This is a genomic window from Streptomyces sp. NPDC051976 (assembly GCF_040680795.1).
Classification (GTDB): domain Bacteria; phylum Actinomycetota; class Actinomycetes; order Streptomycetales; family Streptomycetaceae; genus Actinacidiphila.
The window spans coordinates 166,915-224,585 of the sequence record NZ_JBFAXL010000002.1 but is presented as its reverse complement, the minus strand read 5'-3'; the positions used below and the strand labels follow the sequence as shown (position 1 = coordinate 224,585).

45 protein-coding genes, 2 tRNA genes and 2 pseudogenes (1 of these 49 running past the window's edge) are annotated in these 57,671 nt (G+C 69.5%); 18 read left to right on the top strand and 31 right to left on the bottom strand.

The features are described from left to right. The 3 genes in view from AB0M29_RS03325 to AB0M29_RS03315 are tightly spaced (at most 32 nt apart) and all read left to right on the top strand, a layout consistent with a single transcriptional unit that may run on beyond the window. Window positions 1-387, top strand: partial view of a hypothetical protein gene (locus AB0M29_RS03325; RefSeq protein WP_365378144.1) — the 3' portion only. Its footprint begins 90 nt before the window's first position; only the last 387 of its 477 coding nucleotides appear in the window; the start codon falls outside the window, past its left edge; the stop codon is at window positions 385-387. Continuing rightward, complete coding sequence (locus AB0M29_RS03320) at window positions 384-1,175, top strand: STM4013/SEN3800 family hydrolase (RefSeq protein WP_365378142.1); 792 nt, start codon at window positions 384-386, stop codon at window positions 1,173-1,175. The genes AB0M29_RS03325 and AB0M29_RS03320 overlap by 4 nt, the downstream gene beginning before the upstream one ends. A 32-nt stretch (window positions 1,176-1,207) precedes the next feature. Beyond that, entirely contained in the window at window positions 1,208-1,654 is a 447-nt protein-coding gene (locus AB0M29_RS03315; protein ID WP_365378140.1) for an NUDIX hydrolase, read from the top strand. Window positions 1,655-1,841: 187 nt separating this feature from the next. On the opposite strand, the gene AB0M29_RS03310 is transcribed toward AB0M29_RS03315, so the two are convergent. The 6 genes from AB0M29_RS03310 to AB0M29_RS03285 all read right to left on the bottom strand — a co-directional run bounded on the left by AB0M29_RS03310 (window position 1,842) and on the right by AB0M29_RS03285 (window position 10,970). Continuing rightward, window positions 1,842-4,934: an NACHT domain-containing protein gene (locus tag AB0M29_RS03310; protein WP_365378138.1), complete on the bottom strand. Its 3,093-nt coding sequence runs from the start codon at window positions 4,932-4,934 to the stop codon at window positions 1,842-1,844. A gap of 340 nt (window positions 4,935-5,274) precedes the next feature. Beyond that, window positions 5,275-6,966 carry a mobilization protein gene (locus AB0M29_RS03305; protein ID WP_365378135.1) on the bottom strand — a complete coding sequence of 564 codons (1,692 nt, stop codon included), beginning with the start codon at window positions 6,964-6,966 and terminating at the stop codon, window positions 5,275-5,277. After that, on the bottom strand, window positions 6,966-7,349 hold the full coding sequence (gene mobC, locus AB0M29_RS03300) for a plasmid mobilization relaxosome protein MobC (protein ID WP_365378132.1): 384 nt from the start codon (window positions 7,347-7,349) through the stop codon (window positions 6,966-6,968). The genes AB0M29_RS03305 and mobC overlap by 1 nt, the downstream gene beginning before the upstream one ends. 746 nt (window positions 7,350-8,095) lie before the next feature. Beyond that, the gene (locus AB0M29_RS03295) at window positions 8,096-8,917 is read right to left on the bottom strand and encodes a DUF2637 domain-containing protein (RefSeq protein ID WP_365378129.1); all 822 of its coding nucleotides are present in this window, start codon (window positions 8,915-8,917) and stop codon (window positions 8,096-8,098) included. A gap of 410 nt (window positions 8,918-9,327) precedes the next feature. Continuing rightward, a complete protein-coding gene (locus AB0M29_RS03290; protein WP_365378126.1) occupies window positions 9,328-10,605 on the bottom strand; it encodes a DUF3631 domain-containing protein in 1,278 nt (425 codons plus the stop codon). Window positions 10,606-10,751: 146 nt separating this feature from the next. Continuing rightward, window positions 10,752-10,970, bottom strand: a complete 219-nt coding sequence (locus AB0M29_RS03285) for a helix-turn-helix domain-containing protein (protein WP_365378123.1) — start codon at window positions 10,968-10,970, stop codon at window positions 10,752-10,754. Window positions 10,971-11,512: 542 nt separating this feature from the next. On the opposite strand from AB0M29_RS03285, the gene AB0M29_RS03280 reads away from it, so the two are divergent. Together AB0M29_RS03280 and AB0M29_RS03275 are read left to right on the top strand one after the other, a co-directional pair. After that, window positions 11,513-12,751, top strand: a complete 1,239-nt coding sequence (locus tag AB0M29_RS03280) for a tyrosine-type recombinase/integrase (RefSeq protein WP_365378121.1) — start codon at window positions 11,513-11,515, stop codon at window positions 12,749-12,751. Between the two features lie 757 nt (window positions 12,752-13,508). Next, window positions 13,509-14,795, top strand: a complete 1,287-nt coding sequence (locus tag AB0M29_RS03275; RefSeq protein ID WP_365378118.1) for a PASTA domain-containing protein — start codon at window positions 13,509-13,511, stop codon at window positions 14,793-14,795. Here the strand turns inward: AB0M29_RS03275 and AB0M29_RS03270 are convergent. Beyond that, window positions 14,792-15,040, bottom strand: coding sequence for a hypothetical protein (locus AB0M29_RS03270; RefSeq protein WP_365378115.1), 249 nt, complete (start codon window positions 15,038-15,040; stop codon window positions 14,792-14,794). The two genes, AB0M29_RS03275 and AB0M29_RS03270, sit on opposite strands and share 4 nt — an antisense overlap. Here AB0M29_RS03270 and AB0M29_RS03265 point away from each other — a divergent pair. Continuing rightward, window positions 14,982-15,287 (top strand): annotated as a pseudogene (locus AB0M29_RS03265) (ATP-binding protein); the annotation flags it as partial. The gene AB0M29_RS03270 and the pseudogene AB0M29_RS03265 sit on opposite strands and share 59 nt — an antisense overlap. A gap of 190 nt (window positions 15,288-15,477) precedes the next feature. Here AB0M29_RS03265 and AB0M29_RS03260 read toward each other — a convergent pair. After that, window positions 15,478-15,550 (bottom strand) — tRNA-Ala (locus AB0M29_RS03260). A 100-nt stretch (window positions 15,551-15,650) separates the two neighbouring features. Between AB0M29_RS03260 and AB0M29_RS03255 the strand changes: the two genes are divergently transcribed. Both AB0M29_RS03255 and AB0M29_RS03250 read left to right on the top strand, forming a co-directional pair. After that, window positions 15,651-16,211, top strand: a complete 561-nt coding sequence (locus AB0M29_RS03255; RefSeq protein WP_365378113.1) for a DNA-binding protein — start codon at window positions 15,651-15,653, stop codon at window positions 16,209-16,211. A 50-nt stretch (window positions 16,212-16,261) separates the two neighbouring features. Then, window positions 16,262-17,734, top strand: coding sequence for a serine/threonine-protein kinase (locus tag AB0M29_RS03250; RefSeq protein ID WP_365378110.1), 1,473 nt, complete (start codon window positions 16,262-16,264; stop codon window positions 17,732-17,734). 33 nt (window positions 17,735-17,767) lie between these two features. On the opposite strand, the gene AB0M29_RS03245 is transcribed toward AB0M29_RS03250, so the two are convergent. From AB0M29_RS03245 to dnaA, 12 genes and pseudogenes are all read right to left on the bottom strand, one after another. Then, window positions 17,768-19,120 carry a hypothetical protein gene (locus AB0M29_RS03245; protein ID WP_365378107.1) on the bottom strand — a complete coding sequence of 451 codons (1,353 nt, stop codon included), beginning with the start codon at window positions 19,118-19,120 and terminating at the stop codon, window positions 17,768-17,770. After that, a complete protein-coding gene (locus AB0M29_RS03240) occupies window positions 19,117-21,237 on the bottom strand; it encodes a VWA domain-containing protein (protein WP_365378105.1) in 2,121 nt (706 codons plus the stop codon). The genes AB0M29_RS03245 and AB0M29_RS03240 overlap by 4 nt, the downstream gene beginning before the upstream one ends. A 266-nt stretch (window positions 21,238-21,503) precedes the next feature. Further along, a complete protein-coding gene (locus tag AB0M29_RS03235; protein ID WP_365378102.1) occupies window positions 21,504-21,644 on the bottom strand; it encodes a DLW-39 family protein in 141 nt (46 codons plus the stop codon). Between the two features lie 182 nt (window positions 21,645-21,826). After that, window positions 21,827-21,900, bottom strand: a tRNA-Ile gene (locus AB0M29_RS03230). A gap of 60 nt (window positions 21,901-21,960) precedes the next feature. Continuing rightward, window positions 21,961-22,644 (bottom strand): DUF3566 domain-containing protein, encoded by a 684-nt coding sequence (locus tag AB0M29_RS03225; RefSeq protein WP_365378100.1) that lies wholly within the window; start codon window positions 22,642-22,644, stop codon window positions 21,961-21,963. Window positions 22,645-22,647: 3 nt separating this feature from the next. After that, window positions 22,648-25,308 (bottom strand): DNA gyrase subunit A, encoded by a 2,661-nt coding sequence (gene gyrA / locus AB0M29_RS03220; protein ID WP_365378097.1) that lies wholly within the window; start codon window positions 25,306-25,308, stop codon window positions 22,648-22,650. A gap of 56 nt (window positions 25,309-25,364) precedes the next feature. Beyond that, window positions 25,365-27,365: a DNA topoisomerase (ATP-hydrolyzing) subunit B gene (gene gyrB, locus AB0M29_RS03215; RefSeq protein ID WP_365378593.1), complete on the bottom strand. Its 2,001-nt coding sequence runs from the start codon at window positions 27,363-27,365 to the stop codon at window positions 25,365-25,367. A gap of 279 nt (window positions 27,366-27,644) precedes the next feature. Beyond that, window positions 27,645-28,253, bottom strand: a complete 609-nt coding sequence (locus AB0M29_RS03210) for a DciA family protein (RefSeq protein ID WP_365378095.1) — start codon at window positions 28,251-28,253, stop codon at window positions 27,645-27,647. Then, entirely contained in the window at window positions 28,250-29,404 is a 1,155-nt protein-coding gene (recF, locus tag AB0M29_RS03205) for a DNA replication/repair protein RecF (RefSeq protein WP_365378092.1), read from the bottom strand. Before recF ends, AB0M29_RS03210 begins: the two co-directional genes overlap by 4 nt. 79 nt (window positions 29,405-29,483) lie before the next feature. Further along, window positions 29,484-30,389 (bottom strand): annotated as a pseudogene (gene gnd / locus AB0M29_RS03200) (phosphogluconate dehydrogenase (NAD(+)-dependent, decarboxylating)); the annotation flags it as partial. 39 nt (window positions 30,390-30,428) lie between these two features. Further along, the gene (gene dnaN, locus AB0M29_RS03195; protein ID WP_365378090.1) at window positions 30,429-31,559 is read right to left on the bottom strand and encodes a DNA polymerase III subunit beta; all 1,131 of its coding nucleotides are present in this window, start codon (window positions 31,557-31,559) and stop codon (window positions 30,429-30,431) included. Window positions 31,560-32,382: 823 nt separating this feature from the next. Then, the gene (gene dnaA / locus AB0M29_RS03190) at window positions 32,383-34,368 is read right to left on the bottom strand and encodes a chromosomal replication initiator protein DnaA (RefSeq protein WP_365378087.1); all 1,986 of its coding nucleotides are present in this window, start codon (window positions 34,366-34,368) and stop codon (window positions 32,383-32,385) included. Between the two features lie 372 nt (window positions 34,369-34,740). Between dnaA and rpmH the strand changes: the two genes are divergently transcribed. The 9 genes from rpmH to AB0M29_RS03145 all read left to right on the top strand — a co-directional run bounded on the left by rpmH (window position 34,741) and on the right by AB0M29_RS03145 (window position 41,313). After that, window positions 34,741-34,878, top strand: a complete 138-nt coding sequence (gene rpmH, locus AB0M29_RS03185) for a 50S ribosomal protein L34 (RefSeq protein ID WP_003975051.1) — start codon at window positions 34,741-34,743, stop codon at window positions 34,876-34,878. 22 nt (window positions 34,879-34,900) lie between these two features. Next, the gene (gene rnpA, locus AB0M29_RS03180; RefSeq protein ID WP_365378083.1) at window positions 34,901-35,311 is read left to right on the top strand and encodes a ribonuclease P protein component; all 411 of its coding nucleotides are present in this window, start codon (window positions 34,901-34,903) and stop codon (window positions 35,309-35,311) included. Beyond that, on the top strand, window positions 35,308-35,625 hold the full coding sequence (gene yidD, locus AB0M29_RS03175) for a membrane protein insertion efficiency factor YidD (protein WP_365378080.1): 318 nt from the start codon (window positions 35,308-35,310) through the stop codon (window positions 35,623-35,625). Before rnpA ends, yidD begins: the two co-directional genes overlap by 4 nt. Next, on the top strand, window positions 35,625-36,779 hold the full coding sequence (gene yidC / locus AB0M29_RS03170) for a membrane protein insertase YidC (protein ID WP_365378590.1): 1,155 nt from the start codon (window positions 35,625-35,627) through the stop codon (window positions 36,777-36,779). Before yidD ends, yidC begins: the two co-directional genes overlap by 1 nt. 13 nt (window positions 36,780-36,792) lie before the next feature. Continuing rightward, entirely contained in the window at window positions 36,793-37,311 is a 519-nt protein-coding gene (locus tag AB0M29_RS03165; RefSeq protein WP_365378078.1) for a R3H domain-containing nucleic acid-binding protein, read from the top strand. A gap of 96 nt (window positions 37,312-37,407) precedes the next feature. Continuing rightward, window positions 37,408-38,151, top strand: a complete 744-nt coding sequence (gene rsmG / locus AB0M29_RS03160; protein ID WP_365378076.1) for a 16S rRNA (guanine(527)-N(7))-methyltransferase RsmG — start codon at window positions 37,408-37,410, stop codon at window positions 38,149-38,151. A gap of 243 nt (window positions 38,152-38,394) precedes the next feature. After that, window positions 38,395-39,519: a ParA family protein gene (locus AB0M29_RS03155; protein ID WP_365378074.1), complete on the top strand. Its 1,125-nt coding sequence runs from the start codon at window positions 38,395-38,397 to the stop codon at window positions 39,517-39,519. After that, window positions 39,516-40,619 (top strand): ParB/RepB/Spo0J family partition protein, encoded by a 1,104-nt coding sequence (locus AB0M29_RS03150; protein ID WP_365378071.1) that lies wholly within the window; start codon window positions 39,516-39,518, stop codon window positions 40,617-40,619. Before AB0M29_RS03155 ends, AB0M29_RS03150 begins: the two co-directional genes overlap by 4 nt. 76 nt (window positions 40,620-40,695) lie before the next feature. Further along, window positions 40,696-41,313 carry a GNAT family N-acetyltransferase gene (locus tag AB0M29_RS03145; protein WP_365378069.1) on the top strand — a complete coding sequence of 206 codons (618 nt, stop codon included), beginning with the start codon at window positions 40,696-40,698 and terminating at the stop codon, window positions 41,311-41,313. 100 nt (window positions 41,314-41,413) lie between these two features. Here AB0M29_RS03145 and trxA read toward each other — a convergent pair whose 3' ends face one another. The 7 genes from trxA to AB0M29_RS03110 all read right to left on the bottom strand — a co-directional run bounded on the left by trxA (window position 41,414) and on the right by AB0M29_RS03110 (window position 51,530). Continuing rightward, window positions 41,414-41,743 (bottom strand): thioredoxin, encoded by a 330-nt coding sequence (gene trxA, locus AB0M29_RS03140; protein WP_365378067.1) that lies wholly within the window; start codon window positions 41,741-41,743, stop codon window positions 41,414-41,416. 49 nt (window positions 41,744-41,792) lie between these two features. Continuing rightward, complete coding sequence (gene trxB, locus AB0M29_RS03135; RefSeq protein ID WP_365378064.1) at window positions 41,793-42,743, bottom strand: thioredoxin-disulfide reductase; 951 nt, start codon at window positions 42,741-42,743, stop codon at window positions 41,793-41,795. A 170-nt stretch (window positions 42,744-42,913) separates the two neighbouring features. Next, window positions 42,914-43,783: a hypothetical protein gene (locus tag AB0M29_RS03130; RefSeq protein WP_365378062.1), complete on the bottom strand. Its 870-nt coding sequence runs from the start codon at window positions 43,781-43,783 to the stop codon at window positions 42,914-42,916. Then, window positions 43,780-44,451: an RNA polymerase sigma factor SigM gene (sigM, locus tag AB0M29_RS03125; protein ID WP_365378060.1), complete on the bottom strand. Its 672-nt coding sequence runs from the start codon at window positions 44,449-44,451 to the stop codon at window positions 43,780-43,782. The genes AB0M29_RS03130 and sigM overlap by 4 nt, the downstream gene beginning before the upstream one ends. 49 nt (window positions 44,452-44,500) lie before the next feature. Continuing rightward, window positions 44,501-46,570 (bottom strand): serine/threonine protein kinase, encoded by a 2,070-nt coding sequence (locus AB0M29_RS03120; protein ID WP_365378058.1) that lies wholly within the window; start codon window positions 46,568-46,570, stop codon window positions 44,501-44,503. Between the two features lie 130 nt (window positions 46,571-46,700). Further along, on the bottom strand, window positions 46,701-49,133 hold the full coding sequence (gene murJ / locus AB0M29_RS03115) for a murein biosynthesis integral membrane protein MurJ (RefSeq protein ID WP_365378055.1): 2,433 nt from the start codon (window positions 49,131-49,133) through the stop codon (window positions 46,701-46,703). Between the two features lie 72 nt (window positions 49,134-49,205). Further along, the gene (locus tag AB0M29_RS03110) at window positions 49,206-51,530 is read right to left on the bottom strand and encodes a DUF6049 family protein (RefSeq protein ID WP_365378053.1); all 2,325 of its coding nucleotides are present in this window, start codon (window positions 51,528-51,530) and stop codon (window positions 49,206-49,208) included. Between the two features lie 186 nt (window positions 51,531-51,716). On the opposite strand from AB0M29_RS03110, the gene AB0M29_RS03105 reads away from it, so the two are divergent. Then, the gene (locus AB0M29_RS03105; protein WP_365378051.1) at window positions 51,717-53,132 is read left to right on the top strand and encodes a CCA tRNA nucleotidyltransferase; all 1,416 of its coding nucleotides are present in this window, start codon (window positions 51,717-51,719) and stop codon (window positions 53,130-53,132) included. A gap of 134 nt (window positions 53,133-53,266) precedes the next feature. Here the strand turns inward: AB0M29_RS03105 and AB0M29_RS03100 are convergent, their stop codons facing one another. From AB0M29_RS03100 to AB0M29_RS03085, 4 genes are all read right to left on the bottom strand, one after another. Beyond that, a complete protein-coding gene (locus tag AB0M29_RS03100; RefSeq protein ID WP_365378048.1) occupies window positions 53,267-54,124 on the bottom strand; it encodes a hypothetical protein in 858 nt (285 codons plus the stop codon). Window positions 54,125-54,169: 45 nt separating this feature from the next. Beyond that, window positions 54,170-55,486: an MFS transporter gene (locus tag AB0M29_RS03095; protein ID WP_365378046.1), complete on the bottom strand. Its 1,317-nt coding sequence runs from the start codon at window positions 55,484-55,486 to the stop codon at window positions 54,170-54,172. Between the two features lie 96 nt (window positions 55,487-55,582). Then, complete coding sequence (locus tag AB0M29_RS03090) at window positions 55,583-56,665, bottom strand: inositol-3-phosphate synthase (RefSeq protein ID WP_365378043.1); 1,083 nt, start codon at window positions 56,663-56,665, stop codon at window positions 55,583-55,585. 23 nt (window positions 56,666-56,688) lie between these two features. Next, a complete protein-coding gene (locus AB0M29_RS03085; RefSeq protein ID WP_365378040.1) occupies window positions 56,689-57,330 on the bottom strand; it encodes a PadR family transcriptional regulator in 642 nt (213 codons plus the stop codon). Window positions 57,331-57,671: the final 341 nt, after the last annotated feature.

The following is a 57,671-nucleotide window of genomic DNA, read 5'->3' as shown; positions in this document are numbered from 1 at the left end:
ACCTCAGCACAGCGGCTGGCAGTCGGCAGCGACGGCCAACCGGTAACCGCGGAGTTCTTCCGCCGCCTGTGCAACGGCGCCATCAACGCTGGCCACCACGCTTGCCAGGTCACAGCCATCAGCGAGATCGCTCAGGACTCGTTTCTCGCCTTCACCCGACAGCAGTCGATCGCCGGCGCCTACGTGACCGCGTCGCCCGGCCCGAACGGCACCACGATCGTCCACATCCGCCTGTACGACGCCAACGGCCTGATGCTCCAGGAAGACACCGGACTCGATCAGATCCGCCGCATGATCGCCGAGGGCCGCGTACCGATCCCCGTCAGCGACACCGCAAAGGGCACCGTCGAGCACCTTCCCGCCGCAGCCCTGGAGGCCGCCCGGTGATCAACGCAGCCGAGATCATCCGCAGCCAGACCAGCATCCTGTTCGTCACGCTGGACTCACTGCGCTACGACACCGCCCGCACCGCCTACGACAGCGGCCTGACCCCACAGCTCGCCTCGCTACTTCCCCAAGGAGGCTGGGAACGCCGCCAGACCCCCGGCACTTTCACCCTCCCCGCCCACATCGCCTTCTTCTCCGGCTTCCTGCCCAAACTGCCCCAGCCCGAGCAACCGCCCCGCTTGTGGGAGTGCCGACCACCGTCGTTCAAGACCGTGCCCCCGGAAACCTTCGTCTTCGACGCCCCCAACCTCCTCGCCGGTCTCGCCCAGCACGGCTACCGCAGCATCTGCATCGGCGGCGTCACCTACTTCTCCCGCGAGACGCCACTCGGCTCCGTCCTGCCCGACCTGTTCGACGAGGACCACTGGCGACCCGAGTTCTGCTCACCCGAACCCGACTCCACCCGCCACCCGGTCGACCACGCCCTGGAGATCGCCGAGCGCTACGACGGCCGTCCCGTCTACCTCTTCGTCAACGTCTCAGCCACCCACGTCCCCCACGGCCACTACCTCGGCCACAGCCACGACACTCTCGCCTCCCAGCAGGCCGCCCTCGCCTACGTCGACACCCACCTCAGCCGACTGATCACCACCCTCACCGCTCATCGCCGCTGGCTGATCATCCTGTGCGCCGACCACGGCGACGCCTTCGGCGAAGACGGCTACCACGGCCGCGGCATCGCCCACCCCGTCGTCATGAACGTGCCCTACGCCGCAATGCTGTGCTGAACTGTCCGTCGCCGCCGCTAGCCTCACTCGGTATGAGCGCCACCCCACCGGACCGAGGTCCCACCCGCGACGCCTCCGTCGTCGTCGCCCGCGACGACGACGGCCTTGTAGCCCTCCTCAGCGCCCACTTCCCCGACCACGGAGGCGACTACCTCTTCCTCCCCGGCGGCCGCAAAGAACCCGGCGAAACCGACGAGGAATGCGCACACCGCGAACTGCGCGAAGAAGCCGGCATCACCGCCACCACCTGGCGCCCCCTCGGCTCCTACGCCCTCACCCTCACCTCACCCGCCCGCATCCACCTCTACGAAGCCCGCAACCTCACCCTCGGCCCCCAACAACTCACCCCCACTGAACAGGACTTCAAACTCCAGTGGTGGCCGATGGACCAAGCCTTGAACGCCGTCGCGGACAACCGCTTCCTGCTCCCCGCGGGCCCGCTCGCACTCCTCCTCGTCCAGCGAACCGCACACGTGTGAAGATCACCCGTTGCGCTTCCTCAAGGCCGCACGACCTCCCCGAGCGGCGCTCCGGACACTCGGCAGCCCCTGCCGCAGCCGGTGATTCTGAAACGACCAGTTAGTGCTGAAGCGGCCATCGGACACACGAGAACGTGCTCGCTCGCCGCCCCGGTGCAATACGCAGCTATAAGCTGCAGCTCTGATCCTAGGCAGGGTGACGGGGGGTAACGAGGGCGCGCCCCTCAGGGAAAGTACCAGCGCCTGTCACCTCGCCCCCGTTGGTGACCTGCACAATGAGATCTTTCATTATATGGAGCGGCTCCAGATCCAGAGTGGGTGCGCTGCCCGGGCTCCACAACAGGGACAGGCGGCGCATGTTAGGAAAACACTCCCGGAGTGGCGTAAGGTCCTCCGCTTCCACTGCATCGGTGATCGCTAAATGCGCGACACCGGGCAAGGGTCCGAGTCCGCGCATAGCCGCGATGCTCTCCCCCGCTAGATTCAGTGACTCCAGCAGGGGGAGTCGGGCCAATTCGACGTAGTCCTCAGTGCGCAGGCCGACCGAAGACAACGAGACGTGTTTTAGGGTGACCCAGCGCGAAATCCCCCTGACGGCCGAAACCGTGTATGCAGCGGGACCGATATACAGGGAGGTCAACGGAGCCTCCACTGGCAGGCCGGCAAGAGAGTCCCAGGGCAGAGAGAAGTCGAGGGCAAGAGCCTCCAGCTTCGGCATCGACCCCAGGCTCGCCGTGGACTCCAGGCGCAACTGGTCGAGGAGCGTGAGGGACCGCAAACCGAGGCCACGGAGTCCTCCGATATCGCGGATGCGTGGGCAGTTCCCCACCGTAAGATCGCTGAGGCACCTGAAGCCCTGCACGAAATCAAGATCGTTGATGGTCTCGTTGTTAATCAGGTAGAGGGTCTTGAGGGTTTCGGGCAGCAGCGACAGGTTTTCTTCGGAAATAGAGCCGGAGCAGTGGACATTTGTACGGCCGCCCATCCTGAGCAGTGCCCGTATATGCGCGGCAGTGTGTACCTGGAAGAGGGAATCAGCTGGTAGATGCGAGATAACCCCGTCCGCGTACGTATCGCAGTCAAACGCGTGCCAGGCGCGGTTCAACTGAGCTTGGACTCGAGGGGACGTGTGATGGCGGAACTTTCGGAGCAGCGCCAACGCGGGATCGCCACCGATCTGCCTGGCCGTGGCCACGACCGCAGCCGCCTCCTCGTCCCCCAGGCCATCAGGGTCCTGTGGGAGCAGTGGAAGTACCACGGAGCCAGCAGCCGCTAGCTCGTAAGCCTCGTCGATGGTCTGAGGCGGAACAAGCACCGCCAAGCGGTCCTCGACGGACTGGCGCACGGCGGGATCCAATTCGGTTGCATCCTCGAGACAGGCGGCAGCCAGTAAGTGGAGACGATGCCGGTGCTTCTTCACGTCGTCGCCGCGTTTGACTAGCTTGCTGAGCAACTGGCTGGACTGCTTCCGCTGGGCATGGCCAACGGCCATGCGGATGACATCCTCCCACTGGTTGTCGTGAGCGTTGCGGACCATGATGCTGAAGTAGCGACTTTCCTGTAGGGCCTTAGCGCCGAGGTAGTCCTGGAACGTGCGATGGATGAAGGCAACGGAGTCCTCGGTCGGCGCATGTAGAAGTCCGCTGCGCAGGAGCAGGTAGCGAAATATCTCATGCGGGCCGCCCTGCTTGTGGGCCTCCCGGATGGCTGGCAATACTTCAGCCAAAATGCCCTCTACCACGTCCTCTTGATCGGCCTCGGATTGTCTTTGCATGATGAGCCAAGCCGCGATGCGCGACAGCAGCCGGATCTGCGCCTCTTTGGACAGCTCGATGCCTTCCGGGGCTTCGATGCTGCGGTAGGTGTCACGCCGCACCAACAGAAGTTCGAGAGCCGACTCATACAGGCCCTTGCGATCCTGTGGAAGCCTTGCCTGCTGGTCCCGGTGGAGGGCACAGATGAGCGAACACATCAGCGGGTTCTCGGCGAGGCGGGAGATACTGGGGTTCGCGGCCACGGTTTCCATGAGTGCCTGCTGGAGTTGGTTGAGGTGTTCGGTCTCCTGCTTTGACTCAGAGCGGGCAGCGTCATGCCACTGGGCGATGAATGTGACGATGTCGTCGCGGCCCATGGGTAGCAGCGACAGTTGAGCGAAACCCTCGCGGCGCAGGTAGTCGTCCTGTACTGCGGATGGCCGGACGGTTACCAGGCAACGCGCTTTCGGGTAGGCGCTGAGTAGTTCACGCAGCCATTCCCGCGTCCGCTCCCGTTCGGCTTGCGGGACCTCATCGACGCCGTCAATCAGGAGAAAAGCACGTCCCGACTCCAGAACCCGGTTGACCCAGCCCTCCGGCTGGGCGTCCGCGAGCATGTTGCCGGTCGACGCGAGAAACTCCGATGGGTTGGGCAGGTTTCCCCGCCTGGTCAGCGTGCGCAGCTGAAGAAAGAAGGGAATACAGTCGTTGTACTCCGCGAGTTCCTGGGGAAACGTACGTCTCACCATGCTGACAGCCATCCACTGCAACAGCGTCGTCTTCCCGGAGCCCGCATGGCCCTGCAGGAGGATGCGCTTGCCGCCAGGCAGCAATTGCTCGATCCTGCGTGGCGCCATGGGAAACGGACTTCGACGGGGGATGGGACCCATCTGGCGCGGGCTCTTGTCGACCGGTGCGGCTTCGAGACTGAGATACGCCGCTTCTAGAGGCCAGGCCGCACCCTCCTCCTGCCGCAGACGCAAGCCAAAGATTCGCAGCATCCCGTACTTGCTGATGACGTACTCGCCGTACCTGTGCTCGAAGGCGGAGTCCTTCACCGGTTGCGGAATGCGGCCGATCAGGATCCCCAACTGATGGGACTGTTCCTCTAATTGGTTGGTGGCCTCAACCAAGGTGCGTGCGATGAAGGTCGATCGCTGGGTGAAGAAGTTGAGAATGTGCAGGCAGCACACCTCAAGAAGAGTGTTGAACGTGTACGTAGCATTGGCGCTGAGGTACTTGGTGGCCGCAGGTGCACGCTTCTTGAGCGTGTGCGCGAGCGTTCGGTGGCCCAGGCGGACTGCCTGGACGTCGTTCATGCCGATCTCGCCTAGAGCCAGGAGCGTTAGGGCCAGGGCTTCAGCGACTTCCGCCCGTTCTCCATCAGTCAGGGTGGCTTCGGAAGGATTGATCCCGACGGCGCGCGCCACCAACTCCTCAACCAGTGTGTGCACTTCTTTGGCGGTCAGAGTTCGCTTCTCGCCCCGCCATGCGACCAGGCCCGAGATGCGAACCGGTTCGTGCACCAGGTCTGCCCCCGGGCCTGGCTGGGCGAAGAGCCTACGCACCAGAGGTCCCACCACTGCGGATGCAGCCCGCAACGCAATGCTGACGCTTCCCGGTTCCATACAGCCCCCCGGACACTCTCCCGCACCTGGGCGCGCGGCAAGCACAACGTAGCAGTCCGTCATATCGCCACTACGTAAATCGATCGTTCTCGCCTCCTCATGACGCCGCCCGGAGCCAGGGTCTGGCCACGCCTCACAGGAGCCCGAAGGATCCAAATATGCCAGCGGTGTTCCAGCGCCAACGGGGCACCCGCTGGCAGGGATTCGATTGAGCGCGACAACGTGCAGTGGGGCACCTTCATCGATGGCGACGTCGCTTTTCGGGGATCCCGGCCGGTTGCGTCGCCCGTGTGGTGCGTGACATGGCAGAAGTAGATCGGCTAGTAGCACTACGGGCTTGGGCGGCGGCTACTCGGCGGTCGGGGGTGGTCGTGAGGCGCCAGTTGAGGACTTCGGCGGGTGAGTGGGCGGTGTCGAGTTCGCGTGCGGCGGCTGCCTGCCGCAGGAGGCTCGGGATGTCGTGGCCTGCGGTTTCGGCTTGGGCGAGGGTGGTGGTCAGGGCGGGCCAGGCGCGGTCGGCAAGGACCCGGCCGGCGTGGTCGGGGATGGCCTGGCGGACGATGGTTTCGAACCGCTGGGCGGCCTGGGGACGTGGGGTGCGGCGGGTGAGGTCGGCCAGGACGGGGGCTGCGGCCTGCTGGTATCCGGTGCTCAGGTGGATGATCGTCTGCTGGGCGGCGGCTGCCTGCTGTTCGTAGCCTCGCTGTTCGTACCAGCGGGCCGCGGCAGCCGCCGTGTGGACCAGGGCGAACAGGACAGCTACGGCCAGTCCGCCGGCGTCGGACGAGGCGTAGATGAGGTCCTTGGCCGCGTCGCGCAGGGCTGAGGCTTTCTGATGGTCGGCGCGGATCGCTGAGCGGCGGGCCCGGTTGAAATCCGCTGCTGCGGCCTTCAGTTCAGCCCGGCTGCCCCGTGGGGCGGCCAAGGCAGTGTTGTGCAGGAAGGCACTGAAGGCGGACAGGTGCGCCTGGGCTGCCGCGTCGTCGTCTCCGTCCAGGACCGTGGCTGCCTGGCGCAGGGCCTGGTCCGCCTGCCGCCAGATGTCCTCCGGTCGCGGGCGGTGCTTCTTTGCCGGGCGCGGGACGGGGTGGGCGAGGGTCTCGCGGATGCGGTTGAGGGACAGGTCGGGGGCGAGTTTGGAGCCGCCGAAGTAAACCGGCTCGCCAGCGGTGTTGGTGTCGCCAGGCGCGGCGAGACTGTAGCCGGTGACCTGGCCCGTCTGTGGCCCGAGGCGCTTGTTGACCTTGATGCCGAGGCTGCCCAGGACGTCGAAGTACTCCTCCTCGGTGCGCACCGCAGCCAGCACGCCGTACGCCTGATCACGCAGCCACTGACGGCTGGTGACGCTGTTGCCCATGCGCTCGGCCTTCGCCTGCTCCGCACTGGTGGGGGTCTTGGGTGCGGTCATATCGCCGGATTTGAGCTGCCGCAGCCCGTACTCCTTCTCGATCAGGCGGCATTCGGCCTGGGCACGCATCCCGTCACGGTTAGTGCGGGCACGGCGGCCGTCGGCGCGGACGGAGACCGCGGCGATGTGGATGTGGTCATCCGCGTGCCGCACCGCGATCCACCGGCAGGCCAGGTCGTCCCCGTCGGGGGCGATACCCGTGGCCGCGACGATCCTGCGGGCCACGTCTGCCCATTCGGCGTCGGTGAGGTAGCGGTCGCCCGGCGCGGTGCGCACCGGACAGTGCCACACGTGCTTGGTGGGCATCTTCCCGGTCTCTTTTGCCCGGAGGCGGACGTGGAGGTCGAGGCGGTCGGCGAGCTGGGTGATGGTGGCGTCCGCGTCGCGGCCGGGGTCGGGTGCACCTGCGGGGTCCCAGGCGGCGACGATGTGCGCGTCGGTGTGTTCGTCGCGGCGGCCGGGGCCGAACAGGTAGTACAGCAGCCCGGCGGTACGGGAACCGGTGGAGACGTCAGGGACCATCAGGCCGCGTCCTTGCCGACGAAGCCGTCCAGGACGGTGAAGGCGTCCTCGACCGCCTGCTCGACGCGTGCCAGGACGTGTTCGGCGTGTTCGGGGATGACGCCGGAGTTGATCGCGTGGGTGACCTGGTTGAGGTTGTTGCCGGTCCGGCGGAGCTGGGCGATGAGCTTCTCCACCGTCTCGACGAGCGGGCGGACCGGGTCGTCCTCGGGGGTGCCCGCAGCGGTCCTGCCCAGGGCATGGGCGTAGGCGATGTCGCCGACGTAGCCCGCGAAGTACTGGCCGCGTGCTTGGGCGGCGGCCTCGATCACCACCTCTGCGGTGGGGGTGAAGCGGATGCTGCGGGCCTGGCTGCGGGTCTCCCTGGTGCGTTTGCGGTACATCGGCGCAACGAGAGGCGGGTCGTCCGGGTCTCGCCAAGACGGTTGCTCATCCTGCGCGGTGGCGGACGTCGGGTGGCCGCAGGACGGGCAAGCGGTGCCGGCCGGAGGCGGGGTGTCCTGGGGGAGGCCGCGCTCGGCCTCCCCCTCAAGGTCCGGCGCCACCTGGCGCCGGACCTCCCCCGCCCCCGACGGGGTGGGGGCAAGCGCGGACGAAACCCGAAAGGAGTTTCGACCGCTCCAGCTTGCTCCCACTCGGGCTGGGCTTTCCGTGGGCTTCGTGCCATTGGGGAGGTGGGCGAGGACGGCGCCGGTCTCGCTGCAGCCAGACGACGTGGGCGGCATCGGATGGCCGGGGGGTTCGTGGTGGTGGGACATCGAGGTGCTCGTTTCCGGTAGGTAGCGCGGGAAGGGGGCCCAAGCAGCCGCCGCGCCACGGTCAGAGCTGCGTCGATCACGTGCCGGCACGGTGATCTGTGGCGGAACATTTCCGTGTTCCGCCACGGAACGGAGCGCTCGTTCCGCGACGGAACGGGGAGTGCGGCGCGTGTTCACGGGGTGAACGGGACTTGCGTTCAGTCGTGGAACGGCCTGCTGTTCAGCGGAAGAACAGGGCCGCGTGGTGGCTGTATCGGGGGGCGGCGGTCGGTCGGCTGTTCTCTGGGATTTCGTGCGGTGGTGCGAGAGCGTTGACCGGATGGGCGGCCCGGCCCGGGGCGGTCGGCCGCTTGGCCTGCGGGGACTTCCGGTCAGACCCGGTGCCGGTCGGCGTCCAGCGCGGTCATGACTTGGGTGAGCCGGTCCTCGCTGATGCTGTGGCCCTCACCGCGGATGTGGTCGCGGACCAGTGCCCTGGTGGGCTTTTCGTGCAGCGTGAACAGCGGGCGGGCCAGAGTGATGAGGTCGTCCAGCTCAGCGCTCGGGGGACGCCCCATCCGCCGTGCCGGACCAGGCCGGTCGCCGCCCCGGTCCGGGCCGGTTTCCGCCTGGGTCTGGTCCGGCTCCCGCGGGGGCAGGTCCGTCTTGCTGAGGATGGCGTCCCGTTCGGTCGGGGTGGGTTCGGGCGGGGTCGGGCTGCTGATGTCGGTGCTGGCTTCTGGAAGATCGGCCTTGGGCTGGAGTGGGGCGGCGGTCTCGCGGGTGATGAGGATGTAGAGGTGGACGACTCCGGCCAGGGCGAGTGGGGCGATGACCGCGAGGGCTCCGACGACGTGGTCGCTCAGGCGGAGGTGTTCCACGGTGGGGCTTTGCTGGTTGAGGCGGATGCCGTGCAGGACGTTGGCCCAAGTGCTGGCGGCGGTGGCGGCGGTGAACAGCAGCCACGCGTAGGCGCGGGCCAGGATGTGGGCCCGGCGCAGGATCAGCAGGGCGCGTACCCCGTAGGCGATGAAGCCGTCGATGATCAGCGGGAAGGCGTACGTCAGCGGGCCCTGGACGCGGGCTGCGGCGGCGGTCTGGCGCAGGGCGTTGTAGGACAGGGCGAAGGCCAGTGCGGCGAGCGCGATGAGCGCTGCCCGGTCCCATGCGCCTGCTCGGCCGGCAGGCTGCTCGGTCGGGGCGGGGTTGGGCATGGCGGTACTGCTCCTTCGGTGTGGTGGCAGGGGGTGGGGTCGGGACATCCGTCTTGTCCGTCTTGGCCGTTGCAACCGCAGGTCAGGGCGGTCACGGGAGGGCCGCAGTGTGGCGTCCCGGCGCGGCGCTGTCGCGTCCTGGCGCCGGGCATCGCTCGACGGCTGCGGGGTGGCGTGGACGGATGGGTGTGGTGGTGCCGTCCCGGCCGTATCGCCGGTGAGCTGGGGCGATACGGCGGGGACGGACAAGACGGCACGAGACAGAGAAGGGCGCCGTCCCAGGCGGACGGCACGGCAGGTGCGGATCGCGTTGCCGTCTTGACCCCGGTTGCCGTCCCGCACATACCGCTCCTGGCCTGGGGTGTTACGGCAGGGACGGCAAGGACGGCAACCGGGGGTGGGGCTGTGCCTCAGCCGGTACGCGCTGCTGGGCTTGCCTCCGTGGGGTGGATGGTCGGGCAGTACCGCCGCCACGGGTCCAGGAACTTGGTGCGGGAGTAGCCCTTGCGCTGGGTGTTGTCCGCGATCCGCACGTTGCCCGAGACGATCCCGAACTCCCGCAGCAGTGAACCGAGGTCGCGGGCGGAGAGCCCTGCCCTGCCCCACTCCCCCCATGGCGCCTCGGGATCCGAGCGCAGTTCGGCGAGCAGGTCGGTGGTGGTCAGGCTGTCCGGCTCGTGGCGGGCGAAGAAGATCCGCCGGATGTCCGCCAGCACCCTGGCGCCGCCGGGGTTGTCCTCCTCGGCCTGGGCTTCGGCGGCGACCATCCGCGCACATGCCTGGCGGGCCAGGTCCGGCCACGGTCCACCCGCCAAGTCGGCGACGATGACCAGCGGCTCCCAGGTATCGGCGGCGCGGTCTTCCACCGGCATCTCCGGCTCCAGGTCCGCCGCAGCGTCGACCAACGGCCCAGCCCAGGACACGATCCGCCCCCGAAGTGCGTGCAGGGCAGGGGTGTCCCGCTTGGAGCGGAAGGGGTGGACGCGTTCGCCCTCAGCACGGCGGCGCATCCGGATGACCACCGACCGGTCCATAATCGTGTCGGGCAGGTCACCGATCCCCGCCAGCGCGGCCATGGCGAAGGTCGCGAACCGGTGCGGGGTGTGGTCGTTGCCGACGACGCGGGTGACGTAGCGGTTGCGCTGGTGACCGGCGTTGAGCAGCCCGCGCAGCTCCTCGTTCTTCTCCGCGACCTTCACGCTGCCGAAGATCGTGTCGGCCTCGTCCACCAGCAGCGTCGGCGGCTGGTCGCCGATTGACCGGAAGACCGCCGCCGGACTGGTGTTGACCGTCAGCATCGGCTCGTGAACCGTCTCAGTCAGCACATCCAGCAGCCGCGACTTCCCGCACCGCTTCGCGGGCCCGACGACCGCCAGACGCGGGGCGTGCTGCCACGCAGGCTGCAGATGCGTGGCCGCCACCCACAACGTGGCCGCGTCCAGCGCGTACTGCGAGGGCAGGATCACGAACCGGGCGATCTGCGACCGCAGTTCCCCCAAGAGCCGCGAGCCCTCACCCGGCCCCCAGTCCAACGCTGTGGGGGGCTCAGCGAGCGGACGGGCGTCGGTCGGAACCGCTGCAGGATCAGGGCCGTGGCCGGCAGTGCTGCCGGGCTGGCCTGGTACGGCGACCGCTGGCCATAGCGGTATCGGGGGTGCGTCCTCGGGCGTTGGGGGCGTAGCATTCATGCTGAACTCCTCCCGGTGGGGCAATGGGCTGCCAGGCCCGCCTCCACCGTCGTGATCGATACAAGTCGCTTGGGGTGTTCACGAGGCCCTCGGTGTTCCCGCACCGGGGGTCGTTTCGTTTCTCCAGCCAGTCGCGGCTGCGGTGGTCAGGCCGCCAGGTCGATCGCCTGCCGGTCTACCCATGCCTCCACCTCCGACCAGCGGTAGCGCAGGTGGCGCCCAAGCTTGTGGACTTTCGGCCCGATGCCCCGGTGCCGCCACTGGTACAGCGTGGCCACCGGCACACCGAGGTACTCCGACACCTGCGCCGGAGTCGCCATCGGTCGGCGCACCCCCTCGGCGGTGCCGTTCTTCGTCTTCGGCATCCTTCTTTTTTCCTCTCTCCTGGCCAGGGGCGCGGACAACACAACCACATGACGTCCGCACCATCCAGCCACATTATGGTGACGATTCACGGGCGGCCCAAATGAGCCGCCACCGGGAATTCGATAACGGTAGGCGCCGATCGGCGGCCGACCAAATAATCGCGGCGTTGACTCTGAAGATTGGTGAGACACAACGGGCACGAGGGGTGAAATGGCACAAGGCGGCGAGCTTGCGAACGGGGCTGGACAGCCGTTATTGCGTCACTACTGATGGGCTCCCACCAGCAGTGATGACCTCTTCCGGGTTCCGGGCGCGGGAACCTACCACACACCTCGCGTTCGCATCGCATCCTTCTTAAGAAAACAGAGCGTCAGCTTTTCGGTGACCGGCCGAGCACCGACTATCACAGGAATACAGTGAGACCAAACCACTGTTCAAACGGAAGAATGCTGGGTACATTCACCCGGCCGATGAAACGAATACCGAGGGAGCAGCCCAGCTTGTTCATAGCAAACACCGCACACCACTGGACCGGTGTCTGATGGCGCGGGTCTGGATCGAGGACCGCGCCACCCACGCCGCCTACGCCCAGGCCGTGGCCAAGGCCAAGCTGGCCGGACGCACACCGCCGGGCCGCTGGCGCGTGCGCTGGTACGGCCCCGACGGCATGCCCAAGATGAAGACGTTCCCCCTGAAGGTGAAGGCCGAGGACTACCGCGGCCAGGTCGAGGCCCGGCTCGGCGACGGCACCTACCGGGACCCCGCCGCAGGACGCGTGAGGTTCGCCGAAGTCGCCGAGTCGTGGTTCGAGAGCCAGCTCCACCTCAAGCGGTCCAGCCTCGCCCGCTACCGGATCGCGCTCGACACGCACGTTATCCCCAAGTGGGGGTCCACCCCTGTGGACAGAATCCAGTACGACGACATCGCCGAGTGGCTGACCGAGCTGGCTGCCGGAAAGACCGCCAACGGTCGGAAGCAGGGAGCGAGGTCCATCCGCAAGACATACGTCGTCCTCAGTCGCGTCCTGGGATTCGCTGTGAAGTCCCGCCGCCTCGCCTTCAACCCAGCCAATGGCGTGCCGCTGCCCACCATCCACACCGCCGAGCACGTGTACCTGGACGAACTCCAAGTCGAAGCCCTCGCGGACGCCGCAGGCGAGTACCGAGCCTTCATCCTGCTGCTTGCCTACACCGGCCTCCGCTGGGGCGAAGCCTCGGCCTTGAAGGTCGGTCGGATTGACCTCACCACCCGCCGTGCCCACATCGTTGAGGCGTTCGCCTTGGACCGCGGCAAGTTGTACCTGGACACCCCGAAGAACCACGAGCGGCGGTTCGTACCGCTCAGCGCGTTCCTCGTCGACGAACTATGGCCGCATATTGAAGGACGCGACACGGACGAGCTGCTCTTCAACGGCCCCCAGGGCGGCGCACTGCGCGCCAGCAACTTCGTGCGTCGGGTCTTCGATCCGGCGGTCACGAGCGCTGGTCTAGGCGACCTCCGCGTCACCCCCCACAAGCTGCGCCACACCGCTGCCTCCCTCGCCATCGCCAGCGGCGCCGACGTCAACGTCGTCCAGACCATGCTCGGCCACAAGTCCGCCACCATGACCCTCGACGTCTACGGCCACCTCTTCCCCGACCGCCTGGACGAGGTCTCCAAGAAGATGCACAAGCGGCGAGCCCGCGTCCTCGCCAAGGCCAAGGCGAAGGCAGAGAAGGCAGCCCGGAAGGCCCAGCACGCGGCCGACGAACTGGTGGCTCTAGACCGAACGGCGGCGTGACATGTGCCACCCCGCTGCTACAACATCGGCGGCCTGCCTTGCCGGAGCCGGGCAAGGCAGGCCACCGACCGCCGTTTTGCCGGCCTGACCTCCGACCACCCCCAGGCGGTCGGCAGGCCAGCCTTCCATGAGACGCCGTACGCCAGGCCCCACCACCGGGCGCACCATCCGCCGGGCCAAGGCCAGGGCCACATCTTCCGCATCACCGCCCCGCTCGCCGTACTTGAGTACTCAGCCACGCTGGCCGGTGCCAACCCCACCACTGCCTCGGCGAGGGCTGCTGACCGTGGCGTTCAGACCAGACCCTGCGAGTGACCGGACCGGGTACGGGGGAAGTCGTCGTCAGGAGCAAGGGGGATTTGCTGCGGTACACGTCACTTGGTGGCCATGCTTGAACTCCGCTGGCAAGCGCCGGCGGTTGTGGTGGGGACCTTCACCGTCGGGCCGGGGGACTGCAGAGAGATCACCTCGGAAACAGCACGTGCCCGGCGGGGAATCAACGTGACAAAGGGGTGGGGGAAGCATGGGTGGGGGTTCGGAACAGCCGGGGGGCCGCCAGGGCCGAGGACGGGCGACCAACCCCATAGCGGCGGATCTGCCGGAGCAGGTCCGGTTATGGGTCCAGGTATTGCGGAACCTGGTCATCTTTCCGTTACACGATCACGGGTGGCCGCTGGAGCGCCTGGCCGACGAGGTCTCCGCACGAATGGGCGATGCTGACGACCTGGAACGGTTACCCGGAGAGCGGCACGGCAGGGTGAGTAAGAGAACGCTGCAGCGTTTCGTCTCCGGGGAGCGCCTTCCTTCACGTGACGCCGTGCAGCACCTGCTGGACCTGGCGTCCGAACACCTCGTCGACCCGCCAGGAACACAAGACCGCGAACACCTGTGGGACACCTACACCGCAGCGCTGGAGAAGAAGAACCCGGTCCTGCACCGCTTCTACGAGCTGATGACTGCCCGGGACGAGGCCCTTCTACGTACAGCTGCCGCGGAGGACCGCAGCAGGCGGGCTGCCGCCGCGCTGGAAGCGGCCGAACAGCGCATGCGCAGCCTGGAGTCGCACCTGGCGGCCAACCGTACCGAGCTGGAGTCGTACCGGGAGGCCGCCACCGGTGGAGCCCAGGACGAGTACCACGGCGCCGTACGCGCCGTGGTGGAACTCCGGGCCCAGGCCGAGACCGCCTCACATGAACGCTCCGAAGCCCGCCGCAGCCTCATGGAACGCGAAAGCAGGCTGACCCAACTCGTCCAACGGCAGGAGCACACCCTCACCCGCCAGGGACAGGAACCGAACGCGCCCGCGCAGGCAGACGAGATCCTCAACGGCGCACTGGAGGCCATGCGCTACGAATACGGTCGCCGTGCCCCGCTGCCCCCTGCGCTTGCCCCTGCCCCGGGGACAACACACTCCGCCAATACTCCAGTTTGGGAGGACGCAGACGCCCCCGGCGGTACCGGCAGCCCCGGCTCTCCTGCAACGCCGTCCGGGTCGGCCAACGGACCGCGCCGCAGGAGAACCCTCGTAACAACGGCTGGTCTGCTCACCGCGGCACTGGCCATCGCGATCCTGCTCGTGACCCAGGCCCTGGGACACAACGGTCCCGCCGGCCCGGACACCCGCACCACAACCGGCACCTCCACCAGCTCCACTGCCAGCGCCACCACCAGCTCGGCATCTGGCAACCCGGCCACGGAGAAGCCCACCTCCGGCACCGCACCCACCACGGACCCCACACCCGCCCGCACCAGGACACGGACCGCCAAACCCCCGCCGCCCCCTGTTCTAAAAGTTGTCCCCGACGTGATCGGCATGACCCTCACGTACGCCGAGGGTGCGTTTCACGACAGCGGGTTCACCGGCAGCATCCAACTCGACGGCCCAGCCGACGCAGACATCGCAGACGGCCACGTGGTCAGCCAAAGCCCAGAAGCCGGCACCCGCGCCGACCCCGGAGTGACCGTCACCCTGACCTTCCCCTCCAGCTCGTCCAATTGCTGTACCACCACCGCCACCACCACCCCGCCCAGCTCAGGGAACTAGCCAGCCTGCACCACGGCAGACGCGGCACCCGACCGCGTGGCTCCGAGCCCGACCCCATCGAGTGCGGCAGCGCTGAGGAGTTCATCGGCAAGCTCAACGACGTGCACATATGGACTGGCGAGCCCTCGCTGAGGCAGCTCGCCACCGCCAGCGGTGCTCTCCACCCTGTTCCAGCTCGACCACCGCGCGAAGCTGATCGAGAACGCCACCTGGTTCTCCTCGCCGCAGACCAAGGTGCGGGTCACCGGTCACTCCCTGCCCGACGGCCCGGTGCTGATCGAGATCCACGACACCGGCATCGGCCTGTCCCCCGAGGACCTGGCCGACATCAACGACCGGCTGGCGAACCCGCCGACGGTGGACGTCTCCGTCTCCCGCCGCATGGGCCTGTTCGTGGTCGGCCGGCTGTCCCTGCGGCACGGCATCCGCATCCAGCTCCGCCCGTCCGACTCCGGCGGCACCACCGCGCTGGTCAAGCTGCCGATGGACGTCCTTCGCACCGACACCCCGTCGCAGGATCCCCAGGCCGCACAGGCCCGAGTCTGCGGCGGCCCCGCTGAGGAGGGGACAGCAGGCACGCGTGAGAGCAGGCCCCACCTCGACGTGTGCCATATGCGTGCCGGACGCCAGCCACCCTCCCGTCCACATCGGACGGGAGGGTGGCTGACCTGCACAAACACTGTGGAGCCTAGGAGATTCGAACTCCTGACATCTGCCTTGCAAAGGCAGCGCTCTACCAACTGAGCTAAGGCCCCTCGTCGCTGGACAGCGTACCTGTTCCGGCGGGCCGAGCCGACCGGGTATCGGGCTCCGTAGGATGGTTTGCAGGATTCGCAGGCGCAAATGGGAGTGGTCATGGAGACGTCGGCGCAGGACCCCGGGGCTCGGGCGCTGGAGGCGCGGGAGCTGCAGCGGAGTTGGTACGGGGAGCCGCTGGGGGACCTGTTCCGGCGGTTGCTGGCGGATCTGGGGCTGAACCAGGCGCGGCTGGCGGCGGTGCTGGGGTTGTCGGCGCCGATGTTGTCGCAGCTCATGAGCGGGCAGCGGGCGAAGATCGGCAATCCGGCGGTGGTGCAGCGGCTGCAGTCGCTGCAGGAACTGGCCGGGCAGGTGGCGGCGGGCAGGACCGGGGCGATGGAGGCGGCGGCCCGGATGGACGAGATCCGGGAGTCGGCGGGGTCGTCGGTGCTCGGCGGCACCACCACGCACTCCTCCGGTGAGACGGGCGCCGCACCCGCCCGTCAGGTGGTCCGCGGCATCCAGACCGTGCTGCGGTCGGTGGCCGCGGCGGACGAGATCGAACAGGCCGCACGGTCCCTCGCGCCCGCGCACCCGCAACTGGCAGAGTTCCTCCGTGTGTACGGCGCCGGGCGGACCAGCGAGGCGGTCAGCCACTACGAGGCGCACCAGGACTGAGGAAGCGACCGGACACGACGAGCAGAGCGGCGAAGGGGGCGCGGCACACCATGGGTGAGGTCTTCGCGGGCCGGTACGAGCTGGTGGACCCGATCGGGCGCGGCGGCGTCGGGGCGGTCTGGCGCTCCTGGGACCACCGCCGCCGCCGTTACGTGGCCGCCAAGGTGCTCCAGCAGAGCGACGCGCACGCGCTGCTGCGCTTCGTACGGGAGCAGGCGATGCGGATCGACCATCCGCATGTGCTGGCGCCCGCGAGCTGGGCGGCCGACGACGACAAGGTGCTGTTCACCATGGACCTGGTGCGCGGCGGTTCGCTGTCGCACCTGATCGGCGACTACGGGCCGCTGCCGCCGCACTACGTGTGCGTCCTGCTCGACCAGCTGCTGTCCGGGCTGACCGCCGTGCACGCGGAGGGCGTGGTGCACCGCGACATCAAGCCCGCGAACATCCTGCTGGAGGCGACCGGCACCGGCACCCCGCACCTGCGGCTGTCGGACTTCGGCATCGCCATGCGCAAGGGCGAGCCGCGGCTGACCGAGACCAACTACGTGGTCGGCACGCCCGGTTACTTCGCGCCCGAGCAGCTCGTCGGAGCCGAGCCCGACTTCCCCGCCGACCTGTACGCGGTCGGCCTGGTCGCGCTGTACCTGCTGGGCGGTCAGAAGCCGGACGCGCAGGCGATATCCGAGCGCTTCCTCGCCGTGGGCATGCCGCCCGCGCCGCTGGGGGTGCCGGAGCCGCTGTGGCAGGTGATCGGCGCGCTGCTGCAGCCCGATCCGCGCTCCCGGTTCCGTACGGCCACGGGGGCGCGGAAGGCGCTGGCCGCGGCGGCCGAGGTGATGGGGGAACCCGCGGCGGCGGCCGACGAACCGGTCGAGGTCTTCGACCAGATGGGCCCGCTGCCGGACGGTTTCGGCCCCGAAGGACCGCTTCCCGCGACGCCCCTGCCCACCCCGGTGAACGGACTCTCCGCCGGGCCCGCTCCCGTACCCGCCCCGGCGCCTGCCCCTGTCTCCGAGCCGCCGCACGCCGCCTGGCCGCAGGCGGCCCCCGCGCCCGCGCCGGAAGTCCCGGCCCCCGTCCAGGCCCATGCCCAGGCCCATGCCCAGGCCCATGCCCAGGCCGCCTCAGCCCCCCACGCCGCCGTGCCGCCCGGTCCGCCCGCGCCCGGCGCACCGCTGCGCCCGGAGGCGCAGACACCGGCCCAGCCCCAGCTCCAAGCTCAGGCCCAAGCCCAAGCCCAAGCCCAAGCCCAGGTCCACGCGCCCGCCGAAGTGCCCGCGCCCGCGCAGCCGCTGACCCACACCAGGACCCGCGCCGATCTGCCGGCGCCCGCCCAGCCGCTGCCCCCGGCCGCCGCCGTGGTCCCGGCTTCGGCCGACGCGCCCGGCACGGGTACCGTCTCCGCGCGACTCCCGGTCCACCGGCCGAAGCCGGGACCACCGGCGAAGATCGTGGTCCCGGTCCTCGTCATCGCCGCGCTCTGCTTCGCGTTCGGCATCCTCGCGCTCGCGATGTCCTGAGCGCCCCGCGAGGATCCGGGGAAACCGGCGGCGTTACCAGCCGGAAGGCCCCGGACCTTGCTGGTAGGGCCCCGGCACCGCGTCAACCGGCTGGCCCGCCCGCCCGGCCCTGCGTCGGGCGGTGGCGTACCAGACGGCCAGGCTGAGCAGCAGGACCGTGCCCGCGCCCAGCGACGCGAAGGCCAGGAAGCGCAGCGCCGAGGTGCCCGAGGAGCCGCTGGAGGAGGCCGCCGTGCCGTTCGCGGAGGACACGTCGTGGGCGTCGACGCCGATGCCCGCCGGACGGGCGTCCGCGGCGTAGGCGGGCGCGGCCTGCGCGCTGCCGGTCACATCGACCCGCAGGGTGACCGGCACCGGGCCGCCCACCGCCTTGGCGACGTCGGGGTGCACGGTGACCGCGAAGTAGTACCAGCCCGCGTACCGGACCCGCGAGACCTGGTCGTCGTCCGAGGCGCGGTTGGCGTACGAGACGGGTGCGAGCTGTTCGTGCAGGGAGGTGGGCGTGCCCTGGTAACCGTGGTCGCTGTCGTCGACGAACTCGCGTACGGGGCTGTAGGCGGTCAGGCGGACGCCGCCGCTGATGTACTGCGAGGTGTCCTTGACCTGGGCGCTGGAGAAGTCGGCGAAGACGGTGGCCTGCTGGCCCCAGTCGACGGGGACCTTGTAGAAGCGGGTCTCGCCCGGCAGCACCCGGTCCTTCCAGATGCCGGTCTTCAGCGCGGCCGCGGTGTCGAAGCCCGTGCCGCCCTGGGCCGGGCGCGGGGTGCCGGTGGTGAGCGGGGTCGGTGACGGGGTGTCGGTGCCGGTCACGGGTGCGTGCGGCGCCGCGGAGCCCGCCTTGAGGCCGGGCTCGCTGACGAAGCGCAGCTCCAGCGGCCAGCGGCCCGGGTCGGAGGTGCCCGCGCTGGTCCTGTGGACCTCCAGGGTGTACTGGTTGGCCGTCTGGCAGGACGTGCCGACGCCGATGAGGCGGGTCACCGCGCTGCCGATCGGCCGGGGGTCGTTCTCGTCGCCGAAGTGGATGTCGCGGCTGTCGCAGTCCGAGCCGTCGGCGCTCTGCAGCTTCATCTCGATGCCGTCGCCGTAGGTGACCCGCGTCCCGGCCGGCGGCAGCGCGAAGGCCGACACGTACGCCGACGACGTGGCGTCGAGCGTCACCCCGTAGAAGCGGGTCTGGCCGACCGCGATGGTGTCCGTGTACGTGGTCGCGGGCCGCATCGCGGGGGCGTCCGCCGTGGTGGCGGCGCCGGATATCGCGGTGCCCCGCGACTGCCAGGTCGCGGGTGCGGTGGGCGCCGCGGGCGTACCGTCGGCCACGGCCCGGCCCTGGAGGGCGGCGAGCGCGAGTACGGCCGCCGCCGCGGTGAACGTCAGTCGGCGTGTCATGCCCCACCCCTGTAGTCGGTGCCCGCGTCGTCGACGGTGCGGGACGTGCTGGATGCGCTGGAGTCGCTGGTCGTGCCGGTGGTGCCGGAACGGCTGAAGCCGCCGGGACCGCCCGGACCGCCAGGGCCACCCGGGCCACCCGGGCTTCCGAAGCCGCCGGACGTCCGCTGGCCCGTGTCGCCGCGACGGACCAGCGCCACCACCCCGACCCCGGCCAGCGCGACCGCGCCGCCCGTACCCGCCGCGACCAGATCCGTACCGGTCACATGGGTCGGACCGGAACCGGACCCGCTCGTGCCCGCCTGCCCGGCCGTGACGCGCCCGGGGCCGTCAGGGCCCCCGGAGCCTCCGGATGCGCCGGACGTCCCGGAGCCGTCGCCGGAGGCGTTCTTGCCGCCGTTCCCCGCCGCGAGCGCGGGCGCCCGGTACTGCGGTCCGGCCAGCTCCGTGCCGGTGACGTCGACCCGCAGGATGACGCCGACGGCGGTGTTCCTGGCCAGTCGTGCGGCGTCCGGGCCGAGGCCGACCGCGATCCAGTAGTCGCCAGCGCGGTGCACGGTGGTCGCCGGGCCGCTGGCCACCCAGCGGTTGGTCCAGGTCACCGGTACCGTACCGACGCCCACCGACAGCGGTTTGCCGAAGTAGGCGCGTTCGTCGCGGGCGTCGGAGGCGCTGCGGACGGGCAGCCTGCCGGGAGCGTAGGCGGCGGCCGTCACAAAGGTGGAGGCGGCCGCGGAGGCGTCGTCGAGCACCGGCTCGTTGGCGAACTCGGCGGTGTACGTGAGCTGTTGGCCCCAGCCGACGTGGACCTTGTAGTAGCGGGTCTGGGCGGGCAGCAACCGGTCCCGCCAGACGCCCGTGGCGACCCGGGTGGCGTCGTTGAAGCCGGTGCCGCCCGTGAGGTCCTTCGGGGTGCCCGTGACGGGCGCGGGGGCCGCCCCGTAGTCGCTGCGCGCCGCGGCCGCGGTGGTGCCCGCGGGCAGCGGCGCCTCGCTGCCGAAGGCCAGCTCCACCGGCCAGCGCCCGCGGTCGGACGCGGCCGCGCTCGTACGGTGCACGGACAGCAGATAGCGGCCCGCCTTGTCGCAGCTCCCGTCGTGGCCCGAGGACGGGGTGCGGCTGACCGCGCCGGTGAGCGTCATCGCGCCCTCGTCCTGGCCGAAGTGGGCGTAGTTCGTGTCGCAGGTGGAGCCGTACGCGCCGGTCGCCGCGAGCCGCAGCTCCAGGCCGTCGCCGTAGCCGACGGGAACGCCCGGCTGCGGGACCGCCGTGAGGGACAGGTCCGCGGTGGACACCGCGTCGAGGGAGGCGGCGTACCACCGGGTCTCGCCCGGGCCGAGGGTGTCCAGGTACTGGCCCGGGGTGATCGGCGCCGCCTTCGCCTGTGTCAGGCCGCCGGTGATCCGGGTGCCCTCGAAACGGTAGGCGTCGGCGCTCAGTTGCGAGGCGCGTACGAGCTGGCGGCCGAGCGCGGCGGCGTCCGGGGCGTCGTAGTAGGCGCCGTGCCCGGCGCGCGCGACGCACTCCAGCTCGTCCCTGGCCGCGCCCTTGACCTGGAAGCCGACGGTGTCGATCCGCAGCCCGATCCCGTCCCCGGCGAGCTGGGCGGCGACCTGGCAGGGCTTGGGCGTACCGCAGTTGGACTCCCCGTCGGAGACCAGCAGGATCGTCCGGCGGCCGTCGGGGGGCAGGTCGGCGGCGGCCTTGGTGAGCGCCAGCGCGGTCGGTGTGTCGCCCTTGGGCCGCACCGCGGCCACCGCTCGCTTCATCGCGGCCCGGTCGAGAGCGGTGACGGGCTGGACCAGGCTGGTGTCGTCGCAGCCGTGCGTCTTCCCGGCGCCGTAGACCCGAAGTCCGGTCGGATAGCCGTCGGGCAGCGAGTCGACGACCGCGCCGACCGCGGTGCGCGCGGCCGCGATCCGGGTGCTTCCCGAGCCGTCGGGGCCCGCCATGGAGCCCGAGGAGTCCAGCACCATCACGATGCTGCCGTCCTGGCCGCCGGCGGCCGGTGCGGCGGACGCGGGCGGCGCGCCGAAGCGCGCCACGCCGAGGCACAGCCCCGAACCGAGCAGCAGGACCACCGCGGCCCTGCGTACCGCCGTGGCTCCCCGTGTCACCGCCGCCCGTCGTACGACGGCGGCCCCCCGCCCCGGTGGCGGTCGTCGTTCCATAGCGTCGCTTCCCCCCTGTGCGCGCGGCACACGGCGTCGTTTGCACAAGCAAAGATAAGGATTTGCTCACGCAAACTCAAGCGGTTCCCGCCAGGTTCCGGTCACGGTCCCGCAACAGGCCCCGGGAACGCCGAAGGCCCCGGCCGCTTGGTGCGGCCGGGGCCCGGAGACGAGCCGGTGCCTGCACGGCGTCCGGGCGTCTCACTGACGTCTCACACGTTGGCGTTCGAACCCGCCGGGACCGCGTCAGTGGCTTCCGTCCACAGGTCCTGCTCGGCGCGGTCCGCCTGAATCTGTCGGTACACGAACAGGCCGGCGACGGCGGCCAGTGCGATCAGGAGAAACTTCTTCATCGCGTGACCTCCTCCTTCATGCGTGGGAAGAGCTTCTGACGCGCCCGACTATACACAGCAGCCGATACCGAACGGTGACCTACCGACCATGTCCTCTACCCCGGACATCCGCCTGCCACACCCACCGTCACCCGAAGACGCAGAGAGCCCCCCGGCCGATCGGCCGGGGGGCTCTCGCGCGGTGGGGCTACCAGGACTTGAACCTGGGGCCTCTTCCTTATCAGGGAAGCGCTCTAACCGTCTGAGCTATAGCCCCGCGCTGCATCGAAAGATTAGCGCACCCTGGGCCATGTCCCAAAATCGGTATCCGCGTCCGCTACTCGTCCTCGGCGAGCGTGAGCTCGATGCCGCCCACGAAACCGGCGGAGAGGTTGTAGACGAAGGCCGCGAGCGTGGCCAGGGCGGTGGCCAGGACCACGTCGATGACGGCGATGACGGTGGTGATCGTCAGCACCCGGGACAGCGAGAGGAACGACACGAGGTCGAAGCCGCCCTTGCCGCCCTGCTCCGACGTGGTGGCCTCGCTGATCGTGGAACCGACGGTGCTGAAGACGCCGATGGTGTCGAGCACCATCCACAGCACGGCGACGGCCACGATCGTGCAGATGCCCAGTGCGATGGAGAGCAGGAAGCTCACCTTCATCACCGACCAAGGGTCGGCCTTGGCGATCCGCAGCCGGGCCTTGCGGGTCCGCGGCACGGGACGCGCCGCGGGGCGCGGTCTGCGTACGCCCGCGCCCGCCGGACCGGCGAGACCGCCGGCCGTGCCGGGTCCGCCCGGGCCTGCGGGGGCGCCCCCGTGCCCCTGAGGCGCCGTGGCCGGCTGCGGCGGTGTGTACGCCTGCGCGGGCTGGTGCGCGGGCGGTTGGTGCGGCGGTGGCGGCTGACGGGTGTCAGTCACGGTGTAACCCCCCTCTGGAGTGCCGCTGAGATGACTTGCCGAGCCACGGGCACCCCCGGACTTCCCTGTCCCACCCTCGGCGCCCGTGGCTCCACTCACGGCTTACTCCTCCGGCTCACCGGCCGCGGGCTCCACGCCCTCGGCCGCTCCGTCGTCGTCACCGGTGCCGGCCGCCAGGGCCACCTCCGGATCGTCCTCTGCCTCGGCGTTGCGTGCGATGCCGACGACGGCGTCACGCTTCCCGAGATTGATCAGTTGGACGCCCATGGTGTCACGGCCCGTCTCCCTGACCTCGTTGACCCGCGTACGGATCACGCCGCCGCTCAGGCTGATGGCCAGGATCTCATCGGTCTCCTCGACCACCAGAGCACCGACCAGCGAACCGCGGTCCTCCACGATCTTCGCCGCCTTGATGCCGAGTCCGCCGCGCCCCTGGACCCGGTACTCGTCCACTGAGGTGCGCTTGGCGTACCCGCCGTCGGTGGCGGTGAACACGAACGTACCCGGCCGGATGACATTCATCGAGAGAAGTTCGTCACCTTCGCGGAAACTCATCCCCTTCACACCCGATGTGGCGCGGCCCATCGGGCGCAGCGCGTCGTCGGTGGCGGTGAAGCGGATGCACTGCGCCTTCCGGCTGACCAGCAGCAGGTCATCCTCCGCCGAGACCAGCTCGGCGCCGATCAGCTCGTCGGAGGTCAGGCCCGCCACGGCGGTCTCGCCGTCCGCGTCGCCGTCGGCCACGGCCGCGCCGGACTCCCGCAGGTTGATGGCGATGACACCGCCGGCCCGGGGCGAGTCGTAGTCCTTGAGCGCGGTCTTCTTCACCAGGCCGCCCTTGGTGGCCAGCACCAGGTACGGGGCGGCGGCGTAGTCCTTGATCGCCAGGATCTGGGCGATCCGCTCGTCCGGCTGGAAGGCCAGCAGATTCGCCACGTGCTGGCCGCGGGCGTCCCGGCCGGCGTCGGGCAGCTCGTACGCCTTGGCGCGGTAGACCCGGCCCTTGTTGGTGAAGAACAGCAGCCACTGGTGGGTGGTGGTCACGAAGAAGTGGTCGACGATGTCGTCCTGCTTCAGCTTCGCGCCGCGTACGCCCTTGCCGCCGCGCTTCTGCGACCGGTAGTCCTCGGTCTTGGTGCGCTTGACGTAGCCGCCGCGGGTGATCGTGACGACGATGTCCTCCTCGGCGATCAGGTCCTCGATGGACATGTCACCGTCGAAGGGCACCAGCTTGCTGCGCCGGTCGTCGCCGAACTTCTCGACGATGGCCTGCAGCTCCTCGCTGATGATCTGCCGCTGCCGCTCGGGCGAGGCGAGGATCGCGTTGTACTCGTTGATCTTCGCCTGCAGCTCGTCGTGCTCGGCGATGATCTTCTGCCGCTCCAGGGCGGCCAGCCGCCGGAGCTGCATCTCCAGGATCGCGTTGGCCTGGATCTCGTCGATCGTGAGCAGGCCCATCAGGCCCTCGCGCGCCACCTCGACGGTGTCGCTGCGCCGGATCAGCGCGATGACCTCGTCGATCGCGTCGAGCGCCTTGAGCAGACCGCGCAGGATGTGGGCGCGCTCCTCGGCCTTGCGCAGCCGGAAGCGGGTGCGCCGGACGATGACCTCGACCTGGTGGTTCACCCAGTTGCGGATGAACGCGTCCAGCGACAGGGTGCGCGGCACGCCGTCGACCAGCGCCAGCATGTTGGCGCCGAAGTTGGTCTGCAGATCGGTGTGCTTGTACAGGTTGTTCAGCACGACCTTGGCGACCGCGTCCCGCTTGAGGACGATCACCAGCCGCTGCCCGGTGCGCGAGGACGTCTCGTCGCGGACGTCGGCGATGCCGCCGATCTTGCCGTCCTTCACCAGGTCGGCGATCTTCTGCGCCAGATTGTCCGGGTTCGTCTGGTACGGCAGCTCGGTGACGACCAGGCACTGCCGGTTCTGGATCTCCTCGACCTCGACGATGGCGCGCATCGTGATCGAGCCGCGGCCGGTGCGGTACGCGTCCTCGATGCCCTTGCGGCCCACCACCAGCGCGCCGGTCGGGAAGTCCGGGCCCTTGATCCGTTCCATCAGGGCGTCGAGCAGTTCCTCGGGCGACGCCTCGGGGTTGGCCAGGTACCACTGGGCGCCGTCGGCGACCTCGCGCAGGTTGTGCGGCGGGATGTTGGTCGCCATGCCGACCGCGATGCCCGCGGAGCCGTTGATCAGCAGGTTCGGGAACCGGGACGGCAGGACCGTCGGCTCCTGGTTGCGGCCGTCGTAGTTGTCCTGGAGGTCGACGGTCTCCTCGTCGATGTCGCGGACCATCTCCATGGACAGCGGCATCATCTTGCACTCGGTGTACCGCATGGCGGCGGCCGGGTCGTTGCCCGGGGAACCGAAGTTGCCGTTGGAGTCGACCAGCGGCATCCGCATCGACCACGGCTGGGCCAGCCGGACCAGGGCGTCGTAGATCGAGGAGTCGCCGTGCGGGTGGTACGTGCCCATCACGTCGCCGACGACGCGGGCGCACTTGTAGAAGCCCTTCTCCGGCCGGTAGCCGCCGTCGTACATCGCGTACAGCACACGGCGGTGCACCGGCTTGAGGCCGTCCCGTACGTCCGGCAGCGCGCGCGAGACGATGACGGACATCGCGTAGTCGAGGTAGCTGCGCTGCATCTCGGTCTCGAGCCCGACGGGCTCGATGCGCAGGCCACCCGACTCGTTGCGCAGCTCCTGCTCGGACGCGGGGACGTCGGGTACGGGGGGAACGTTGGAATTCTCGTCGGCCATCGCTGTCAGATAGTCCTTTCACACGGCCGGGATCACCGGCCACAAACGGGGCCGACTCAGATGTCGAGGAACCGGACGTCCTTGGCGTTGCGCTGGATGAACGAGCGCCGGGCCTCGACGTCCTCACCCATCAGCACCGAGAACAGGTCGTCGGCCTGCGCCGCGTCGTCGAGCGTGACCTGGCCGAGGACACGGTGGTCGATGTCCATGGTGGTGACGCGCAGCTCCTCCGCGTTCATCTCGCCCAGACCCTTGAAGCGCTGGATCGAGTCCTCGCGGATGCGCTTGCCCGCCTGCTTGCCCAGCTCCACCAGGGCGTCGCGCTCGCGGTCGGAGTACGCGTACTCGAAGTCGTCCCGGCCCCACTTGATCTTGTACAGCGGCGGGCGGGACAGGTAGACGTGACCTGCCTCGACCAGCGGCCGCATGAAGCGGAACAGGAAGGTCAGCAGCAGCGTGTTGATGTGCTGGCCGTCGACGTCGGCGTCCGCCATCAGGATGATCTTGTGATAGCGGAGCTTGGCGATGTCGAAGTCCTCGTGCACACCGGTGCCGAAAGCCGAGATCAGCGCCTGGATCTCGGTGTTCTGCAGGATCTTGTCGATCCGCGCCTTCTCGACGTTGAGGATCTTGCCGCGGATCGGGAGGATCGCCTGGTACTGCGGGTTGCGGCCGGACTTCGCCGAGCCACCGGCCGAGTCACCCTCGACGATGAAGATCTCGCACTTGGTGGGGTCGTTGGACTGGCAGTCGCTGAGCTTGCCCGGCAGCGACGCCGACTCCAGCAGCCCCTTGCGGCGGGTCAGGTCGCGCGCCTTACGGGCCGCGACCCGGGCGGTGGCCGCCTGGATCGCCTTGCGGATGATGTCCGCGGCCTCGTTGGGATTGCGGTCCAGCCAGTCGGTCAGGTGCTCGTGCACGACCTTCTGGACGAAGGTCTTCGCCTCGGTGTTGCCCAGCTTCGTCTTCGTCTGGCCCTCGAACTGCGGCTCGCCGAGCTTGACGGAGATGATCGCGGTCAGACCCTCGCGGATGTCCTCGCCCGCCAGGTTGTCGTCCTTCTCGCGCAGGAACTTCTTCTCCCGCGCGTAGCGGTTGACCAGGCCGGTCATCGCCGCGCGGAAGCCCTCCTCATGCGTGCCGCCCTCGTGGGTGTGGATCGTGTTCGCGAAGCTGTAGACACCCTCGGTGTACTGGGTGTTCCACTGCATCGCGACCTCGACCGAGAGCATCCGCTCCTTGTCCTCGGCCTCGATGTCGATGACCGTGGGGTGGATCAGCTCGCCCTTGCGCGAGTTCAGGTACTTCACGTAGTCCACGAGGCCGCCCTCGTAGTGGTACGTGACGGTGAGCGGCTTGCCCTCCTCGTCGACGTGGTCGGCGCGCTCGTCGGTCAGCGAGATGCGCAGTCCCTTGTTGAGGAACGCCATCTCCTGGAAGCGCCGCGACAGCGTCTCGAAGGAGTACTCGGTCGTCTCGAAGATGTCCGGGTCGGCCCAGAAGGTGACCGTGGTGCCGGTCTCCTGCACCGCCTCGTTCTTCAGCAGCGGCGCCGTCGGCACACCCAGCTTGTAGTCCTGCGTCCAGCGGTGGCCCTCGGTGCGCACCTCGACCGCGACCCGGGAGGACAGCGCGTTGACCACGGAGACGCCGACGCCGTGCAGACCGCCGGAGACCGCGTAACCGCCGCCGCCGAACTTGCCGCCCGCGTGCAGCACGGTGAGCACGACCTCGACGGCGGGCTTGCCCTCGGAGGGGACGATGCCCACCGGGATACCGCGGCCGTTGTCCACCACGCGCACGCCGCCGTCGGCCAGGATCGTGACGTCGATCGTGTCCGCGTGGCCCGCCATCGCCTCGTCGACCGAGTTGTCGACGACCTCCTGGACGAGGTGGTGCAGGCCCCGCTCACCGGTCGAGCCGATGTACATGCCGGGGCGCTTGCGCACCGCCTCGAGGCCTTCGAGCACGGTGATCGCGCTGGCGTCGTAGGACTTGTTGGAGTTCTCTGTGGGGTTGCCGGAATCGGCCACGAAGCGCCCTTTCTGGCACAGCACGAGCCGTCTCCCGCCGAGCGGGATCGGCTGCGTCTTCGACATGTTCCGCTGGGGTACCCCTGCCGGATGCCAGGGGAGGGCGGTCTGCCTATCAGTCTACCGGTAGCGCCGACATGAATGGGGCTTTGCCGGTACCTGAGTTCCCATGTGCCGTCCCGAACCGCCATCGCCCGACTCCCTACACGCGGCCCTGGTGCCAAAACCGCTCACACGGGCGTCCAGGGCTTCCGGCTGTCAACCTCCCGCTACTCAGCGCAGGGGGCGGCCGCCGGAGGCTACTCAGCCGTAGGTGTCACCGGGGCCGCGGCTGCCGGGCGCCCGCAGCCGGCCGTACGAACGCGCAGGTCCGGCGGGTCCCAGCACCTTGATCACCTTGACCGTGCCATGGCCCAGGTCGGCGTTGAGCCGGGCCACCAGGGTCGGCGCCAGCAGCCGGAGCTGGGTCGCCCACGCCGTCGAGTCGCACTGCACGGTCAGCACGCACTCGTCCTCGTCGTAGCGCGCGGGCGAGCAGTGCAGCGCCACCTCGGGACCGACGAGCTGCGGCCAGCGGCCCATCACACCGCCCACCGCGGCGGGCGCCTCCCAGCCCCGTTCGGTGATCAGACGGCTGATCGCGGCGCCCAGCGACAGCGGGTCGCGGCCGTCCGCACGGGCGCCGGAGCGCAGGCCGCCGCGCCTGGCTTGTTTCTTCTGCACCGCGGCCGCGCCCTTGGCCCGCGCCTGCTCCTTGGCGGCGCGCAGCGCGACCCTGGCCAGGTCGACACCGGTCTGCTCGGGGAGCGCGCCGGAGGGCAGTGCGCCGGAGGGGCTCGGAGGCTGTGTGGGGGACGGGCCCGAGGGCAGTGGTGACGGAGCTCCGTCGGACCTGGCTTTCCGCTCGCTCATACCCGCTCCACCGTTCCGTTCTCCACCGCGAACCGCGCCCCGCGCAGCAGCCCCGGCACGTCGTCGTCCACCGCCGCCGTGACCAGCACCTGCTCGCCCGGGGCGACCAGCTCCGCCAGCCGCTCCCGGCGCCGGGTGTCCAACTCGGCGAACACGTCGTCGAGCACCAGCACCGGCTCGCCGCCGTCCGCGCACAGCAGCTCGTACGACGCCAGCCGCAGCGCCAGGGCATACGACCACGACTCGCCGTGGCTGGCATAGCCCTTGGCGGGCAGCGGTCCCAGCTTCAGTACGAGGTCGTCGCGGTGCGGACCCACCAGCGTGACGCCGCGCTCGATCTCCTGCCGCCGCGACTCGCCCAGCGCCTCCATCATCCGCGCGAACAGCTCCTCGCGGCCGCCCGGCGCCGGGACCTCCTCCTGCCCCGCGCCGCGCTCGCCGATCGACCCGCGGTACTCAAGGCTCACCGGACCGCCGCCGGGGGCGAGCTGCTCGTACGCCTTGTCGGCCAGCGGCTGCAGCGCCGCCACCAGGTCGAGGCGCTGGGCGAGCAACTCGGCGCCGGCCCGCGCCAGGTGCTGGTCCCACACGTCGAGCGTCGACAGATCGGCGCCCCGGGCGGTGGAGCCGTGCCTACGGGCCATCGCCGCCGACTTCAGCAGGGTGTTGCGCTGCTTCAGCACCCGGTCGTAGTCGCTGCGCACCCCGGCCAGCCGCGGCGCCCTGGCGGTGATCAGCTCGTCGAGGAACCGCCGCCGCTCGCCCGGGTCGCCCTTGACCAGCGCCAGGTCCTCCGGCGCGAAGAGCACGCTGCGGACGATGCCCAGCACATCGCGCGGCCGGACCTGCGACGACCGGTTGATCCTGGCCCGGTTCGCCCGGCCCGGGTTGATCTCCAGCTCCACGAGCTGCTGCCGCTCGCCCCGTACGACCTGGGCGCGTACCACCGCGCGCTCGGCGCCCAGCCGGACCAGCGGCGCGTCCGAGGCGACCCGGTGGCTGGCCAGCGTCGCCAGATAGCCGACCGCCTCGACGAGGTTGGTCTTGCCCTGGCCGTTGGGCCCCACGAAAGCCGTCACGCCCGGGTCGAGAGGGACCTCGGCCCGGGCGTAGGAGCGGAAGTCGGCGAGCGAAAGGTGCGCTACGTGCATCGCGTGCTGTGGCGCGGGACCGCGCCGACCTCCCTGCTGTGGTGTATCCGCGGCGCCGTGTCCCGCTGGCGCCGCGGTGCTACTCGGCCGCGGTGACCGCGTGCCCGCCGAACTCGTTGCGGAGCGCGGCGATCATCTTCATCTGCGGCGAGTCGTCCTGGCGGGACGAGAAGCGGGCGAAGAGCGAGGCGGTGATGGCGGGCATCGGCACGGCGTTGTCGATCGCGGCCTCGACCGTCCAGCGGCCCTCGCCGGAGTCGTCCGCGTAACCGCGCAGATTCTCCAGGTGCTCGCTCTTGTCGAGCGCGTCCACGGCCAGGTCGAGCAGCCAGGAGCGGATGACCGTACCGGACTTCCAGGAGCGGAAGACCTCGCGGACGTCGGTGACCGAGCCGATCGCCTCCAGCAGCTCCCAGCCCTCGGCGTACGCCTGCATCATCGCGTACTCGATGCCGTTGTGGACCATCTTGGCGAAGTGCCCGGCGCCGACGCTGCCCGCGTGCACCGCGCCGGAGTCGCCCTCCGGCTTGAGCGCGTCGAAGATCGGCTGGGCCTTGGCGATGTTCTCGTCGGTGCCGCCGTACATCAGCGCGTAGCCGTTCTGCAGGCCCCACACGCCGCCGGAGACACCGCAGTCGACGAAGCCGATGCCCTTGGCCGCCAGCTCCTCGGCGTGCCGCTCGTCGTCCGTCCAGCGGGAGTTGCCGCCATCCACCACGACGTCACCGGGGGAGAGCAGCTCCCCCAGCTCGTCGATCGTCGACTGGGTGGCCGCCCCGGCGGGGACCATCACCCACACCACGCGCGGTCCCTGCAGCGCGTCCACAAGCTCCTTGAGGCTGTGGACATCGGCGAGATCCGGGTTGCGGTCATACCCGATGACGGTGTGTCCGCCGCGGCGAATGCGCTCGCGCATGTTGCCGCCCATCTTGCCGAGACCGATGAGACCGAGCTCCATCACAGATCCTTCGTTCGACGCGTGTCTGACCTGAGAGCGAGCCTACGTCGGCCCGCGGGACCGGGCTCAGCCGGACAGCCGCACCGGCATGATCAGGTACTTGTACGCGTCGTCCGCCTCGGCGTCGAGGGCGGGGCGCCCGCTGAGCAGCGCGGGCTTGGTGGAGGTCGTGAAGGAGAGCTGGGCCACCGCGGAGTCGATCGCGCTGAGCCCGTCCAGCAGGAAGGTCGGGTTGAAGGCGATCGAGATGTCGTCGCCCTCCAGCTTGGCGTCGACCCGCTCCACAGCCTGTGCGTCGTCGCTGGAGCCGGCCTCCAGGGTCAGCACGCCCTGCTCGAAGCTGAGCCGCACCGGGGTGTTCCGCTCGGCGACCAGCGAGACGCGCTTGACCGCCTCGACGAAGGGCGGCGTCTCGATCACCGCGACGGAGGCGAACTCGGTCGGGAAGAGCGTGCGGTACTTGGGCAGGTCGCCTTCGAGCAGCCGGGTGGTGGTCCGGCGGCCCGCGCCCTCGAAACCGATCAGGCCCTCTCCGGCGCCGGACCCGGCCAGCGCGATGGAGACGGTGTCACCGCTGGTCAGCGACTTGGCGGTGTCCAGCAGCGTCTTCGCGGGCACCAGCGCGACGGCGGAGATGTCGGCCTGCTCCGGCTTCCACAGGAACTCGCGGACCGCGAAGCGGTAGCGGTCGGTGGCGGCCAGCGTGACGGTGTCGCCCTCGATCTCGATCCGCACACCGGTCAGCACCGGCAGGGTGTCGTCGCGGCCGGCGGCGATGGCCACCTGGGCGGCCGCGGCGGCGAAGACCTCGCCGGGGACGGTGCCGGAGGCGATCGGCATCGCGGGCAGTGCCGGGTACTCGTCCACAGGCAGGGTGTGGAGTGTGAATCGCGAGCTGCCGCAGACGACGGTGACCCGCACGCCGTCGGTGGAGATCTCCACAGGGCGGTTGGGGAGGGCGCGCGAGATGTCGGCGAGCAGACGCCCCGAGACCAGGACGGTGCCCTCCTCCTCGACCTCGGCCTCGACCGCCACCCGGGCGGAGACCTCGTAGTCGAACCCGGAAAGGCTCAGCCTGCCGTCCTCCGCCTTCAGCAGCAGTCCGGCCAGGACCGGCACCGGGGGACGGGCCGGGAGGCTGCGGGCCGCCCACGCCACGGCCTCGGCAAGTACGTCGCGCTCCACCCGGATCTTCACCGGAACCGCCTCCTGCTTGTTGCTGACTGTCGGGGACCAGTCTGACGCACGGCACCGACAGTAGGTGCGGGTTGGTGGCAAGCCGGGACACGAGCCGTCGGGCGAGTCCGGCGAAGTTGTGCACACCCCCTGCTTCGAAGCAGGTTCCCAGCTATCTCTACGTAGTCGTAGTAATAGGGGTTGTGGATACCGTGGATAAGTGGTTCCTGCGCAGGTCAGGCCACGTTTTTTATCCACTGCGCCTGTGGGCGGCGGCGGTGGACAACCGGGGTGTTCTGTGGACGGGCGGAAGTTGTGCACACCTCACCCACAGGGGACCCCTGGTTCTCCCCAGCCCTGTCCCCAGGAATACCCGAGTTCTCCCCAGCCCAACCCACCACCTTGGTGTGACGCCTTTCACTCTTCCTGGGGACAGACCGGCTTTCGTTGCCGAACAGTGGACAAAGATGTGGAGAACCTGCCGCATGCTGTGCACAACAGGCCGCCTCCTGTGGGCGAGCGGTGGACAACTCCAGTGGGGCACCGAGGACCCCGTCGGCCGTCCACAGTCTGTGGACCGGGGTTGCCCACATATCCACACGCACCTGAGCTGGGCCGAAACCTCCCGGGTGGGGTCGTCTGTGGAGACGTTCTGGACAACTCCGGTATCCCCAGGGTGTGGACGGCCCGAACGCCATGATCCTGTGGAGAAGTCCACCGCACCCCCGAGGAATCGAACAACGCGACGCGCCCCGGGAGTTGGACTCCCGGGGCGCGGTGTCGTGCGGGGTGTGCGAAGGGGGCGGTACGAGCCCGTACGAGCCCTTGCGCGGGCGGCTGGGCGTCAGCTCTTGATGCGGTTGGTCAGCTCGGTGACCTGGTTGTAGATGGACCGCCGCTCGGCCATCAGCGAGCGGATCTTGCGGTCGGCGTGCATCACCGTGGTGTGGTCACGGCCGCCGAAGAGGGCGCCGATCTTCGGCAGCGAGAGATCGGTCAGCTCCCGGCACAGGTACATCGCGATCTGCCGGGCGGTGACCAGGACGCGGCTGCGCGAGGAGCCGGACAGGTCGTCCACGGCCAGCCCGAAGTACGCGGCGGTCTCGGCCATGATGGCCGTCCCGCTGATCTCGGGGACCGAGTCCTCGCCGCCCGGGATCAGGTCCTTGAGCACGATCTCGGTGAGCTGCAGGTCGACCGGCTGCCGGTTGAGGCTGGCGAAGGCGGTGACCCGGATCAGCGCGCCCTCCAGCTCGCGGATGTTCCGCGAGATCCGGGACGCGATGAACTCCAGCACCTCCGGCGGCGCGTTCAGCTGCTCCTGGACCGCCTTCTTCCGCAGGATCGCGATCCGGGTCTCCAGCTCGGGCGGCTGGACGTCGGTGATCAGGCCCCACTCGAAGCGGTTGCGCAGCCGGTCCTCCAGGGTGACCAGCTGCTTGGGCGGCCGGTCGGAGGAGAGCACGATCTGCTTGTTCGCGTTGTGCAGGGTGTTGAAGGTGTGGAAGAACTCCTCCTGCGTCGACTCCTTGCTCGCCAGGAACTGGATGTCGTCGACGAGCAGGATGTCCATGTCCCGGTACCGCTTGCGGAACGCGTCCGCCTTGCCGTCCCGGATCGAGTTGATGAACTCGTTGGTGAACTCCTCCGAGCTGACGTACCGCACCCGGGTGCCCGGATAGAGGCTGCGCGCGTAGTGCCCGATGGCGTGCAGCAGGTGCGTCTTGCCGAGTCCGGACTCGCCGTAGATGAACAGCGGGTTGTACGCCTTCGCCGGCGCCTCGGCCACTGCCACGGCGGCCGCGTGCGCGAAGCGGTTGGACGCCCCGATGACGAAGGTGTCGAAGAGGTACTTCGGGTTCAGCCGGGCGGTGGGCTCGACGGCGCCGCCCGACCCGCCCGCGCCTCCCGAGGAGCCCGCGCCGCCGCTGCCGGCGTGCCCCGGCTGGTGGCGTGCGGTCGGCACGGCCGGCGGCCGCTCGGTGCGCGCGGGGGGCACCGCGGGCGACTGCGGCGGGTACCCGGACGGCGCCGACGGCGGATACGCCTGGTGCGGTACGGACGGGTAGCTGTCGTGCGGGTCCTGGCGGTAGCGGTGGTCGCGCTGCTCGGGGTACGGGTCGCGGTCGCGCCCGAGGTCCCTGTCCCGGCTGAGGTCCCGGTCGCGGTCGAGGTCGCGGTCCCTGTCGAGGTCGCGCTCGCGGTTCAGGTCCCTGTCGCGGTCGAGATCCCGGTCACGGTCGCGGTCGCGGCTAATGTCGCGGTCGCGGTCCCGGTTGAGATCCCGGTCGCGCTCGCGGTCGCGGTCCTGGAAGCCGCCGGGCGCGCCCCAGCCACCGGGCGCGGGCTGCTGCCAGCCGTCGTCCGAGGCGCGGGGCGGCCATTCGCCGCCGCCCTGGTGCTCGGGATACGCGCGCCGCATGCGCATGCCGTCGTCGTACGGGTCCTGCTGCTCGTGCCGCTGGTCGTGCGGGCCGCGCTGGTCGAGGGGTTGGTCCGGGTGGCGCTGCTCGCCGTGCTGCTCGTGCGGCTCGGCGGCGCGCGGTGCCGGTTCCTGGTCGCCGCCGGAGGCGACGGCGATGGCGATCCCCACGGGGTGACCGAACTCACGGCTGAGCACATCGGTGATCAGCGGCAGCAGCCGCCCTTCGAGGACGCTCTTGGCGAACTCGTTCGGCGCGGAGAGCACCGCGGTGCCCGCCACCAGAGCCAGCGGCTGGGTCCGCTTGAGCCAGTCCGCGTCCTTGGGCTTGAGGTCCTCGCTGTCCACCAGCAGTTTCTGGAGAACGCGCGGCCACACTGCGGCAAGATCGGCAGTTACGTCAGCCACAGGGCACGCTCTCTCGGTTGCTCGGTAGTGCAGGCACTCCCGCGAAAGTGTGGTCCAGGAGACGGGCGGGAAGATTAAGGAGTTCAGCCACGGTAGTCAGGGCGGCGTGCGCGGTTCAAGTCGTTGTCCACAGGGTGTGTACAAATGGCGGGCCGCCGGAGCCTGGTTTGACCGGATGGCCTAGCCGCGCGTACCGTATCGAGGTCGAGTTGTCGATGGCTGCTGCCGCCTGCCTACCGATGGGCGAGGATCCTCCGGAGGAATCCGGATGATCGTCAAGCGGTGCACCTGACTGGTCCGCGAGTTTCTCGTGGGCGCACGGTGACAGCCAGGCGACGCCCCGCCGGACACGATTTTCCCTGGAGCCCCCGAGTGAGCAAGCGCACCTTCCAGCCGAACAACCGCCGTCGTGCGAAGACCCACGGCTTCCGTCTGCGTATGCGCACCCGCGCCGGCCGCGCGATTCTCGCGACCCGCCGCAGCAAGGGCCGCGCCCGCCTGTCCGCCTGATCGTCGTCACAGGTCTCATGCCGTGCTGCCCACCGAGAATCGGCTGAGGCGGCGCCAGGACTTTGCGACAGCGGTTCGCCGCGGACGCCGAGCCGGACGTCCGCTGCTGGTGGTCCATCTGCGGACCGTCGGCCGTACCGACACAAGGGACCCGCATGTGCCAGGGGGGAGCACTCCCCCGGCGCGTGCGGGTTTCGTCGTCAGCAAGGCGGTGGGGGGCTCGGTCCAGCGCAACCTGGTCAAGCGCCGACTGCGTCATCTGGTGCGGGAGCGACTCTCCCTGCTGCCCCCCGGTAGCCTGGTTGTCGTACGCGCGCTACCTGGAGCCGGTGGCGCTGACCATGCAGAGCTGGCCCTCGACCTGGACGCCGCCCTCAAGAGGCTGACAGGTCGCGACACCCATGGCGAAGCCGAGGGGAGGGTGTCTCGATGAAATACCCGCTGCTGGCGCTGATCAAGCTGTACCAGTGGACGATCAGTCCGCTGCTCGGCCCGGTCTGCCGGTACTACCCCTCGTGCTCCCACTACGGGTACACGGCCATCGACAGGCACGGCGCGATCAAGGGCACCGCCCTTACCGCGTGGCGCATCCTGCGCTGCAACCCCTGGTCGCCAGGCGGTGTGGATCATGTCCCGCCGCGTAAGCGACCCCCATGGCACGATCGGCTGCGCCGCGCACTGCGGGGCGGCTCCGACGGGCCCGTCACACCCGAGCCCACCGGACCCTCTCACGCCCAAGGAGCCTGATCGTGGGGATTTTGAACCCCCTCTACGACGCTGTCTCGTGGATCATCGTCCAGTTCCACTCGTTCTACAGCCTGATCTTCAACAAGGACAGCGGCTGGGCGTGGGGTCTGTCGATCATCTCGCTGGTGGTGCTGATCCGCATCTGCCTGATCCCGCTCTTCGTGAAGCAGATCAAGTCGACGCGGAACATGCAGGCGCTCCAGCCGAAGATGAAGGCGATCCAGGAGCGCTACAAGAGCGACAAGCAGAAGCAGTCCGAAGAGATGATGAAGCTGTACAAGGAGACGGGTACCAACCCGCTCTCCTCGTGCCTGCCGATTCTGGCTCAGTCGCCCTTCTTCTTCGCGCTCTACCACGTGCTCAGCAACATCGCCAAGGGCAAGCCGGTCGGCGTCATCCACGAGAACCTGGTGACCAGCGCCCAGAAGGCCCACATCTTCGGTGCCCCGCTCGCCGCGAAGTTCACGGACAGCGCGCACAAGATCGAGAGCCTCGGCGCCACTCAGGCCAATGTGCGGATCGTCACGATCATCATGATCCTCATGATGTCGGCCTCGCAGTTCTACACGCAGCGCCAGCTCATGACGAAGAACGTCGACATGACGGTGAAGACCCCGTTCATGCAGCAGCAGAAGATGCTGATGTACGTCTTCCCGCTGATCTTCGCCGTCATGGGTATCAACTTCCCCGTCGGTGTCCTCATCTACTGGCTGACCACCAACGTGTGGACCATGGGCCAGCAGATGTTCGTGATCCGGCGGAACCCGACCCCGGGCAGCCTCGCGTTCAAGCAGCGTGAAGAGCGCCTGCGGGCCAAGGGCAAGCTGGTCGAGCCCCCTGAGGACATCGCCGCCAAGGAGGCCGTCGAGGCCGCGCGTGCCAACCGCACCCAGCCCAAGCGGCAGCCGAAGGCCAAGCGGCAGCAGTCCGGCGGCGGGTCCGGTGGCGCCTCGCCCGCGGCGGGCGGACAGGGCTCTCCCAGGGCCGGTGGCGGCGCTCCCCGCGCCGGAGCGCCCCGGGCCGGCGCCCCCAAGGCAGGCAGCGGCGGTACGGGTGCCAAGACGGGCAGTGGCGGCGCCTCGAAGCAGGGCGGCGCACCGGGCAAGCAGTCCGGTGGCCCGAAGAAGCCGACCAACCTGTCGAAGAAGAAGTAAGAGGAGTCCAGGCGTGAGCGACGTCAACACCACCACGGCACCCGACAGCGGCACGTCCGCGACCCTGACCCGCCTGGAGCAGGAGGGTGAGATCGCCGCGGACTACCTGGAGGGTCTGCTGGACATCGCCGACCTCGACGGTGACATCGACATGGATGTCGAGGGCGAGCGCGCGTCGGTGTCGATCATCGGTGACAACGGCACCCGTGATCTGAACAAGCTGGTCGGCCGGGACGGCGAGGTGCTGGAGGCGCTCCAGGAGCTGACCCGGCTGGCGGTGCACCGGGAGACCGGTGAGCGCAGCCGTCTGATGCTGGACATCGCCGGGTTCCGGGCCCGCAAGCGCGCGGAGCTGGCGCAGCTGGGCGCCAAGGCGGCTGCCGAGGCCAAGGAGACCGGCGAGCCGGTCAAGCTGGACCCGATGACGCCGTTCGAGCGCAAGGTCGTCCACGACGCCGTGGCCGCCGCGGGACTGCGCAGCGAGTCCGAGGGCGAGGAGCCCCAGCGCCGGGTGGTCGTCCTCCCGGTCTGACCGGCCCTCGCGCGACAACGCTCTGTCGGCCCCGTCTGCTCGCAGGCGGGGCCGAACCTTGTAAGCCTGGTAGTGACCTAGGAAAGGACAGCCCTCGTGACGGACGAGGCAGCGGCGGAGCTTCCCTCGCCGCCCGAGCAGGCCAGAACGGTCTTCGGTGACCGGTTCGCCGATGCGCTGCGGTACGCCGAGCTGCTCGCGGACGCGGGGGTGCGGCGCGGTCTGATCGGTCCGCGTGAGGTGCCCCGGCTGTGGGAGCGGCATCTGCTGAACTGTGCGGTGCTGTCCGAGGTGATCGAGCAGGACGTCTCGGTGTGCGATGTCGGCTCGGGTGCCGGGCTGCCCGGCATTCCGCTGGCGCTCACCAGGCCCGATCTGCAGATCACGCTGCTGGAGCCGCTGCTGCGCAGGACCACGTTCCTCGAAGAGGTGGTCAAGCTGCTGGGCCTGCCCAATGTCACGGTGGTGCGCGGCCGCGCCGAGGAGATGGTCGGCACCATGCCGCCGGTGGACGTGGTGACCGCCCGCGCGGTGGCCCCGCTGGAGCGGCTGGCGGGCTGGGGCCTGCCGCTGCTGCGGCCGCACGGCGAGATGGCCGTACTGAAGGGCGACACCGCCGAGGAGGAGCTGAAGGCCGCCCGCGCGGCGCTCGGCCGCCTCGGCGCCGTGGAGGCGTCGGTGGTCCAGGTCGGCGACGGCATCGTCGACCCGTTGTCCACAGTCGTACGCGTGCTTGTGGGTGAGAGTCCCGGCGGAGTGCGGGCCGCGACCCGGCGCGCCAGGGCGGCTCGTGCGAGCCGGGCACCGCGTGGTGGTGCGGGTCCGCGCCGCCGTCGCTGAACGCCTCTACGCCATACAAACGGCCAAAACGACATAATCCGGAGTGTCTGCGCAGTTAGTGAGCCCGCGCTGTGCATCGTGTTCCACGTGAAACGTCGCTCACTGCTGCCAGGAGTCCTCAGCCGCGGTCGCGCCGCGGCTGAGGCGCGCGCCAACAAACCTGTTAAGACGACCGCACCTGTGGACAGTTCGCAGGATTTATCCACAGGCAACCGGGGCTCGCTGGTTCATCACCCCTCCGGCATGGCAGGCTCTTCTCATAGCGAGCCTGAAGTCGAGGAGTGTGAGTCCTTGCGGTCCGACGCCAACATCGCGGGACCGATGGCCGATCCGGTCCCCGGTCCCCGCACAGCAGAATCCGCCGGGGGCCCACTTTCCGTGCCCCCGGGGTTCGGAGACGGTGTTTCACGTGAAACATTGCCTCCCATGGATGACACCCCTATCGGCCGCGCGGCCCAGTTGGCAGTCGAAGCCCTCGGGCGCGCTGGTGAGGGCCTTCCCCGGCCTGCCCAGACCCGGGTGATGGTGGTCGCCAACCAGAAGGGCGGGGTCGGCAAGACCACCACCACGGTGAACCTTGCGGCCTCGCTGGCGCTGCACGGTGCCCGGGTGCTGGTGATCGACCTGGACCCGCAGGGCAACGCCTCCACGGCACTGGGAATCGACCACCACGCCGAGGTCCCCTCGATCTACGACGTCCTGGTGGAGAGCAAGCCACTGTCCGATGTCGTCCTGCCGGTCACCGATGTCGAGGGCCTCTTCTGTGCCCCCGCCACCATCGACCTGGCCGGAGCCGAGATTGAACTGGTCTCCCTGGTAGCCCGCGAGAGCCGGTTGCAGCGAGCCATCGAGGCATACGAGCAGCCGCTGGACTATGTCCTCATCGACTGCCCGCCCTCCCTGGGACTCCTCACGGTCAACGCCCTGGTGGCCGGCGCCGAAGTGGTCATCCCGATCCAGTGCGAGTATTACGCGCTGGAGGGCCTGGGCCAGCTCCTGAAGAACGTGGAACTGGTACGTGCCCACCTCAACCCGAAGCTGCATGTGTCGACGATCCTGCTGACCATGTACGACGGCCGGACCCGGCTCGCCTCTCAGGTGGCGGAAGAGGTCCGGACGCACTTCGGCAAGGAGGTGCTGCGTACCAGCATCCCGCGGTCGGTCCGCATCTCGGAGGCCCCCAGCTACGGCCAGACCGTACTGACCTACGACCCGGGCTCCAGCGGCGCACTGTCGTATCTGGAGGCCGCCCGCGAGATGGCTCTCCGGGGAATCGACGGCGCTGTCGCCGTCGAGTACGACCCGCAGGGCGAGTACAGCCAGCACGACGAGCACCACCCGCACAGCATGTCGGAGGGGATCCAGTGAGTGATCGACGCAGAGGGCTCGGCCGCGGTCTCGGCGCGCTGATCCCGGCCGCGCCGCAATCGACGGGCACATCGGGGGCCGCTCCGGTCCTCACGCCGGACCGCGGTGTCGCGGCGGCCAAGGTGGCCGGTCTGGTCGACCGCAGAGCGCCCGAATCCGCGCCCCCCGTGGTGGACATCCCTGTTTCACGTGAAACAGAGCCGGATCTCTCCGCCCAGAAGCCCGCGGTGACAAGTACGCCTGGTGCGTACTTCGCGGAGCTGGAGCTGGACGCGATCACGCCGAACCCGCGCCAGCCGCGGGAGGTCTTCGACGAGGACGCGCTCAATGAACTCATCACCTCCATCAAGGAGGTGGGTCTGCTTCAGCCGGTCGTCGTGCGGCAGATCGGGGTGGACCGATTTGAGCTGATCATGGGTGAGCGCCGCTGGCGCGCATGCCGTGAGGCGGGCCTGGAGCGGATCCCGGCGATCGTCCGGGCGACCGACGACGAGAAGCTCCTCCTGGACGCCCTCCTGGAGAACCTGCACCGGGCGCAGCTCAACCCGCTGGAGGAGGCCGCGGCCTACGACCAGTTGCTGCGGGACTTCGCCTGCACCCACGAGCAGCTCGCGGACCGGATCGGGCGCTCGCGCTCGCAGGTCTCCAACACCCTGCGGCTGCTGAAGCTGCCGGCTCCCGTGCAGCGCCGGGTCGCCGCCGGGGTGATCTCCTTCGGGCACGCCCGCGCCCTGTTGTCCCTCGATGACGCCGAGGAGCAGGACCGGTTGGCTCATCGCATCGTGGCCGAGGGGCTCTCGGTGCGCGCGGTCGAAGAGATCGTGACGCTGATGAACAACGAGCCGAAGGCCACCCGGAAGGCGGCGGCCCCGCGGGCCGGCCGTCGGGTGTCCCCGGCGCTGACTCATCTTGCCTCGCGGCTGTCCGACCGCTTCGACACCCGGGTGAAGGTCGACCTGGGCCAGAAGCGCGGAAAGATCGTCGTGGAGTTCGCGTCGATAGAGGATCTGGAGCGCATCCTCGGCGCGATGGCACCGGGCGAGGGCAAGGTTCTGGAGAGCAAGCTCGACGACGAGCCGGAAGACGACGACGTCGAGTGACGCGGGCGCACCCCGGCGTTCGCGCCGGGGTGTCCGTGGGCAACGTGGTTCGCGACAGAGATGGGGTTCAGGCCACATGGGGCGTCGGCTCGCACCACTCACGCTGGACAACCTTCCGGATCTGCCCAAGCCCTGCCGCAGTTGCGTCTTCTGGGAGCTGGACCCGGTGAGCGGGGAGGCCGCCGTCCAGGCGGGCAAGCCCGAGCTGGAGAAGGAAGCGTGGATCTCCGCGGTCCTGCTGGAGTGGGGCTCGTGCGGACGGATCGTCTACGTCGACGAGGTGCCCGCAGGGTTTGTCCTCTACGCCCCGGCCGCGTATGTTCCGCGCTCGATGGCTTTCCCCACCAGCCCTGTGTCCGCTGACGCCGTCCAGCTCATGACGGCCCGGGTGCTGCCCGGCTACCAGGGGCAGGGCATCGGGCGGGTGCTGGTGCAGACCGTGGCCAAGGACGTGGTGCGCAGGGGCTTCAAGGCGATCGAGGCGTTCGGCGACGCGAAGTGGTCCGCCCCCGGGTGCGTACTGCCCGCGGAGCATCTGCTCGCGGTCGGCTTCAAGACGGTCCGCCCGCACCCGCGGTATCCGCGGCTGCGGCTGGAACTGCGCTCGACGATCTCCTGGAAGGAAGACGTCGAGATGGCGATCGACCGGCTGCTCGGCGCGGTCCAGAAGGAGCCCGCGCTGCGACCGCTCTAGCGGGCGACGCTACGGAGACCTCAGGGAGAAAACGCATGGGCCCGCCCCCGGTGAGGGGGCGGGCCCATGCGATGTTCCACGTGGAACTGGATCAGCTGGATCAGCCGATGAAGTCCGAGAGGTCACGGACGATGGCGGCCTTCGGCTTGGCACCGACGATCGTCTTCACGACCTCGCCGCCCTTGTAGACGTTGAGGGTCGGGATGGACATCACGCCGTACTTGGCAGCGGTGACCGGGTTCTCGTCGATGTTGAGCTTGACGATGGTGATCTCGTCGGCGTGCTCCGCCGCGATGGCCTCCAGGGAGGGGGCGATCTGACGGCACGGGCCGCACCACTCCGCCCAGAAGTCGACCAGGACGGGCTTGTCGCTGGCGAGGACCTCCTCGGCGAAGGTCGCGTCGGTCACGTGCTTGGTGTTGCCGGCCACGGCAGTCTCCTCAGGTGTTGAAAGGTGCGGGGGTGAGGGTGGAAGCGGATCAGGCGGTCTTCTCGGCGTCCGCCAGCGCCGCCAGGTAGCGCTCGGCGTCCAGGGCGGCGGAACAGCCGGTGCCTGCCGCGGTGATCGCCTGGCGGTAGGTGTGGTCCACGACGTCGCCGGCGGCGAAGACACCGGGGATGTTCGTCAGGGTGCTCGGCGACTGGACGGTGAGGTAGCCCTCGGCGTCCAGGTCGAGCACGCCCTTGAACAGCTCGGTCCGCGGGTCGTGGCCGATCGCGATGAACAGCCCGGTGACGGGCAGCTCCGAGGTCTCGCCGGTCTTGACGTTCCGCAGGGTGAGGCTGGAGAGCTTGCCGTCGCCGTGGATCTCGGCGACCTCGCTGTCCCAGATGAACGAGATCTTCGGGTCGGCGAAGGCCCGCTCCTGCATCGCCTTGGAGGCCCGCAGGCTGTCGCGGCGGTGCACGATCTTCACGGACTTGGCGAACCGGGAGAGGAAGGTCGCCTCCTCCATGGCGGTGTCGCCGCCGCCGATCACGGCGATGTCGTGATCGCGGAAGAAGAAGCCGTCACAGGTGGCACACCAGGAGACGCCGCGTCCGGAGAGCTGGTCCTCGTTGGGGAGGTTCAGCTTCCGGTGCTGCGAGCCGGTGGTGACGATGACCGCCTTCGCGCGGTGCACGGTGCCGGAGGAGTCGGTGACCGTCTTGATGTCGCCGCTGAGGTCGACCGCTACCACGTCGTCCGGGACCAGCTCGGCGCCGAAGCGCTCGGCCTGGGCGCGCATGTTGTCCATGAGGTCCGGGCCGATGATGCCGTCGCGGAAGCCGGGGAAGTTCTCGACCTCGGTGGTGTTCATGAGCGCGCCGCCCGCGGTGACCGAGCCCTCGAAGACCAGCGGGCTGAGCGACGCACGCGCCGTGTAGAGCGCCGCGGTGTAGCCCGCGGGCCCCGAGCCGATGATGATCACGTTACGGACGTCGCTCACGGGTGTCTTCCTCGTCTCTGCGAACTGCTGTGGGGGCCCTTCCGGGACTCTCGTCCTGCCTAACGGATCCTACGGGTCGGGCATTCCCCGCGGCAGCACGCCGCCCGCCCGCGCCGGGGCGCAAGGGCGCCCGGGGGCGGCTCAGGGGCGCTCAGCGGGGCGTGGGAAGACTAACGGGGGTAGGTGGCCTGGAAGAGGACGGTACCGGGACGGGAAGCCGTACAGGAGGCGCTGACGACGTATGCGTCGACGCTGGAGCTGTCCTGGGGGTGGGGCAGCACCAGGAGGTAGGCGTCCTTGCCCTGGAAGGTCTCCCGCTCGGCTGCCAGTGGCGCCGTGGGTCGCTGTGTGGCCTTGAGCACACAGGGCGGTACGGGCGTGGGAGCGCGGTTCGGGGCGAGGTCGGTGTGGTTGCCGCCCTGCGTCGTGTACTCCGGACCGCCGACCAGCGGAGTGTTGGCGGCGCTCGACATCTTTCCGGCGAGAAGCTGCCGTACCTGCTGCTCCACCGCGTCGGAGCCGCCCGCGACGGACTTGCGCACACTGCTGTCGCTGACGCTGGAGCCGCCGCCGCTCGAGACCGTCTGGTAGATGACACCGCCCAGCAGCAGCACGCCTGCCGCGGAAGCCGCGGCCAGCACGCCCCGGCCCCAGCGGCGGCGGTCGCGCGGACGCTTCCCCGGGCGACCCGGACCCGTGGACGCCGGGGAGTGCCCGACGGGAGCGGCGGATGTTTCACGTGGAACATGCGGCGTCGGTGTTCCACGTGGAACACCGGGCGTGACGGTGTCGAGGTGGGCTTCGGCGGCGAGGGCCGCGTCGATCCGCCCGGCGACATCGGCGGGCATCCGTACCGGACCCGGCAGCGTGCCGAGGAGCCCGCGGATCTCCTCCAGTGAGTCGCGGACATCGGTGCACAGCGCGCAGCCCGCGATGTGGTCGCGGACGGCGGTGGCGCGCTCCGGAGGGAGGAGGCCCTCGGTCAGGTCGGAAATGTCGGTGACCTCGGGATGCGAGTCCGCTCCCGTCGACGATGTCACTGCCGGCCACCTCCGTCCTTTTCCGATTCCGTCTCTGTGACGGATGTCCCCTCCGCCCGGTTCCTTCCCCCGCCTCGATCGGGGCTATCCCCGCCCCGGGCGCGCAGATGGGTGAGGAGTGGCAGCAGTCTGGCGCGGCCCCGAGCGCACCGGCTCTTGATCGTGCCCGCCGGTACGTCCAGCACTTCCGCGGCCTCGGCGACCGGGTAGCCCTGCATGTCGACGAGGACGAGTGCGGCGCGCTGTTCGGGCGGCAGGGTGGAGAGTGCGGCGACGAGTTCGCGCTGGAGCTCGTCGCGCTCCGCCGGGCCCTCCGCCGACTCATGGGGTTCGAGGAGGTTCTCGAAGTTCTCCTCGTCGGGTATCGACGCGGTGCGACGGGAGGCGGCTTTGCGGGCCCGGTCGAGGCAGGCGTTCACGGTGATCCGGTGCAGCCAGGTGGTGACGGCCGACTGCCCGCGGAAGGTGTGGGCGGCCCGGAAGGCCGACACCAGTGCGTCCTGCACGGCGTCAGCGGCTTCCTCACGGTCTCCCAGGGTGCGCAGGGCGACCGCCCAGAGCCGGTCGCGATGTCGGCGTACCAGTTCGCCGAAGGCATCCGGGTCACCCGCGACATGGCGTGCGAGGAGGTCGGCGTCACTCACGTCGCCGAGCGGGTTTCCCTCCAAGGCGCCGTCCCCCGTCCGCTGTGGATGTCCGCCGCGGGCAGTTCTCTGTTCAGCCCGTGACGCTGATCTCGGAGATCTTGCCACGGAAGTTGTTCTCTGGGGTCTGCGGGAGCTTGACCAACCACACCACCAGGTAGCGCGTGGTCAGATTCCCGCTGGGCGACAGCAGCTCCTTCGCCCCGGATCCGGACGCCACCTTGCTGAAGCCGTCCAGCGAGGTGGGCATCGACGTGGCCCCCGGGGGCGCGGCGAGCAGCTGCGCGCCGGTACCGTCCCCTACGAAGTCGACCTTCACCGAGCTGACGTGCTGGGCGCTGCCGAGGTCGAGAATGACACCGACGCCGGGCTTGAGGCCGCCGAAGTCGGACCGGGTGTACCAGCTCGTCTGCCAGTACGTCGCGGGGTTGTTGTCGTACGCCTTCGGGACGTCGCCCGGGTTCTCCGAGTGGTCGTCGCCCATCGGGTCGAAGTCCTTGGCGCCGACGATCTTGATCGGCTTGGGCGCCGGATGCGTCGGGTCCTGGCCTGCCTTCTGGCCGCTGGGCGGGTTGCCCGTGGACCGGTCCTCGCGGGACTTGAGCGCGTCCGCGAGCTGCCAGCTCCCCAGGCCGATGGCGACGACCAGCAGGCTCGCCACGGCCCACTTGAGGGCCTTCCCGGCGCGGCCCGGCAGCGTGGGGGGCGCGGTGGGGGCGGTGGCCGGCGGACGGTTGATGGCGCCAGGCGGCGCGGGAGGCTGGCGGAAGGAGGCCGCCGGGTAGACCGGTGCGGCGTGCTCGGGCGGCCGGATCCGTGGGATGGCCGCCACGACCTTCGCCAGCTCCTCAGGAGTGGTGCAGGGCGGCTCCTGGCGGGACGCGGTCGCGCCGTCGTTGTCGAGGGCCCGCATGGCGATCTCCGACAGGCCGCGGTGGACGCCCGCGCGCACCTGGTCGGGTGCGACGGGGCCGACGCCCTTGGGTAGCCCGGTGAGGCCGTGCGCGTCCTCCTCGTACGGCCAGCGCTGGGTCAGCGCGGCGTACAGCAGCGAGCCGATCGCCTCGGTGTCCTGCCGCTGCGGGCGGTCCGACCTCAGGCCGCGCAGCGCGGCGGCGACGGCCAGGCCGCGAATCCGGTACTGCCCGGAGACGGTGCGCAGCACGGCGCCCGGGTCGAGGCGCAGATGTGCCAGGCCCTCGCGGTGGGCGGCGGCCATGCCCTGGGAGACCTGGCTGACCATCTGGTACGCCTCATGCGGCTCCAGCGGACCTGCGGCGAGCAGATCGGCCAGCGAGGTGGCGTCGGGCAGCCATTCGTGGATGACGTAGACGAGGTCGTCCTCCTCGACGGCGTCGAGGACCTGGACGAAGCGGGGGTCGCCGAGCAGTGCCGCGGAGCGGGCGGCGGCGAGCACCTGGCGGGCGCGTGCGTGGTCGGCGGGCAGGACGTGGATGCCGACGGCGCGGCGCAGCTTCTCGTCGACCGCGCGCCAGCTGCTGAAGCCGTCGATCCGCGTGACGCACTCCGCGAGTTGGTAGCGGCGGGCGAGTTTGTGACCGCTGTGCAGCTCCGGCGGGGTGGCGCGGGCGGGCTTGGCGGGCGCGGACTTCTTCGCGGTGTCGGCGCTCTTCCGCCCGCCGTTCCTGGCGGCGCTCGCGGCGGGGACCTCCGCCTCGGCAGGCGGGGCCTCGGCGAGCACGACCTCGGGCTTGGCTTCCTCGGCCTTGGTGTCGTCGTGCTCGGCTTCCGCTGCCTTGCCGTCCGCTTCCTTCTCGTCGTCCGCGGACGTGGTGTCCAGGCTCTTCGTTTCCGCGACCTGGTCCGTGTCGGTGAGCGTCTCGTCCACGGGCTTCAGCGGCTCGGTGACGGCGTCGGACGAGTCCTCGGTGGCTTCGGTGTCGTCGGGCTTCTCAGCGGCGTCGACCGCGGCTTCGGCGAGCACGACCGTCTCTGCGGTCTCGGCGGTGGCGATGGTGGTGGCCTGTTTCTCGTCCGGCGCGACCGGCGCCTCTTGGGTGGCGGTGTCGCTGGTCTGGTCGTCCGTCGTTCCGTCGGATGTGGCGCCGCCCAGCTCGGCTGCGAGCGACTCGTCGCCGCTCTCGTTGGCCACTCCGACGGCGGCTGTGCTCCGATCCGCCACCGTCGTTCCTGCCTCCCCGTCCTTTGCGCGATCTCACGTCGAGCCGAGGACAATTGTGCCCACAGTCCGGCTCTATGCACGACACGCGGCGGGCGGTGATGGTTGCCCCCGGTGCGTCTGGCTGTTCAGGTCAGCGGCCGAGACGCCCCCGCACCATGCCGATCATGGCGTTCATCTCCTCGATCCTCATGCGCTTGGCCGCGAAGAGGAAGAGTCCGATCAGCAGGCCGCCGCCGACCACGATCGCCGCCAGCGAGCCCGTGACCCCGCTTCCCAGGGCTCCGGCGATCTCGTAGACGGCGAACCCGGCGATCAGCGCGGCCGGTACGCACGCGCCCGTCAGCCGGGCGTAGGTGCGCACCACGCGCTTGCCGTCCAGATCCCCGTGGAGCCGGGACCGCAGACGCTTGGCGGCTACCCCGACGCCGACGGCGTATGCGAGGCCGTAGGAGAAGGCCATGCCGACCACGGCCCAGCGAGCGGGCAGCAGCAGGAAGCAGACGGCGGAGGCGGCGGCGTTGACCGCGGCCACGATGACCGTGTTGTAGAAGGGGGTGCGGGTGTCCTCGAAGGCGTAGAAGCCGCGCAGGATCACGTACTGCACCGAGAACGGGATCAGGCCGACGCCGAAGGCCATCAGGATGAAGCCGATGTTGCGGGCCGACTCGGTGCCGGTGCTGGCGTACAGCAGGCTGCACATGGGGACGCCCAGGGCCAGGAAGGCGAAGGCGGCGGGCACGATGGCGACCGCGGAGGTGCGCAGGCCGTAGGAGATGTCGTCGCGGACCGCGGGGATGTCGGCGTCCGCGGCGGCGCGGGAGATCCGCGGCAGCACGGCGGCCATCACCGAGACGGTGATGATCGCCTGCGGCATCTGCCAGATCAGCAGCGCGTTGTTGTACGCCGTGATGCCGGTGCCCTGGAAGCCGCTCTTGTCGGCGTTGGCACCGGCCCAGGTGGCGAGCTGGGTGACGACGATCAGACCGGCCTGGTTGGCCAGTACGAAGAAGAACGTCCACTTGGCGAGCTTGGCGGCCTTGCCGAGGCCGTGCCCGCGCCAGTCGAATCGCGGTCTGAACTTGAAGCCCGCGTCCCGCAGGTACGGCAGCATCGCCAGCGACTGCACGACCAGACCGAGCAGGGTGCCGATGCCGAGCAGCCGGGCGCCCTCGGGGGTGATGGTCGTGGCGTCCATGTGGGTCGTGCTGTACGGGCCGTACACCCAGATGAACATTCCGAAGGTGAAGATCACCACGACGTTGTTGAGGACCGGGGTCCACATCATCGCGCCGAACCGGCCGCGGGCGTTGAGCACCTGGCCCATCACCACGTGCACGCCCATGAAGAAGATGGTCGGCAGGCAGTAGCGGGCGAAGGTGATGGCGGCGGCGTAGCTGTTGGGGTTGTCGGCGATCTTCGCGGACATCAGCCGGATCAGCACGGGCGCGGCGAGCACGGTGACCGCGACGATGCCGCCCAGGATCACCATCACGACGGTGAGCAGCCGGTTGGCGTACGCCGAGCCGCCGTCGTCGTCGTCCTTCATCGCCCGCACGAGCTGCGGGACGAACACGGAGTTCAGGCCGCCGCCGATGGTGAGGATGTAGATCATCGTCGGCAGGGTGTTGGCGACCGCGTAGGAGTCGCCGAGCGTGGCCACACCGATCGCGGCGGCGATCACCAGGGTGCGGACGAAGCCTGTCAGGCGGGAGACGAGGGTGCCGGCGGCCATGAGCGCGCTGGACTTCAGGAGGCCGCCCGAGCGGGCCGCGGCGGTGGCCTGCTGCGGCTGCTGAGGGGCCTCCTGCGGCTCCTGGACGGGCTGCCCGGGCTGGGCGCCGTACGGATCGGCGGGAACGGGCTGCGGCGGCTGTACGGGCCCGCCGGGCTGCTGCGGGTACGGCGCCGGGTACGGCGGGTTCGCGTACGCGTAGCGCGGGTCCGCGTACCGCGGGTCCTGGTAGGCGGACTGCCCGTAGGCCGGGTCCTCGTACGCGGGCTCGGAGTAGCCGGTCTCCACGTTGTCCGGCGGCGACTGCGGGTACGCCGCGGGGTAGCCGGACTGCGGCTGCTGATACTGCGGGTACTGCTGCTGGGGTTGCTGCGGCTGCTGGTACTGCGGCGGGTACTGCTGGTAGTTCTGCTGTTGCTGGGGGTAGTGCTGCTGCGGCGGGGGCTGCTGCTGGTAGCCCTGGCCCTGCTGCTCGGCGTAACCGGGCTGCTGGTCGCGGAAGAGGTGGTCGTACGCGTCGTAGGGCGGCTGGCCCTGCGGCTGGCCCTGCGCCTGCTGGGCGCCACCGACGAGATCGTCCATGCCCACGTACTGGGTGGCCGAGTTGTCGCCGTAGGGCATCTGCGGGTACGCGGAGGGGGGCTGCTGCTCCGGGTAGCCGGGACCCGGCTGCTGACCGTACGGCTGCGGCGGGTGCGCGGCACGGTCGTACAGGGCCTCGCCCACCGGGTCCTGGGCGGTCGGGTCCTGCTGCTGGTACGGGTCGTAGGCGTAGGTGTTCTGCAGATACGGGTCAGGTGGCGTGGGACGCTGCTCGGGCGATGGAGGCATCTGGCCCGCAGAGTCGCGATCACCGTCATACGGCGCGTTCATCAGTGCCCCACCTTATTGTCCGCCTGCCTGCTATCCGTCCACCTTCTCACCCGTCGGGGACGGCTCAGTGCTTTCCGGATCGGTGTCAGCGCCCGGGTCACCCGGGTGCTCCGGATCGGAGTGATCCGGCTCGTCGCCGCCTTCCTCGTCCTCGTCGCCCTCCGCGGCCGTCAGCTTCTTCCGTTGACGGTAGATCCGTACGCCCGCGAGCACCAGCAAGAGCAGTCCGGCGCCGATGATCAGCATCACCAGGTCGGTGACCTTGTTGATGTGGACCTCGAAGTCGATGGCCTGGCCGTACACCGACCCGTTGTCGTGGTAGAGCCCGGCCTCCACCATGACCGCTCCGTTGGCGCTCGCCGAGGTCTGGAACTTCAGGGTACGGGTGTGCCCGCCGTCGATGGCGATCGGCTGCTTGGCGTTCTTGATCTCCAGCCGGATGTTGGCGTGGGAGGTGAGGCGCAGTACCAGGCCCTTGATCGGCTGGCCCAGCTCGTTCTTCACCGTGACCGGGATGGTGCCGCTGCGCCCGGACAGGGTGAGTGTCGTCTTGTCGAGGATGTGCACGGCGCCGATCAGGTCCGTGAGATAGCCACCGATGGCATCACGGAAGTCGGTCGCTGACTGCGGGTCGCCGCGCCACCCGTTGGACATCGACCGCAGCACCGCGTTGCCGAACGGCACCGTCACCCGGTCCTTGCGGGTGAGGATGACCGCGAATTCGTTGAGGCGGCGCTGTGTTTCCTGGATCTGCGGGAAAGCGTCCGTGGGCAGTTCCTGCTTACGCAGCGAGCGGGGGTACGCGCTGGTAGGCGGCACCTGGTGGTTGGCGCGCGCGTCAGGCGTCGCCTTGGCCGCCACGTCGAAGTCGACGGTCGCCGCCCAGGGGCTGCTGTCGGCCGTACTGATCGCGTCGGCCATCACCTGGGCCTGGGAGATGGTGGGCTGCCGCTGCGGGGCGACGAGCAGCGTGCGCTGCTTCTCCGGCGCCTGCATGGTGATCATCAGCGTCTGCGCGAGGAAGTTCTGCTCCGCCAGGTTGGCCGGCTGGGCGCGGAGCATGTCGCCGGTGAAGGCGGTGGAGAGCATCGCGTCGGCGACCACCGCGGTGGTGCCGCCGCCGATCGGGCGGGCGGCGGTGGGCGTGTAGTCCAGGCCGCTCTCGCCGATGCTGTCGCTACTGGCGATGATCTTGCTGGCACCGCCCTTCCGCGCGACCGCAACGATCGAGGGGTCGACGGCGCCGTCGATCGGCCAGGCAACGTTGGCGGTCGGCGGCTTGGTGCCCAGCGCGGTGCCGAGCACGGTCTGGACTGTGCTCGCACCGAGGGCGGTGGCGGTCTTGAGGTGGGCGAGGGTGCCGGAGACCCCGTGGTGGCCGATCGAGGCGAGGTCGGTGTCGCCGAACGGCAGCGCCACCACCTGGTCGCCGACGATGGCGCCCTTGAGGTCGTTCAGCCACTGGTTGGCCACCGCGGAGCCGGTGCCCGGTGTGGTGGAGTGCACATCGCCGCCGGGGCCCACCACCCGGTAGGGCTTGGTCATGGAGTCGACCGTGGCCAGCAGGTCCGGGTCGATCACCCAGGTCACCGGGAGGTTCTTCGCCAGCTCGACCATCTGCTGGAGCCGACCGCCCGGTGCCAGCTCCTTGGCCAGGTCGTCGTCGAGGAAGATCGGGCTCTGCTGGGAGTCGGTGTCTCCGCGGGCGGCGATGTGCGGCCGGTCGGTGAGCGGCCACAGATAGCTGATCTGGGTCGGCTTGGGCTTGGCCGGGGCGTCGGTGGCGTACCAGGGCAGGAAGGTCCGGTTGATGCCGAGGACATGCTCGGAGGCGTCAGCGGCCGTCTCGCCGTCCAGGGCAACGCCGAACTGGTAGACGCCCGTCGCCGTCAGGTTGAGGGCGCTGACGGGCACCTTGAGCGTGAAGGCGGCGCTGTAGCCCGCCGGGAGCTTGGCCACCTCGACGGTGTGCCCGGTGATCTCGTCGCCGTCCAGGTAGCTGATGAACCCGGAGCGGCTCGCGGCGCTCTTCATGGCGCTGCGGGTCGTCAGCGGGCCGCCGGGGCCGATCCGCACGCCGAGGTGGGCGCCGCTGATCGTTGTCTTTCCGTTGTTCGTGACGGTGCCCGACACGGTGACCGTGCTGTCGCTGGTCGGCACCCGTGGCGTGATGTCGTTGAGCGTCACGGTGGCCGTACGGGACCCGGTGCCGGTGTCGGCGCGCGAACTGGTCGCCTCGGTGGCCTGCAGCAGGCCGGTGACCATTGTGGCGCCGGTGAGCAGCGCGGCGACCCGCAGCAGCCGCCGTCGGCGGGCAGCGGGGGGTCGTCCGGGTGCCTCTGCCGCCTCGCCCACGCGTTCGCCCGTCCCTCGTCGTCGGTTGTCGATGGTTCTCGCCGGTCCGTCCATCCGATGTGCGTGCTGGCATGTTAACGATCGCCGCTGTGGCTAAGTGCTGCGGAGTGCCGCCAAGTGGTCCCTGGGCCGTGACCGGGAAAACCCGGCAGCCGACGGTCGCGCGGACCCGTACCCTTTTACGTTGTGCCGAATGCCAACAATGCCGCTCAGACCCCGCAGGCCCGTCATCGGGTCGAGCCCGTCGCCGAGGAACTCGGTCGCCGCTTCCAGGATGCCGGATTCCAGCTCGCCCTCGTGGGCGGCTCGGTCCGGGACACCCTGCTCGGCCGGCTCGGCAATGATCTGGACTTCACCACCGACGCCCGGCCCGAGCAGATCCTGAAGCTGCTGCGGCCCTGGGCGGACTCGGTGTGGGAGGTGGGTATCGCCTTCGGCACGGTCGGCGGCATGAAGGACGGCTTCCAGATCGAGGTCACCACCTACCGGTCCGAGGCGTACGACCGCACCTCGCGCAAGCCCGAGGTCTCCTACGGCGACACCATCGAGCAGGATCTGGTCCGCCGTGACTTCACTGTGAACGCGATGGCGGTCGCGCTGCCCGGTACCGACTTCGTCGACCCGTACGGCGGTCTGGACGACCTGGCGGCGAAGCTGCTGCGTACCCCGGGCACTCCGGAGTCGTCGTTCTCCGACGACCCGCTGCGGATGCTGCGCGCCGCCAGGTTCGCCGCACAGCTCGACTTCGAGGTGGCGCCGGAGGTCGTGGCGGCGATGACGGCGATGGCGGACCGGATCGAGATCGTCTCCGCCGAGCGGATCAGGGACGAGCTGAACAAGCTGCTGCTGTCCGACCACCCCCGCAAGGGACTGCGGCTGCTGGTCGACACCGGCCTGGCCGACCGGGTGCTGCCCGAGCTGTCGGCGCTCCGGCTGGAGCGGGACGAGCACTTCCGGCACAAGGACGTCTACGAGCACTCGCTGACCGTGCTGGAGCAGGCGATCGACCTGGAGACCGAAGGACCGGATCTGGTGCTGCGGCTGGCCGCGCTGCTGCACGACATCGGCAAGCCGAAGACCCGCCGCTTCGAGTCCGACGGGCGAGTGTCCTTCCATCACCACGAGATGGTCGGCGCCAAGCTGACCAAGGCGCGGATGCTGCAGCTGAAGTATCCGAACGAGATGGTGAAGGACGTCTCCCGGCTTGTGGAGCTGCATCTGCGGTTCCACGGCTACGGCAGCGGCGAGTGGACCGACTCCGCCGTCCGCCGCTATGTCCGGGACGCGGGCCCGCAGCTGGATCGGCTGCACAAGCTGACCCGGTCGGACTGCACGACCCGGAACAAGCGCAAGGCGGCCGCCCTCTCGCGGACGTACGACGGCCTGGAGGCGCGGATCGCCGAACTCCAGGAGCAGGAGGAGCTGGACTCGATCCGGCCGGACCTCGACGGCAACCAGATCATGGAGATCCTGGATGTCACACCCGGGCCCGTAGTCGGCAAGGCCTATCAGCACCTGCTCGAACTGCGGCTGGAGCACGGACCGATGAGCCACGACACGGCGGTCGCGGCGCTCAAGGAGTGGTGGGCCACGCAGGAGTGACCGTCGATGTTCCACGTGGAACATCGACGACGGCGGCACGAAGAAGGGGAGTGTTCCACGTGGAACACTCCCCTTCTGCTGATGCTCGCTGATGTTTCACGTGGAACATCAGCTCCCGGCGCGTGCGGCCAGGATCAGTGCAGCGGTGTGAGGCAGAGCGCGAAGTCGTCCCCGCGGCCCGTCTCGTCGTACTCGGCGTAGTTGTCGCCGCACGCGTCACCGTCGTGCTTGCCGCTGTGCTTCTCGGCGACCTTGTAGGCGGCGCTCGTCGAGGTGCAGTCGACCACCTTGACCGTCGGGTCGTAGTTCGAGCCGCTCTTGCTGACGCAGTCGCCGACCGAAGCGGTGCTGGCGCTGTTGTCGGTGATGATCGCCGTGGCGATCACCGCGACGGCGATCAGCGGGACGAGGACACCGAAGGCTCCGGCCCGGCCGAAGATCGGCTTGCCCGGGTCGAGCGGCGGACGGACGCCGCCGGTGGGCGGGGGCAGCTTGTTGAAGGCGCTGCGCGGCCCGAGGTTGAGCAGCACGGTGACCGGAGTGATGACGAAGGACGCGATGCCCCACCACCCCTGCCAGAGCGTCTTGGTGGTCATCTCGCGGTGGATGGCTATCCCGCAGCTACGACAGAAGGTGCCGCGCCGCTTGAGGAACTTCATCATCACCAGGAAGCCCTGGTGGCCACGGACGGTCGCCGGGACTGCCGGATAGCCGCCGCATATCGTGCAGCCCCCGCCGGCGCCCGGCTGGGCGTGCTGCTGCGGGTAGGGCTGCTGGCCCTGCCCGAAGGGGTTCTGCCCCTGCGGTGCCTGCCCTTGAGGCGCCTGCCCGTACGGGTTCTGGCCGTAAGGGTTCTGTCCCGCCGCCCCTTGCCCGTACGGGTTCTGACCGTACGGATTCTGTCCGTACGGGTTCTGGCCCGGCTGCTGGGGATACGGTTGCTGCGGCGGCTGCCCGTAGGGCGCCTGGCCAGGAGGTGGCACGGTAGCCACGAATTTCCCCCATGAAGTGACGGCCCCGGAAGCGCGGGGCCGGTGTCAGATGTCGGTCGTTGTCGGTGTCTGGGACGTTGTCGGTGTCGGTCGTGAGTGCCCGACGCGCGTCATGGCGACTGCCACCGCGGCGAAGACCAGACTGAGAGCAATGATCAGCACTGACGAGCGGCCGTCCGGCGGCAGTATCAGCGCGGAGACCGCGGCGGCGCCCACGAAGGCGACGTTGAAGGCGACATCGTAGAGGGAGAAGACTCGGCCGCGGTAGCCGTCGTCGATATGGGACTGGACGACGGTGTCGGTGGCGATCTTGGCGCCCTGGGTGGTGACTCCGAGCAGGAACGCGGCGGCCATCATCGGGCCGACCGCGAACGGCAGTGCCAGCGGCGGCAGCAGTACCGCTGAGGCGGCAGAGCAGACGGTGATCCAGCCCGCCGTGCCGAACCGCCCGGTGGCCCAAGGGGTGATGACGGCGGCGGCGAAGAACCCGGCGGCCGACAGCGCGATGGCCAGGCCCAGCAGCGCCAGTCCCTCGTCGGGGTCGGACGGGTCGGACCAGGCGTAGCGGCTGAGCATCAGCAGGGTGACGAAGAGCGCGCCGTAGCAGAACCGCATGGCCGTCATCGCGGTCATCGCCTGCCGCGCCGCGGGCCGTTGCCGCAGATGCCGCAGCCCGTCGTACAGGCCCTGTACGGTCCCCGCCAGCGCCGCGCCGAGCCGCTGGCGTACCCGCGAGGGGTCGGGACCGAGCTGATCGCGGCCCAGGGTGAGCGCGGAGAGCCCGGCGGTCAGATAGAGCACCGCGCCCAGCAGCACCGTGGTGGCGTTGGCACCGGGGCCCGCGGGCTGCACCAGGTGCACCAGGAACGCGATGCCGCCGCCCGCGGTTGCGGCGAGCGTACCGGCCGTCGGGGAAAGGGAGTTGGCGATGACCAGCCGGTCCCGGTCGACCACCCGGGGCAGCGCGGCGGACAGCCCGGCCAGTACGAAGCGGTTGACGGCGGTCACGGAGAGCGCGGAGAGGTAGAACAGCCAGTCCGGCACCTGGAGCAGGATCAGTGCCGCGGTGCCGCAGGACAGCACGGCCCGCAGCAGGTTGCAGTAGAGCAGCACCTGCCTGCGCCGCCAGCGGTCGAGCAGCACACCGGTGAACGGGCCCAGCAGGGAGTACGGGAGCAGCAGTACGGCCATGGCGGAGGCGATGGCTCCCGCGGAGGTCTGCTTCTCGGGGGAGAACACGACGTATGCGGCGAGCGCGACCTGGAAGACGCCGTCGGAGAGTTGGGACAGCAGGCGTACCGCGAGCAGCCGCCGGAAGCCGGACAGCCGCAGCAGCACGCGAAGATCGCGCACAACAGCCATGGGCACAGCCTCACATGACGAGGAAGGCCCCGGGCGCACGACCCGGGGCCTTCCTCACGGTGCTTTCACGCTTTCACTGACAGCCTCGGCCGTCGGTCAGCGCTCGACCTCGCCGCGGATGAACTTCTCCACGTTCTCGCGGGCCTCGTCGTCGAAGTACTGCACCGGCGGGGACTTCATGAAGTACGAGGACGCCGACAGGATCGGGCCGCCGATGCCGCGGTCCTTGGCGATCTTCGCCGCGCGCACCGCGTCGATGATGACACCGGCGGAGTTCGGGGAGTCCCAGACCTCGAGCTTGTACTCCAGGTTCAGCGGGACGTCACCGAAGGCACGGCCCTCGAGGCGGACGTACGCCCACTTGCGGTCGTCGAGCCACTGCACGTAGTCCGACGGGCCGATGTGCACGTTCTTGGCGCCCAGCTCGCGGTCGGGGATCTGCGAGGTGACGGCCTGCGTCTTGGAGATCTTCTTGGACTCCAGACGCTCGCGCTCGAGCATGTTCTTGAAGTCCATGTTGCCGCCCACGTTGAGCTGCATGGTGCGCTCGAGCAGGACACCGCGGTCCTCGAAGAGCTTCGCCATGACGCGGTGCGTGATGGTGGCGCCCACCTGGGACTTGATGTCGTCACCGACGATCGGCACACCGGCCTCGGTGAACTTGTCCGCCCACTCCTTGGTGCCGGCGATGAAGACCGGGAGGGCGTTGACGAAGGCGACCTTGGCGTCGATGGCGCACTGCGCGTAGTACTTCGCCGCGATCTCGGAGCCGACGGGCAGGTAGCAGACCAGGACGTCGACCTGGCGGTCCTTGAGGACCTGCACGATGTCGACGGGAGCCTCGGGGGACTCCTCGATCGTCTCGCGGTAGTACTTGCCCAGGCCGTCGTTGGTGTGGCCGCGCTGGACGGTCACGCCGGTCTGCGGGACGTCGCAGATCTTGATGGTGTTGTTCTCGCTGGCGCCGATGGCGTCCGCGAGGTCGAGGCCGACCTTCTTCGCGTCGACATCGAAGGCGGCCACGAACTCGACGTCACGCACGTGGTAGTCGCCGAACTGCACGTGCATGAGACCAGGCACCTTGCTGTCCGGGTCGGCGTCCTTGTAGTACTCGACACCCTGCACCAGCGACGCGGCGCAGTTGCCTACGCCAACGATGGCTACGCGAACCGAACCCATACCGGTTGCTCCCTGTGTAATCGTCACGCGGTTCCCCGGGTTTCGGGTCGGCCGCCGTTCTCTTGGTTGTTGTCGTTGTCGTCCTGCTCGGAGTCCGGGCGCGTGGTGCGTCCGGCCCGCTCGGTCTCGATCAGCTCATTGAGCCAGCGGACCTCGCGCTCCACCGATTCCATGCCGTGCCGCTGCAGCTCGAGTGTGTAGTCGTCGAGCCGCTCACGGGTGCGCGTCAAAGACGCGCGCATCTTCTCCAGTCGTTCCTCGAGGCGGCTGCGCCGCCCCTCGAGGACCCGCATCCTGACGTCCTTCGACGTCTGGCCGAAGAAGGCGAACCGGGCGGCGAAGTGCTCGTCCTCCCAGGCGTCCGGACCGGAGTGGGCGAGGAGCTCCTCGAAGTGCTCCTTGCCCGCGGCCGTCAGCCGGTAGACGATCTTCGCGCGGCGGCCGGCGAGGGGGGCGGTCAGTGGATCGGTGTCCGCTGCCGTCTCCTCGATCAGCCACCCCTGGGTGACCAGCGTCTTCAGGCAGGGGTACAGACTGCCGTAACTGAAGGCGCGGAACACCCCGAGCGAGGTGTTGAGCCGCTTGCGCAGCTCATAGCCGTGCATCGGGGACTCACGCAGCAGACCGAGAACCGCGAATTCGAGGATTCCGGAGCGCTTGCTCAATCCCTCGTCCCCTCGTTGCGACTCGTTCCGTCGTGTGCAGTTTGTCCGTGCTGCCGATCGTGCTGTTGTCCTTCGCGAGCAGTGTGCCGACTCGATGTATCGAGTCGATACATCGCGACGATAGAACGGCGCGAGACATCTCGCAAGGCGAGACTCGGTGACCGGCGTCACATCGGCGAACCTGTGAGCCGTCAACCGTCCGATATGTGATGAACGCTCGTGTGGTGCGTCTTTTGACCGTGCGTACTCTGTTCGCCATGCGAATCACCGGGAACCCTGTGACGTCGCCGCGCGTCTTGGTCTTCGGTGTGGTGCGGCCTGACACAGCCGCGCGCAGGGGG

Coding starts and splice junctions, on each gene's coding strand:
- AB0M29_RS03315 (WP_365378140.1), top strand. CDS start 1,208: ATGAGCGCCACCCCACCGGACCGAGGTCCCACCCGCGACGCCTCCGTC.
- AB0M29_RS03305 (WP_365378135.1), bottom strand. CDS start 6,966: ATGGTCCCTGACGTCTCCACCGGTTCCCGTACCGCCGGGCTGCTGTAC.
- mobC (WP_365378132.1), bottom strand. CDS start 7,349: ATGTACCGCAAACGCACCAGGGAGACCCGCAGCCAGGCCCGCAGCATC.
- AB0M29_RS03295 (WP_365378129.1), bottom strand. CDS start 8,917: ATGCCCAACCCCGCCCCGACCGAGCAGCCTGCCGGCCGAGCAGGCGCA.
- AB0M29_RS03290 (WP_365378126.1), bottom strand. CDS start 10,605: ATGAATGCTACGCCCCCAACGCCCGAGGACGCACCCCCGATACCGCTA.
- AB0M29_RS03285 (WP_365378123.1), bottom strand. CDS start 10,970: ATGCCGAAGACGAAGAACGGCACCGCCGAGGGGGTGCGCCGACCGATG.
- AB0M29_RS03280 (WP_365378121.1), top strand. CDS start 11,513: ATGGCGCGGGTCTGGATCGAGGACCGCGCCACCCACGCCGCCTACGCC.
- AB0M29_RS03255 (WP_365378113.1), top strand. CDS start 15,651: ATGGAGACGTCGGCGCAGGACCCCGGGGCTCGGGCGCTGGAGGCGCGG.
- AB0M29_RS03250 (WP_365378110.1), top strand. CDS start 16,262: ATGGGTGAGGTCTTCGCGGGCCGGTACGAGCTGGTGGACCCGATCGGG.
- AB0M29_RS03245 (WP_365378107.1), bottom strand. CDS start 19,120: ATGACACGCCGACTGACGTTCACCGCGGCGGCGGCCGTACTCGCGCTC.
- AB0M29_RS03235 (WP_365378102.1), bottom strand. CDS start 21,644: ATGAAGAAGTTTCTCCTGATCGCACTGGCCGCCGTCGCCGGCCTGTTC.
- gyrA (WP_365378097.1), bottom strand. CDS start 25,308: ATGGCCGACGAGAATTCCAACGTTCCCCCCGTACCCGACGTCCCCGCG.
- AB0M29_RS03210 (WP_365378095.1), bottom strand. CDS start 28,253: ATGAGCGAGCGGAAAGCCAGGTCCGACGGAGCTCCGTCACCACTGCCC.
- recF (WP_365378092.1), bottom strand. CDS start 29,404: ATGCACGTAGCGCACCTTTCGCTCGCCGACTTCCGCTCCTACGCCCGG.
- yidD (WP_365378080.1), top strand. CDS start 35,308: ATGAAATACCCGCTGCTGGCGCTGATCAAGCTGTACCAGTGGACGATC.
- AB0M29_RS03155 (WP_365378074.1), top strand. CDS start 38,395: ATGGCAGGCTCTTCTCATAGCGAGCCTGAAGTCGAGGAGTGTGAGTCC.
- AB0M29_RS03145 (WP_365378069.1), top strand. CDS start 40,696: ATGGGGCGTCGGCTCGCACCACTCACGCTGGACAACCTTCCGGATCTG.
- murJ (WP_365378055.1), bottom strand. CDS start 49,133: ATGCCTCCATCGCCCGAGCAGCGTCCCACGCCACCTGACCCGTATCTG.
- AB0M29_RS03095 (WP_365378046.1), bottom strand. CDS start 55,486: ATGGCTGTTGTGCGCGATCTTCGCGTGCTGCTGCGGCTGTCCGGCTTC.
- AB0M29_RS03090 (WP_365378043.1), bottom strand. CDS start 56,665: ATGGGTTCGGTTCGCGTAGCCATCGTTGGCGTAGGCAACTGCGCCGCG.